A 54,883-nucleotide genomic window follows, 5' to 3' on the forward strand; every position below is an offset into this window, starting at 1 on the left:
ATCAACGGCTCCAACTCACCCCACTGTGCGTCTGACAGCATCACGTCTCCTCATTCGAAACCGAGAAAACGCCAAAATTCGCAATCCGTTCAGGCGACGACAGGCCCTAGTCCGGTTCTCGATCGGCGGCCGGCCGACTTGCGGATGTGGACGAGGCGGCGGCAGAAGCGGAGCGATCTTGCCCCAGCTATCATCGGGCAGAAGGCGGTCGAGTCATACCCTAACAACATCTGAGACCCCGTTTCATAAGGGGCAGTCGCGGATCGCTGTTTGGGGTGAGCAGCGAGCATCGTCAGCGTTGGGCGAGTGTCTGACGCTCACCCTGGAACGCCGATGTGGACACCCGCCGCCCGTGCCGAGCTTGCGCGCGAGAGCCTGCCCTACGCAAGCAGCTTGACCGACACGGAGTGGGCGCTGATCGCCCCGCTCTTGCCTGAGCCGTCGCGCGCGGGTCGTCCCTGGCGCTGGCCGTTGCGGGCAATCCTGGACGGCGTCCAGTACGTCCTGCGCTCCGGCTGCGCGTGGCGACACCTGCCGTTGGACTTCCCGCCGTGGTCCACCGTTCACCGCTGGTTCCTGAGGCTGTCGAAGGCGGGCGTGTTCGAGCGCCTCGCCCATGCCCTCACCATGGCCGACCGCGAGCGCGCCGGGCGCGAAGCCAGCCCGACCGGCGCCATCCTCGACGCGCAGGCCACGCGCTCGGGAGGCGTTGGCCTCAAGGGCGAGCGTGGCTACGATCCGGCCCGGCGCGTGGTGGGCCGCAAGCGCCACGCGCTCACCGATACGGATGGCCGTCTGCTCCTGGCCGCCGTCTCGACGGCCGACCGGCACGACAGCCACGGCGGGGTTGCGTTGCTGCGCGCCTCCCGGCGCCTCTGGCCATTCCTGGCCCACTGCTTTGCTGATCAAGCCTATCAGGGCGAGCGCGTCGGCAACGCCACCGCCATCACCGTTGAGATCGTCCGACCGGACAAGGGACAGAAGGGCTTTGCCGTGCAGCCCCGCCGCTGGGTCATCGAGCGGACTTTCGGCTGGATCGCCCGATGTCGAAGGCTCGCCCGCGACTACGAGGCGATCCCGTCCTCCGCGCTCGCCTTCTTCGTCTTGGCGGCCGCTATGATCCTCGTCAGACGCCTCACGCAGACCTTATGAAACGGGGTCTAAGGCACTGTCGCTCGTCCACAAGATCGGTAGAACACCAGCGCAAAGGCATTCTCGTGCCGATTTTCCTGCTTCGCAGAAAAACAGCGAGCCTGCAAAACGTGTCAATACCTCGAAATGGGTATTCGCACATGCCGGCACAGGCAAATTAAGTTTTTGAGATGTATTTTTCTTGTGAGTTGTTTGCATGTGGTATAATATTCGGCGGAAGCGATTCGGGGAGTTTGAGATGGCCGACGACTTTCTTGCAAGCACAGCTACAGCCGGGCGACTGGCAATAAATGAGAGCATAGTTGGAAATATAGAAGTCCCTGGCGACCATGATTGGTTAGAGGTGCTTCTTAGCGCGGGAACAAATTACACATTTAGCGCCGATGTAAATAGCGGTGGCAATTATACACTGAGAGACTCTCTCCTGATCTTGCGAAATGGCGCAGGCAATGCTGTAGCCAGCGACGACGATCACGGCGGTTATTTGAGCTCACAATTCGTATTCACTCCAGTGACATCCGGCGTATATTACTTAGACGCCTCGAGTTTCAGCAACACTGCTACAGGAACTTATAGATTAAATGCAGTTTCAACGAATGCTCAGGCGCCATTTACATCAGGTAACGATACCTTTATTGTCCCTTCCACAAGTCCGAACGGTAGTTGGTATGGCCTTGAAGGCAATGACCGTATAACTGGAACAAACCATGGCGATATTATCTATGGGGGAGCTGGAAATGATACTCTGCTTCCTGGAACGGCTCTTTCGTTGTCTGCGTTCCAAGGTATGGTTTACCGCCTCTACGATGCAGCACTCGATCGGTTTCCAGATACGGCAGGATTTCAGCCGTGGGTAAATGTACTCCAGGGAGGAGCTTCGCTGAATTCTGTTGCGTCCGGCTTCATTCAATCTACAGAATTTCAAACAAATTACGGATCACTGAATAACAATGATTTCGTCAACCTGTTGTATATCAACGTCTTGAATAGGCCTGCCGATGCTTCGGCGCAGAGCTGGGTCAATTTGCTAAACAACGGCGCGTCACGGGAAAGCGTCTTAGTAGGCTTTTCTGAAAGTCCAGAGAACCAAGCACAAACGGCGTTGGCGTCGCAAGGCTGGTCCTCTACTGTACTGCATAACGCTGAGTATAGCCAGGTATTCCGCTTATACGACGCAACCTTGTCACGTGCACCTGATCCAACAGGCTTCGAAGGCTGGGTCAACGCTCTTAGTTCAGGCAGCAGCCTTGCTGATATAGCGTCTGGATTCACAAATTCTATTGAATTCACTTCAACGTACGGATCTTTAACGAACAGTCAGTTTGTGACTCTACTCTATAATAATGTCCTAAACCGGCCGCCTGAAGCAGCGGGATTGAATGCATGGGTCAATCTACTTGAGTCAGGAGCATCTCGCGAGTCGGTCTTGCTTGGGTTTTCGGAAAGCCCTGAGTTCAAGGCAAATACTGACGCGTTATTCAAGTCATATATGCGAGACGGCCTCGACGATTGGGGGCAAACCTATAATGCGGGCTCGGGAGAAAATCATGTGCTCGGCGGGCGCGGCAGCAACACGTTTGTATTTGATCTAGATGATGGCGCGGCTCAAACTAATGTTTATGGAGCTCAGGCATGGGATACACTGCAATTTAACAATTTCGGTTACTCAGGGTTGCAGGCCATCACTCATATGACGCAAGCGCACGGCGACGTGACGTTCGCTGACCGAGGTGTCACTGTAATATTCCATGACACAACGATTGCCGCACTTTCGCAGCTGAATTATGATGTGTTGAGTTGATGTTGTTGCCATTCAACTGATAGCCTTGGCAATCAAAACCTGCTCTCGCTAACTCGAGAGCAGGCTAATTTCTTCCTTCCCTGTTCACGGTAACCTGCTCCATCTTTTAGATGAGACCGAATTTTTGGTTAGATCCACACCACAGCTTGCTCACCAATCGCCGTAGCATCAGATGATAGCTTCTAGACCGGATTCGACTGTATCAGTTAGTCGTTGAAGCTGATCAGCCCCACCGGGTGGCCCGAGTGGAATGTTAGTGGACTGTGGGCATTTCCACTACGGGTAGCTTGGCCGGTGGAGCCGGTCGGTCGAGCTCAGCCGGCCAAGAAGCGGTTAAGGCCGGCACGAACACCTCAGGGGCCGGCGGGCGATAGCCCAGCGAGGCGTACGGCTCATGGTCGCGATGGACGCCTGCAACGCCCGCTTCGGCTGCGGCAGCGTCGCGCCTGAGCTACGAAGGCAGCCGCTCGCTAACAATGCTGCGGCAGCAGCGGATCCCGATCGGCGGCGATCCGACTAACGGCACCTGTCAGGTCGGCGGCTTCGTGCAGCTTGCGCAGATCAACCGGGGCACCGCTTCGAACATCATCGCCCACCGCTGGCCTGACGCAATCGGCGCCCGGCTGGACCCGTCGAACGGGCCGGCGTGCCCGCCACCGCTCGCGTGAGGAGTGACGCATGCAGATCGCCGTGAAGCACAGTCCTCAACAGGATAATCACTGAGAAGGTAGTGCATACTCCGAGAACTTGCCCTTCCTGAATCTTGAAGCCCCGACGAAAACGGGGCCAATTTTGTCAATCATCTTCTTTATTCTGGCTCTATTCCTGCGCTCCTGCTCACCTTTAGATATTACGGGCTCTGACAGAGCTCTGAGGTCAGGCCCCATAATGTCGGCATGGTGTGGCTTATCAGGAAGTCCTGTGTCGTAAACACACAAGAACCGCTCATCGCCGTCATATCTGACAGTGGCTGCTGAAAATGTGCAGGCACCGAAGATGATCCGCCCCTGAGTTCCTTAGTCAGTGGACCTTCTGAGGCGAGGTGGATCCTCGAGCTTCTTCTTGGTAGCAATACAGGCGATTTTGTCGCCTGGGAGAATTCTGTCCGGGCAGTGCTGGAGTATGTTAACGACGATACGTTCGATGAGCTCCTTTCTGATGAGCGGCTTGATCGGGCGTCTGCAGAGAAGTTAAGCCAAGGCACGCTGGTTGTTTTGGCACAGCGTATTTTAAAGTCGGTTGCGTATTTGGTCATTGGCGGACGCATCCCGGATGCGGTCGCTCACGACTGGATATTATGGAGGCCGGTCAAGTCTACTCTCGCGTCGATGGGCCCAAGCAAGATAGTTGAATTGTGGCGGGATACACCGGCCGGGGCTGCAAGCAGTTTATATCGACGTGATACGGGTGAGCAGGTTTGGAAGTTGTTGCACGTCTTTGGCCCGGTCCTAGTAGACAAGCATAATAATATTCTTTCCTCGGTTGTTGACGCTGCTTTTCATGATTATTCGTCCCATTGGTCGAGTGTAAATACGAATTATTGGGTGGAATTAATAGACCTTTCCCGCAGGGCCAGCCATCCGGGGGACCTTACACCCTTGGATGCGCAAAGTGTCCAGGCGGCACTGACCCATCCTTATCTAAGCTTACATCCACTGCTGCGTTTGTGGCCGCGCTCAGCGGCCAGCTTCATGGCTCCCGGCACTGCCAAGCGAGCATCATCGCCGCGAGGCTCGGCACATTGTCGGTCGAATGGTTCACGGCTGATGCTGAAGGCGGGGCGAGCAACAGCAGCAAGATGGCGCTCCACGAGCGGATCCAGACGCTGTCCGAAGCCATCAGCTACACGCGCGCATCGTCTCCGGCCGGTATGATGGGGCAACTCGCTGTCGCCTTCGACGCGGTGGACACGGCGCTGAATGGCCGGGCCGATTTGCGAGAGGCCAGTGCCCGGCGCGCGGAGCGCTGCCTGCTCTCCATCGCCGCTGCGTTGAGCGCCCTCTCCGGCATCGACCGCGAGGGTTACGGCGCGTCCTACATGATGTCTGGCCGGATCGACTGGCTGGCCTGTCTCTCGCCGGAGGCGGCGTAGCCATGGCCGAGATCATCCGCTTTCCCAATGGCGGCCGCGTCCCAGCCACCACCATCCCGCGTGCCGAGTTCGAGCGGCTGGCCGAGCTGGCGCTCGATGTGGTCGACCGGATCATCTCCCTGCTCGACGAAGCCGACGGCAACCCTGATGCGGAGGACGGCGGTGATGCCGAGCCTGCGCTTGCGGCGCCGATTGGTGGGGCGTCGCAGCGGCTTTGGGCAGCTAGCGGCGATCGAGATCTGGAGCGTGAATGATAGGCACTTGACTTAAAGCGATCGCATCAGGTATCCCTACCTAAAGCGGTCGCTTTAGGTGCTTTCATGCTGGATGATCCGAGATACACGCTGTCCCAGGTTGCCGACGCAGCCGGCGTTCAGGTCGGTACTCTGCGGTCCTGGCTTCAGCGGAAGCATTGGCGCCTCGATATGGCTGTCGGCGACTCGCCTGCCGAGGTTGCTGGCAAGGCCCATCTGATCACCCTTCGGCGCGCGCTCCACATCGGTGCTGCCGTGGAGTTGGTGCGAAACGACGTTGAGCCAGCTCGCGCATTCCGGGCCGCACGAAGCTTCGTAGATGTGTTCGAAGACATACCCTCGGGCATCATTTCGGATGGTGGCGTCCGGGGGCACGATGGTCTCTATCCGAATGGTTGGACCCTGCTGGTCGCCTATCCGGATGACGATTTCGGCGTGGTGATGTGGGTCAGCGATACCCAGCCACTCGGCAAGACACCGCTTGCGAACCTGTTCTTCCCGCAGGCCCCGATCGGACGCCAAGTCTCGGGCACCTTCGTCTGGCTCAACCAAGTGGACCGGCGCATTCGCTCGCGCCTTGTGGAGGCGCATTGAACGATGCCGCGACGTTCGGTCATCACCCAGGCCGCCATCGCCCGCGTTGTGAAGGGCGCGCAGGCTGCCGGCCTCAAGGTCGGTCGCGTCGAGATCGAGGGCGACCGGATCGTGATCCACTCCGGTGAAGAGTCCGCCGGTCCCATGACGAAGCTGGAGGCTTGGAGGGCGGGCCGTGGTTCGCGCTGAGTACCCTGGCGTCTTTGCGACCTACAAGACGCTGAAGGACGGTACGCGGAAAGCCTACTGGTATCACCGCGCCACCGGGGTCCGCCTCGAGGGTGAGCCGGGCGAGCGCACCTTCATCCTGAGCTACGCTGAGGCCGAGCGGACGCTGAAGGCTCGGCACGCCGGCGATACCTTCAACGGTCTCGCTCGCGAGTTCACCGCCTCCCCTGAGTTCGAGACGAAGCTCTCAGCCAGCACCCAGCGTGAGTACAAGCGCATGCTGACCAAGGCCGAGCCGGTCTTCGGAGACATGCCGCGCGAGGCTCTGAACGAGCCGGCGGTGCGCCGCGATTTCCTCGACTGGCGCGCCAAGGTGGCTCGCACCTCCGGCGAGCGCGAGGCGGACAACCGCCTGTCCGTCATCTCGGCCATGCTGACGTGGGGGCAGGAGAACGGGCGGATCGAGGCAAACCACATTCGCGGGTTCAAGCGACTGTACCATGCCGACCGGGCCGAGATCGTCTGGCTGCCCGAGCATATCGACGCCTTCATGCGCGTGGCGCCGATCGAACTGCAGCGCGCGCTGATCATCGCCCTCCACACAGGGCAACGACAGGGAGACATCCTCCGCCTGCCCTGGTCGGCCTACGATGGAAGCGCAATCACACTCAGGCAGGGCAAAAGCGCCCGCGGCGGCCGAGTGGCGCCGCTGGTCACGATCCCCTGCACGCAGGCGCTCCGGCGCATGCTGGACGGAATGGAGCGCAAGTCGCCGCTGATCCTCACGACAAAGACTGGTCGGGCTCTTCAGAAAAGATATTTCGCTCGGCTTTGGGAGCAAGCGGCGGTTGAGGCGGGCGTCGGGAGCATCACCCTGCCCGGGATCGCAGAGCCAGTCGCCCTGCACTTCCACGACCTGCGCGGCACAGCTGTGACGATGCTGTCGGAGGCTGGATGCAGCCCGCAGCAGATCGCGACCATCACAGGCCACTCGCTCAAGACGGTGACCGTGATTTTGGACCGCTACCTCGCTCGCACGAGAACGCTGGCGGACCAAGCCATCTTCAATTGGGAGAACTCACCGCGAACGGAATTTGCAAACCGTCTGCAAACCGCAACCCCGACGCCGAAGGCATCAAAGGGAAAAACTCATGTCTAACAACAGAGTAGATGGCGCGCCCGAAAGGATTCGAACCTCTGACCCCCAGATTCGTAGTCTGGTGCTCTATCCAGCTGAGCTACGGGCGCCCTTTTTTGTCTCGACGCCTTTCTAGGCGTTTCTCTTCTTGTTTGGTCGGAGTGGCAGGATTTGAACCTGCGACCCCCACGTCCCGAACGTGGTGCGCTACCAGACTGCGCTACACTCCGATGTCGCCCCCGAAGGCCGACGAGCGGGCTTATAGCCGGCACTTTTCGCGGTCGCAAGCGGCTCGCTGCCTTTCGGGGCGGTTCTTTCGCGGAAGGGGAGCGATTTAGCCCCTGACAGCATGGCCGCAACTCGGTTAAATTCATGAAAAATATAGATATTTATAAAAATTGGCTTCTTGGACGATTGCGGTGACATGGCCCTGGGCGAGAGAGCCTGTAGGCCGTCCCTCGCTTTGGCCGCCCTCCGTTTGTCAGGGCATGGTCGGATGCATCGGTACCGGCACCCCCATGTGGGGCATCGTGCGGGTTCATCGCCGGACAACGAGCGGACATAGACGCAGGCGCTCACATACTAGGATTGGCTGGAGTGGCTGCGGATCGAAGCCGCGCCCGACCGAGGGCATGGGCGTTGACCGCCGCATCGTGCGACCCGGCTCACATTGCATCGGTGAGATCCTGGTACCGGTGCGACCGGGAGTTGAATTGGGATTGTTCCAAGATTCGAAACAATTTTTCCGTCCGAACTTTGCTATGCTCGCTCTGGTTATGGACGGATGTGATAGAGGGCAAGGAGGGTTGCGCGTGGCTTCCGTTCAGCGGCCGGGTGCGCAGTCACGTAATGACTGGGTGGACCGCGCAAAGATGCCGCATCCTCAACTGCTACGCGATATGGCTCTCTTCGTCGAAGTCGCTCGTAGGAAGAGTTTTAGTCAGGCCGCTGCCGCGCTCGGCATGCCGATTTCTTCCCTATCGCGCCGAATTACCATGTTCGAATCGACGGTCGGGCTGCGACTTCTGGATCGGACCACCCGCAAGCTGGCGTTGACGTCCTACGGCGAAGCCTACCTTGCGCAGGTGTCACGCCTCGTCGATGAGGCGCAACGGACCTTCGACGACATGATGGCCGTGGCCAAGGGGCCGAGCGGCTTCCTCAAGATCGCCGCGCCGCCGGATTTCTGGGTGCTGCGCCACCTGTCGGGGGTGATCACGGAGTTCTCCGCCCTCCACGAGCACATTCACGTCCACGTTGATCTGAAGCCGGCGCCGGTCGATCTGGTGGGCGATAATTACGACCTTGCCGTTGCCATCGAGGAGCCGCGTGAGACATCACTGATCGTGCGCAAGGTCGCCGAGGTCGAGAACGGCATCTTCGGCTCGCCCGCCTACTTGGCCGAGCGCGGCGCGCCGATGACGCCGTTCGATCTCGAGAAGCATCAGGTCATTCTGCCGATGCAGGGCACCTCCGCCACCTGGACGCTCAAGCGCGGCAGCGAGTCCGTCGCGATCACCGTGGGTGGTCCCCTGTCCTGCAACTCGCTGAGCCTCGCCCGGCGCTTCGCCGTGGCCGGACAGGGATTGACCAGGGCCAACGTCATCAACGTCGACAACGACCTCTCCACGGCCCGTCTTGAGCGCGTGCTGCCGGATTGGAACCTGCCGGCGACGCCGGTCTATTTTGTCACCACCTCACGGCTCCTGCCGGCAAAGGCGCGCAGCTTCATCGATTTCGCGACGAAGCGGCTCGCGGCCGTGCTGGCCAACGCGTCGGGCGATTCGCGCCGTGGCGGCGTGCGCATGGCTGGCCGCTCCGTCGAGCGGGCCAGCCTTCCCTGAAAGGAAGGCGTTTCGAACTTACGAGGGAACGCCGCATCCGCGTCCCCCCGTGGCGAACCCTTCGGGATTCAGGCGAAGACGCTGCTCGGCGCCTGCGGGAATTTTTCGGCGAGCGCCCGGCGGAGCTTCTCCAGGGCCCGGTTCTCGATCTGGCGAACGCGCTCCTTCGAGATGCCGAGGCGGTGGCCCAGGGCTTCGAGCGTTGCCTGATCCTCGGCGAGCCGCCGCTCCCTGAGGATGCGCAACTCGCGTTCGGAGAGGACCGTCAGCGCCTGCCGCAACCAGACGAGGCGACGCTCGCCGTCGACCAGCGCCGAGACCGTCTCGTCGGGCAGCGCCGCGTTGTCGACGAGGAAGTCCATCCGCTCGGAGGACGCCTCGCTTTCCTCGCCCACGGGCGCGTTCAGCGACATGTCGGGGCCGGACAGGCGCGCATCCATCAGCGCCACGTCCTCGCGGGAGACGCCGATCGCGCTGGCGATCCGGCCATGGATCTCGGAGCCGACCTGCTCTTCCGTGGACTGCATCAGCCGGGCGCGCAGGCGGCGCAGGTTGAAGAACAGGGCCTTTTGCGCGGAACTCGTTCCGCCGCGCACGATCGACCAATTGCGCAGGATGTAGTCCTGGATCGAGGCGCGGATCCACCACGTGGCGTAGGTGGAGAAGCGGACATCCCGTTCCGGCTCGAACCGGGCAGCGGCTTCCATCAGGCCGACATGACCCTCCTGGACGAGGTCGGCCATCGGCAGTCCGTAATGGCGAAAGCGGCCGGCGAGCGCGATCACAAGGCGCATATGTGCGGAGATCAGCCGGTGCAGGGCGCGCTCGTCGCGTGCCTCCTTCCAGGCCACCGCCAGCCCGCGTTCTTCTTCCCTCGCAAGGAACGGCGCCTCCATCGCTGTTCGAATGAACTGACGCCGCATCCCCGCGATCTCTGCCATCCCCGCCTCTCTCGTTCGAGCGTTCTTGGTTCGAGCGTTTCGGATCAGCCCGCTTGAGCCTCTTGGTCGGCGAAACGCCGGGCGAGGCCATCGGGGCAAGCCATCCGTGGCAGAGGCACAACACATCCGTGCGACGCTGGTTCCCTGCGGGCGCGTGGCGTCGGGGAGGAAATGATCAAGAGGTCTGCGGACGGCGCATGAAAAAAGGGCCCGGCGTGGCGCCGAGCCCTCTGGTTAACAAATGCCAGTCGTGCAGCGATGCGATTCGCTGGGAGGCGTCTCAGGCGGCCTCCTCCTGCACATCGTCATCACCTTCGGCGTCGGCGTCAGCCTTGGCGCGACGCGGCGACTTGGCGAGGCTCTGCTCGATCAGCTTGAGCGCCTCGGTCTCGGTGATCCGGTTCACCGAGGAGATCTCGCGCACGACGCGATCGAGGGCGGCCTCGTAGAGCTGGCGCTCGCTGTAGGACTGCTCGGGCTGAGCCTCGGAACGGTAGAGGTCGCGCACGACCTCCGTCACCGAGATCAGATCGCCGGAATTGATCTTGGCCTCGTATTCCTGGGCGCGGCGCGACCACATCGTCCGCTTGATGCGGGCGCGGCCGGTCAGCACGTCGAGGGCCTTCTTGACGAGCTCGGGCTCGGCGAGCTTGCGCATGCCGACGCTGTTGGCCTTCGCGGTCGGCACGCGCAGGACCATCTTGTCCTTCTCGAACGAGACGACGAACAATTCGAGCTTGTAGCCCGCGATCTCCTGTTCCTCGATCGCGGTGATCCGCCCGACGCCGTGCGCCGGATACACGACCGCCTCGCCGGTCTTGAAGCCTTGGCGGCCTGCTGCCGTCGTCTTCTTGGCTGTGGTCATGCGGAATGAGCCTCCACTGTCATCCACGCGGGGCGCGCATCCACGCCCGCACGCTCGTCACCTCCGGGGCGGGACACCCGGCGCATGCCCTTAGTCCAGTGCCGCGCCGTCGAGGCGCTGACCGGTTCCCGGGCTCTCGCGTTGCTCCCACCACACGAAAGAACGCGCCGGGAGCGAAATGCTTCCGGCGGTCGATCGCAGCCAACCTCTTTTCCAGGAAGATGGAACTCGCCGCTTGTGCGAGAGGAGGGGGGCGCATCGGGCGTGAGCGACGGCGAGCCCTCATGTAGCACGAACGGGCCGGCGAATCAAAGGATTGCCGGCGCGCGAACGCGTCTCCGCATGGGAGGATCGAAGGTTTTGCACGGCTCGGAAAGAGCGTTGCCGGAGCCTCCGGCGGATCTTTCGAGGTAGGTCGTGGCGCGTTCGGGGCTTCTGCGGGGATCGCGGCCGCACCGGCAGCCTGCGGCGAGAGGCCGCCATGCTCCCGAGGGCGCCCGCCCCGCGGAGGCGGTCAGTCGCCGGAGCCGGGATTGGGCGAGAAATGCGCCTCGAGCTTGCCGCTCACCCCGTCCCACTGCTTGGCGTCGGAGGGGGCATCCTTCTTCTGGGTGATGTTGGGCCAGGTCTTGGCGTAGTCGGCGTTCAGCTTCAGCCAGCTCTCGAGATTGCCCTCGGTGTCGGGCTTGATCGCCTCGGCGGGGCATTCCGGCTCGCAGACGCCGCAATCGATGCATTCGTCGGGATGGATGACGAGCATGTTCTCGCCCTCGTAGAAGCAATCCACGGGGCACACCTCGACGCAGTCCATGTACTTGCACTTGATGCAGTTGTCGGTGACGACGTAGGTCATGGGCCGTTCGGTCCTTAGATCCGCTTGTCCTCGCGGGGTCGGGAGGGCTTTTGGCCGGCCCGCCACCCGCCGACTTCGCGCGGATGCGATCCCCTCGTGCGGCGGTGTCATGCGATCCGGGCGCCGCCGCCGCCCGATTTGGAAGCGCTCTAGCCCCTGGCCGATGGGCTGACAAGCGCGCCCTTCCGCCCGCCCTCCCCTGCGCGGCGCGGAGGGCTTTTCGGCAACGCTTCCAAAGCGTCCCTTGAAGGCCGATAGGTAGACCCGCGTTTCCCTCCAGTCCCGGTCTGTCGGTCAACCTGCGAAGTCGAGCTGGCATATTTAGATCTGCGTAGTCTTAGTCGTTGGTTAAGTTTACTGTCTTCGGCAATTGAGCTTGTCCGGTGCGCAACCTTGGCCGCTATCTGGGCGTCGAATGGTACACTCCGAAGAGTCCCGGACGGGGCTGCCGGGGGTGTCGAGATCGTCCTGACGTCGCGTCGTGTTCCGAGGTTGTTCCATGACTGCCCCCCTGCCCCGCCTGAACCTGATCTCGTCCCTTGCCCTTGCCGCTGTCTCGGTCGCCGCTCTGGCCGTGCCCGCGCAGGCCGGGGGAGCGTGCGTCAGCGCCGAGTGCTATCGCCGGGTCGTGACGCCCCCAGTCTACGATACCGTCGCGGAGCGGGTGCTGGTCCAGCCGCCGCGCACCGTCTACCGCACGACGCCGCCGGTCTATGACACGGTGTCCGAGCGGGTGCTGGTGGCCCCCGGCGGGCGCCGGTGGGAGACGCGCATCGACGCCTATGGCCAGCTCGTCGGCTGCTGGGTGACCACGCCGCCGCGCTACGCCGTGCAGACCCGCCGCGTGCTCGTGCGCCCGCCGGAGGCGATCCCGCACACCCTGCCGCCGGTCTACGCCACCACGCAGCGCCGTGTGCTGGTGCAGCCCGCCCGCGCCGCCTGGGTGCCGGCCGCAGCCCCCGTCGCCGGGCCTGATCTCGGACCCGCTCCCGGCTATGGTCCGGGCTACGGTCCCCTTGGGGTCGGTTCGATCCCGGACGCGCTGGGCCTCGCCGGCGCCTCCTCCGCGGACATCGCCGTCGGCCTCGGCTTCTCGCGGGGCAGCATCTACGACGGGTATTGAGGGCGCGCTCGTTCGGGCACTCTCTCGGCCGCCTTCGCCGGCGGCCTTGAATCGAGGCGGGATCGCCGTAGCTCAGGACCCGACGCGAGCGGGGAGGAGCGGATCATGGCGGCGTTCAGGGCCTGGGTCATCGACAAGGGTGAGGCCGGCCAGAGTCTCGCCCTGCGCGATTTCGACGAGGCCGACCTGATGGACGGCGACGTCACCGTGCGGGTCTCTCATTCGGGCCTGAACTACAAGGACGGGCTCGCCATGACCGGCCGGATGCCGGTGGTGCGCCGCTTCCCCATGATCCCCGGCATCGACTTCGCCGGCACCGTCGAGGCCTCGGACCATCCCGACTACAAGCCCGGCGATGCGGTGGTGCTCACCGGCTGGGGCGTCGGCGAGACCCATCTCGGCGGGTTGGCCGAGCGCGCCCGGCTGCGTGGCGACTGGCTGGTCCCGCTGCCTGAGGGCCTGAGCCCGGCTGAGGCCATGGCGATCGGCACGGCCGGCTACACGGCGATGCTCTCGGTTCTCGCTCTGGAGCGGCACGGGCTCACCCCCGAGGCCGGACCGGCCCTGGTGACGGGCGCCTCCGGCGGCGTCGGCTCGGTCGCGGTGGCACTCCTGAAGCGCGCCGGCTGGCACGTCATCGCCGCGACCGGCCGGGCCGGCGAGGCCGATTACCTGAAGAGCCTCGGCGCCGCCGAGATCCTGGAGCGCGAGGCGCTCGCGGGCGAGCCGCGCCCGCTCGGAAAGGAGCGATGGGCTGCCGGCATCGATGCGGTCGGCGGACGGGTCCTCGCCAACGCCCTTTCGATGACGCGGGGCGGCGGCGCCATTGCCGCCTGCGGCAATGCCGGGGGCATGGATCTGCCGAGTTCGGTCGCGCCCTTCATCCTGCGCGGCGTCTCGCTTCTCGGCATCAACAGCGTGACGACCCCGCACAAGCCCCGCCGTGACGCCTGGGCCCGCCTCGCGCGCGACCTCGACCGTGATCTCCTGCGGCGGATGACGCGGACGGTTCCCCTGGAGGAGGCCGGCGGCCTCGCCGAGCCCCTGCTCGAAGGTCAGGTGCGGGGCCGCACGGTCGTCGCGATCGGCTGAGCCTCGGCGCCGGAGCGGGGGAACTGCGGTGCAGGCTTGGGCATTGCCTGTCTTATGAGCAAAGCATTTGTCCGTGAGCCCGAAGACGGTGACGCTGTCGAGGAACTTCCCGATCGTCTGATCTCCACCCATCCCAACTACGTGACGCCGGAGGGGCTCGCGAGGATGGAGGAAGAGGTGGCGCGGCTGGAGGCCGAGCTGGCCGCCCTCTCGCCGGAGCAGAACAAGGCGGACCACGCCCGGATCTCGCGCGACCTGCGCTACTGGAGCGCGCGCAAGAACTCGGCGGAACTCGTCGAGGCGTTCGAGGGCGACGTGGTGCGCTTCGGCGCGACGGTGACCCTGCTGCGCGAGGACGACACCCGCCAGACGTTTCGCATCGTCGGCGAGGACGAGGCCGATCCCTCGGCCGGCTCGATCTCCTACGTCGCGCCGCTCGCCCGCGCCCTCACCGGCAAGAGCGTCGGCGACACCGTGACGGTCAACGAGCACGAGTTCGAGATCGCCGAGATCCGCTCATCGCAATGAAAAAAGAAACGGCGCCTCCCGTGAAGGGAGCGCGCCGTGTCCCCGTCCGCCCGGCCGAGGGGCCGGAGGATGTCGCCGCCGGGCGGGGCGGGAACCAGTTCTTCGTCGCAAACATGCCCCTCGCGTCGGACGGGAGGCGCGGATCGAAAACCCGCGCCTCGCATCGGGTTCAGTTGGGCAGGGCGAAGACCGTGAGCTGGCCGCCGAGGTTGGTGTAGCTCGACAGGGCCGCGTAGCCGCCCACCGCGCCGAGGCCGGCATTCGGGTCGGTCAGGCCGGCCGCGAGGCCGATGCCGGCCCAGCCGCCGACGCCCGAGAGCACGGCGATGTGCTGCTTGCCCTTGTGCTCGTAGGTCATCACGTTGCCGATGATGCCGGAGGCGGTCTTGAACTTGTAGAGTTCCTTACCCGTCTTCGAGTCGACCGCTTTCAGGTAGCCTTCCAGCGTGCCGTAGAAGACCACGTCGCCGGCCGTGGCGAGCGCACCCGACCAGACCGAGAACTGCTCGGGGTTGGACCACTTGATCTTACCCTGGATGTTATCCCAGGCGATGAAGTTGCCCATGCCGCCGTGCGAGCCCGGCGCCGGGTACATCGACAGCGTCGCACCGACGTAGGGCTGGCCGGGCGTGTAGGTGACGCGGAACGGCTCGTAATCCATGCAGACGTGGTTGGTCGGCACGTAGAAGAGCTGCGTCTTCGGCGAGAAGGCCGCAGGCTGCTGGTCCTTGGTGCCGAGCGCCGCCGGGCAGATGCCCTTGGTGTTGACGTCCTCGCCGTTCTGGTCGGTCGAGTACTTGGCCACCACCTGCGGCCGTCCGGTCTTGAGATCGACCTTGGTGGCCCAATTCACGACCGGATCGAACTTTTCCGCGACCAGGAGTTCGCCGGTGGCACGGTCGAGGGTGTAGGCGAAGCCGTTGCGGTCGAAATGCGTCAGGAGCGGGCGCTCCTTGCCGTCAAATTTCTGATCCGTGAGGATCATCTCGTTGATGCCGTCGTAGTCCCACTCGTCGTGGGGCGTCATCTGGTAGATCCACCGGGTCATACCGGTGTCGGGATCGCGGGCGAAGATCGCCATCGTCCACTTGTTGTCGCCCGGCCGCTGCTTCGGGTTCCAGGTCGAGGGATTGGCGGTGCCGTAATAGACGAGGTTCAGCTTCGGATCATAGGAGTACCAGCCCCAGGTCGCCCCGCCGCCGGTCTTCCACTGGTCGCCTTCCCAGGTCTTCAGGGAGGAATCCTTGCCGATCGGCTTGCCGAGCGACGTGGTCTTCTCCGGATCGACCAGCATCTCGTCGTCGGGCCCGACCGAGTAGCCGCGCCAGACCCGTTTACCGGTCTTGGCATCGTAGGCGGTGATGTGGCCGCGGATGCCGTACTCGGCGCCCGAAATGCCGACGATGATCTTGTCCTTCACCGGCAGGACGGTGGCGGTGTTGGTCTCGCCGATCTTCGAGTCGCCGTTCTTGACCGACCAGTTGACCTTGCCGGTCTTGGCGTCGAGCGAGACCAGCGTGGTGTCGGCTTGGTGCAGGATGATCGCGCCGTCGGCGTAGGCGAGCCCGCGATAGACCGTGTCGCAGCACATCACCGGGATCACCGATGGGTCCTGCTTGGGCTCGTATTTCCAGACGATCTTGCCGCCCTGATCGAGATCGAGGGCGTAGACGAGATTCGGGAACGGGGTGTGCAGGTACATCATGTTGCCGACGACGAGCGGGGAGCCCTCGTGGCCGCGCAGCACGCCGGTCGAGAAGCTCCAGGCGACCTGGAGGTTCTTGACGTTGCTGGCGTTGATCTGGTCGAGCTTGGAATAGCGGGTGTTGGCGTAATCGACGGTCTGAAGAACCTGCTCCGCCGGGTTGGCGATCCGCTTCGCTACGTCCTCGTTGGCGAGGAGGGGCGAGAGGGAGGCTGGCGACAGGCCGGCAGCGAGGGTGAGCGCCAGCAGCGAGACGCGTTTCATCGGGGTTCCTCCACGGATATCTGTTGTCGTTGAGCCCGAGCGAGGAGCGGCGGGCGCCGCGTCCCGCCCCCGCCGGGCGTTCTCAAGAAGATCTCAAGAATCGTGTCCGGTGGAGGGACGGCGTCCCGATCGGCGTTGGGAGATCTTCCCGATCTTGCGTGGAGCGCCTTGCCAAGGGCCTGCGCCTGCGGCTCCTCTCTCATCGAGGGTGAAGGAGGCGGCCATGCGCCTGTTGACGGGACTGATCCTGCGCGTGGTCGCCGTGGTGGCGCTCTGCCTCGCCGCGGCCTCCGCCTGGGTGATGTGGGACGTGAACCGGACGATCCGAGCGGAAGCCGTGGCGTCCGCCGACCGCGTGGTGCGCGAGGCGCGCGAACTGGCGTGGCGCGAGCTGACGTGGCGGGGCAGTTCGGGTCGGGACGCCAAATATGCCTTCCCCGACTGGCGCAGCTCCGAGACCCTCAGGGTCATCGCGCCCGGCTACTGCGTGAGTCTCGCCTGGACCGACGAGGCGCCGCGCCGGCTCTGCGGCGGGTGGTCGGGAATGGGCGCAGCGCCGCCCGCTTGGTTCGATGCCGCCTATTCCGCCCTGTTCGGTCCGAGCCGCCCGGTGACCCGCACGGTGACGCTCCACCGCCGCGATGCGGGGCAGGTGATCGCGGTGGCCGATCACGGAGCCGCCGCGCGGCAGGCGTGGCGCGTCGTCAGCGTGGTCGTCGGCGTCGCCGCCGCGATGGCGGCGGGCATCGGGCTGCTCGCGACTCTGGTGATCGGCCACGCCCTGATGCCCGCCGAGCGGATCGTGCGCTGCCTGCGCAACATGGAAGGGGGCGCGTACGATCTGCGCCTGCCCGCCTTTCGGGCGCGGGAATTCGCGCTGATCGCTCGGGCCGTCAACGATCTGACGCAGCGCCTGGCCGAGACCACGGCCCAGCGCGCGGCGCTGACCCGGCGATTGTTCCAAGTGCAGGAGGAGGAGCGCCGCACGCTGGCGCGCGACCTGCACGACGAGTTCGGCCAATGTCTCACAGCGGCGTCCGCGCTCGCCGCCGCCATCGCCGCCGGCACGGAGGTCGAGCGCCCCGACATCGCCGAGGACGCTCGCGCGATCTCCGGCATCACCGAGCGGATGATGGGCACCCTGCGCAGCACGCTCGCCCGCCTGCGGCCGCCGGATCTCGACGCGGTCGGGCTGGAGCGCTCCCTCGGCCATCTGATCGCGACCTGGAACGCCCACGGGGCGGCACTCGCCGCCGCCCGCCCCGCCGGGGCAGTGCCCGAGACGATCCCCGCCTTCCGCCTCGACATCGTCGGCAGCCTGAGCCACGTGCCGGCACAGGCGGGGTTGAACCTCTACCGTATCGCCCAGGAATGCCTGACCAACGCCGCGCGCCACGGCCGCCCGAGCGAGGTGCGCTTGCGGGTCGAGGGCGATGATCCGGTCCGCGGCCTCGCCCTGTCCGTCGAGGACGATGGCGGCGGCGCGCCCGAGCGGCTGGAGGCGAGGGCCGGCTACGGCCTCATCGGCATCCGCGAGCGGGTCGCGGCGCTCGGTGGCTCGCTGTCGATCGAGCGTCCGGCGGGCGGGATCGGCGTGCGGATCGCCGCCATCATCCCCTTCGGCCCTGAGCCGGCCGGGGCCCGCTTCGCGTGAGCGGCACCACCATCCTGCTCGTCGACGACCACCCCGTGGTGCGGGCGGGCTACCGCAAGCTTCTGGAGCGCCAGCCGGGTTACCGGGTCATCGCCGAGGCCGAGAGCGCGGCCGCCGCCTACCGCGACTATCGCCGGCTGAAGCCCGACATCGTCATCCTCGATCTCAGCCTGCCCGGTGCCAGCGGCCTGGAGGCGATCCGGCGCATCCGCGCCTACGACCGGGCGGCGCGCATCCTCGTCTTCTCGATGCATCAGGGCACGCCGTTCGCCCTCAAGGCGTTCGAGGCCGGGGCCTGCGGCTACGTCACAAAGAGCAGCCCGCCCCACGAACTCGTTGCCGCCATGGGGACCGTGATGCGCGGCGGGCAGGCCGTCAGCGAGGACATCGCCCGCGAGATCGCCGCCGAGCGCCTCTCCGGCCGCCGCTCACCGATCGAGGATCTCGGACCGCGCGAGGTAGAGATCCTAGGCCTGATCGCATCGGGGAAGACGACCGAGGCCATCGCCGACGCCCTCTCGCTGAGCCCGAAGACGGTTCAGAACTACCATTCGAGCATCAAGGCGAAGCTGCGCATCCAGACCGATGCCGACCTGGTCTGGCTGTCGATCTCAGCCGGGCTGATGATGCGCAGAACCTGTCCGGACGCTTGAACCGACGCGGCTCAGGTGAACAGGCTCGACACGCTCGATTCGGTGGCCGTGCGCCCGATCGCCTCGCCGAGCAGCGGCGCGATCGAGATCACCCGGATGTTGCGGGCGAGCTTCACGGCTTGCGTCGGCAGGATCGAGTCGGTGATGACGAGTTCCTTCATCCGCGAGGCGGCGATGCGCGAGACCGCGCCGCCCGACAGCACACCGTGCGTGATGTAGGCCGAAACCTCCTTGGCGCCGGCGTTCAGCAGGGCCTCGGCGGCGTTCACCAGGGTGCCGCCGGAATCGACGATGTCGTCGACGAGGATGCAGGACTGGCCCTCGACGTCGCCGATGATGTTCATCACCTCGGACTCGCCCGCCCGCTCGCGGCGCTTGTCGACGATGGCGAGCGAGGCGTCGATGCGCTTGGCCAGCGCGCGGGCGCGCACCACGCCGCCCACATCCGGCGAAACCACCATGCGCTCGCCGGGAGCCAGCCGCTCCTTGATGTCGCGCACCATCACGGGTGCGGCGAACAGGTTGTCGGTGGGAATGTCGAAGAAGCCCTGGATCTGACCGGCATGGAGGTCGAGCGTCAGGACGCGGTCGGCGCCGGCCTCGGTGATGAGGTTGGCCACGAGCTTGGCCGAGATCGGCGTGCGGCCCGAGGTGCGCCGGTCCTGCCGGGCATAGCCGAAATAGGGGATCACCGCCGTGATGCGCCGCGCCGAGGACCGACGCGCGGCGTCGATCATGATCAGCAGTTCCATCAGGTGGTCGTTGGCGGGGAACGAGGTCGATTGGACGATGAACACGTCCTCGCCGCGGACGTTCTCCTGCAGCTCGACGAAGATCTCCATGTCGGCGAAGCGCCGGACCATGCAGTTGGCGAGCGGCAATTCGAGGTAGCTGGCGATCGCTTCCGCGAGCGGGCGGCTCGCGTTGCCGGCGATGATCTTGATGGACGACGTCATGCCGGGCGTCTCTCGGCTCACTCTTCAAGTCACTCGCGGGACGCGCGCGAACCCAATCACGTCCGGGACCGCATCTGCATCCGGCCGCGCGGCTCATATCAGCGGGGCCGGCGCGTCACAATGGCTTCATGGGCTTCATGCCGCAGCCCCGCTCTGCCCTGATCACGGTTCGAGCAGTCGGTGCAGGTGAACGATGAAGTAGCGGGTCTGGGCGCTGTCGACGGTGGCCTGCGCCTTGGCGCGCCACGCGGTCTGGGCCGAGGCGTAGTCGGGGAAGATGCCGACGATGTCGAGATCCTTGATGTCCCGGAAGCGTACGCCCGAGACGTCCTCCAGCTCGCCGCCGAACACGAGGTGGAGCTTCTGGTCCGAGTCGATCGTCGTGGTCACGCGCCTCTCCTGCCGGATGCCGAGGCCCGCCGCCGGTGAGGCAGGAGCCGTGCCGCTCGGTCGCAGAGGCGGCGGGGTCGGTCAAGGTGCTCGCCGCGCAAGGTGGGGGCGACGCGGGGGCGGGGCGAGAAAGCCGGTCTCATCCTTCCCCCCCTTTATCGTTCGAGGCCGCTGCGCGGCATTTCGAAAAGAAGGGACACCATCGAGCCGCCGCTCAGAACAGCGAGCCTTGCCGCGCGGCGGGCTCGGGCGCCGTCTCCTTGGGCTTGGGAGCCGGCTCGGCCGCGATCCGGCGCGGCGCACGCTTCGCGCGCGGCGGCGAGGGCGGGGCATCGGCCAGGGGAGCGGCCGGAGCATCCTCGGGCCGCGCGAAAACCGCCCCGTCGGCGAACTGGAGCTGAAGCCGGACGGCCGTGGCGGCGGCCTCGCGCGAGCGCACCGGCAGGCCGTCGGCGTCGCGCACCAGCGCGTAGCCGCGGGCGAGCACCGCCTTGTAGCTGAGCGCCCCGAGCAGGCCGGCCTGCGCCCCGAGCCGGTCGCGGCGGCGCTCGATGATGCGGGATATGGCGGTGCGCGGGCGGTGGTCGATGCCGGCGAGCCGCGCCCGCGCCTCGGCCAAGGCGATCGCCGGCGAGCGCCGGGTCAGCCGGTCGGCGAGGCGGTTCAGGCGCTCGCGGGAATCGCGGGCATTGGCGGCGAGCGCGGGCCGCAGCCGCGCGTCGGCGAGGTCGAGGCGCTGGCGCTTGGCGGCGAGAAAGGCGTCGGCACCGGGGATCGCCCGCACCAGGGCGCGGAAATCCGCCCGCTCGCGCTCGACCCGCCGTAGCATCGTGCCGGCCTGCCGGGCGCCGAGGTCGTGGATCTGGGCCAGAAGTTCGGCGCGCACCGGCACGGCCATCTCGGCCGCGCCCGTGGGCGTTGGGGCGCGGCGGTCGGAGGCGAAGTCGATCAGCGTCGTGTCGGTCTCGTGGCCGACCGCCGAGATCAGGGGAATACCGGACTCGGCGGCGGCGCGCACCACCGCCTCCTCGTTGAAGGCCCAGAGATCCTCGATCGAGCCGCCGCCGCGGGCGACGATCAGCACGTCCGGCCGCGGGATCGGGCCGTCGGGCGTCAGCGCGTTGAAGCCCCGGATCGCCGCGGCGATTTCCTCGGCCGCCCCCTCCCCCTGCACCCGCACCGGCCAGACCAGTACGGGGCGCGGAAAGCGGTCCTCCAACCGGTGCAGGATGTCGCGGATCACCGCGCCGGTCGGCGAGGTGACGACGCCGATCACCCGCGGCAGGAACGGGATCGGCCGCTTCCGGTCCGCCTCGAACAGGCCCTCCGCCGCGAGCTGGCGCTTGCGTTCCTCCAGCAGCGCCATCCAGGCGCCGATGCCGGCGGGCTCCATCGAATCGATGACGATCTGGTACGAGGATTTCCCGGCAAACGTCGTGATCTTGCCGGTGGCGACGACCTCGAGCCCCTCCTTGGGCTTCTGGCGCAGGCGCCCGAGCACGCCCTTCCACACCACCGCATCGATCTTCGCCGAGCCGTCCTTGAGCGAGAAATAGGCGTGGCCCGAGCCGTGCGGCCCGCGATAGCCCGAGATCTCGCCGCGCAGGCGCACATGCCCAAATGCATCTTCAAGGGTGCGCTTGAGGGCGGCGGCGAGGTCGCCGACCGACCATTCGGGGGTGTTGGCCTGGAGCAAAGCCGAGGGCGCCGGCTCCCCCGGCGGCGGCACGGCGGCGGCAGAGGTCGCAGGACGTGGCGGGGGCACGAGCGGCATGGGGCCGGACGCTACGGGAACCGGCCGGTCGAGGTAAAGGCCGCTGGGCGGATCGGCTGGGGAGGGCGCGCGAGTGTGGCGCCAGGGACGCTGCCGCTCGTCTCCGGCAGAAACGCTCGGGGAAGAAGACCCGAGGCTCAGATCAGTCGCGAAAGGATCAGCGCCGCCGTGACGGCGGGCGCGGCCGCGGCCGCCATGGCCCAGGGCCAGACCGGCGCCAGCCGCGAGCGGCGGTTGTCGTTGGCGGCTCGCGGCGCCGAGCGGCGCTGGACCACGTAGTCCGAGAGTCGAACGACCGCGTGCGCGCGGGGCGGGCGGGCGGGGGAGGCGATCGAGTGGCGACAGATCGGCATGGCCCTCATCAACAGGTGAGCCCGGCGAACCGTTCCGTCCGGCGCGCGGGATAAGAGTGCCGCGCAAGACTCCCGGTCACCGGCCGTTCCCCCTCCGGAGAGGACAGCGCGGCGGGCGTCTCGTAACGGACCCTCGGACGATCTCGGATGGGGTCGGACGGAAGGCCGCAAAGGTCCGCTCACCACAGCGAGAACTCGGTGGCGAAATCCGTCGTCCGCAGCGGGCATTTCGGTGCGGGACAGGGCTCGGCCGGGACGGTGGCGAGCACCCCGTCCGTTCCGGTCTCGAAGCGCAGGCGCACCGGCGGGTCGTCCTCCTTGGCGTAGGCGAGCCGCACCTCGAAGCGCACGGCGTCGAACGCTTTGCGGTCGGCGTAGACGATGACGTCGCGGGAGACGGATTCGCCCGGGTTGAGCTCGGAGGGTTCGCTCGGCAGCGCGGTCGCCCCGGAGAACAGCACGCCCTGGCGCAGGATCGGCGCGCCGCTCTCGCGCACGTAGTCGCGGGCGGACTCGACGCTCGCCGAGCCGGAGAGCGCGGCGCGGAAGGCGGCCTCCCGCGCGGTCGTCTCCGCCGCCTCGCGATCCGGCTCGGAGAAGCGGGTGCGCAGGCCGATCACGGTGTAGGTGAGCCCGAGCACGCGCACGCCCGCTTGGCCGACATTGGTGCGGGTCACGGTCGAGCGGATCGCCACCCGGTCGCCGCGCTCGCCGACCCGGACGAGATCGGTCTTCACCGAGACCGAGGGCGGGGCGAGCCCCGGCTTGATCCGCGCCTCGTAGACGAAGGTGTATACGCCCCAGGCCCCTGCCCCGAGGATCGCCAGCGTCTGCACGAGGGTGCTGACGCCTTCCAGGCCGAGCCGGCGCCGTCTCCGGCCCGGTCGTTGAGGATGGTCTCGATGCGGGTCTGGCGGCGCCATGCGGCGGGTTCTCCCTCGCGTTGCCGGATGTGTGGCCGGGGCAAACGCGAAACGCCCTTTCCCCGGCCCGAAATTTTTTGGATAGGGTCTCGTCATGACCGAGCCCTTCTCCATCCTGCTCATCGGCTCCGGCGGGCGCGAGCACGCGCTGGCCTGGGCCATCGCGAAATCGCCGCTCTGCGCGAAGCTGTTCGTCGCGCCGGGCAATCCGGGCACCGCCCGGCACGGCGAGAACCGGCCGGATCTCGCGGTCTCCGATCACGCGGCGGTGGTCGCCTTCTGCCGGGCGGAAAAGGTCGGGCTGGTGGTGGTGGGGCCGGAAGCGCCGCTGGTCGCCGGGCTCGTCGATGACCTCCAGGCCGCCGGCATCCCCGCCTTCGGGCCGACCAAGGCCGCGGCGCAGCTCGAAGGCTCGAAGGGCTTCACCAAGGATCTGTGCGCCGAGCACGACATCCCGACCGCCGCCTTCGCCCGCTTCACCGATCTCGATCCGGCTTTGGCCTACCTGCGCGCGCGCGGCGCGCCGATCGTGGTCAAGGCCGACGGTCTCGCCGCCGGCAAGGGCGTGACCGTGGCCGAGACCCTGCCCGAGGCCGAGGCGGCCGTGCGGGCGATCCTCGACGGCAGCGAGGGGGGCGCGCTCGTGATCGAGGAGTGCCTGTTCGGCGAGGAGGCGAGCTTCTTCGCACTCTGCGACGGGACCCGCGCCGTTCCGATCGGGACGGCGCAGGATCACAAGCGGGTTCATGACGGCGACCGCGGCCCCAATACCGGCGGCATGGGCGCCTATTCCCCCGCCTCCATCGTCACGCCGGAGATCGCGCAGACGGTGATGACCCGGATCATCGCGCCGACGCTGGCTGGCATGGCCGCCCGCGGCACGCCGTTCTCCGGCATCCTCTATGCCGGGCTGATGCTGACGGCGGAGGGCCCCAAGCTCATCGAGTACAACACCCGCTTCGGCGACCCGGAGGCGCAGGTGCTGATGCCGCGCCTGTCGGGTGATCTCGTGCCGGCGCTGCTGGCGGCGGCCAAGGGCGATCTCTCCGGCGTCTCGATCGGCTTCGATGCCTCCCGCGCGGCGCTCACAGTGGTGATGGCGGCGCAGGGCTATCCCGGCGCGGTGACCCGCGGCACCGAGATCCGCGGCGCCGAGGCGGCCCTCGATGAGGGGGTACTGGTGTTCCAGGCCGGCACCCGCCGCGACGGCGACCGGCTGCTGGCCGATGGCGGCCGGGTGCTCGCGGTCACGGCGCTCGGCGCCAGCGTGGGGGAAGCGCAGGAGCGCGCCTACGCGGCGGTGCGGCGGATCGACTGGCCGGACGGTTTTTATCGGACTGACATCGGCGGCCGGGAGGTCGCCAGGGAGGCGGCTCACGACGCGGCCGCCTCCGGCGACTGATGCCCGATTTCCTCGACCTCGCCTTCACTGCGGCCCGCGAGGCCGCGGCGCTCGGCGAGGTGCCGGTCGGCGCGGTGGTGGTGCGTGACGGCGCGGTCTTGGCGGTTGCGGGCAACCGGCCGCGGGCGCTGTCCGACCCTACGGCCCATGCCGAGATCCTGGCGATCCGCGCGGCCTGCGCCGCGTTGCGCGATGAGCGCCTCACCGGCTGCGACCTCTACGTCACCCTGGAGCCCTGCCCGATGTGCGCGGGCGCGATCGCCTTCGCCCGCATCCGCCGCCTCTACTACGCCGCCTCCGATCCTAAGGGCGGCGGCGTCGAGCACGGGCCCCGCGTGTTCAACCAGCCGACCTGCCACCACGCCCCGGAAGTCTATTCCGGCTTTCGCGAGGGCGAGGCGGCGGGCCTGCTCAGGGATTTCTTTTCGCAAAGACGGGGGTGAGTGGGAGGCGAACCGCGGCGGCGCGCCGTGCGTTCGCCCCCCATCCCGCGACCCCGCACGGAGCCCCCTCCCATGGTCCCGACCTACCAGCGCGCCCTGATCGTCGGGGCCGGTTCCGGCTTGAGCGCATCCCTGGCGCGCCTGTTCGCGGCGGAAGGGCTGAAGGTCGGGCTCGCCGCGCGCAACGTTGAGAAGCTGAGCCGCCTCGCCGCGGAGACGGGGGCGGTGGTGCACGCCTGCGACGCCACCGATCCCGGCGGGGTCGAGGCCCTGTTTCCCCGGCTCGAACCGGCGCTCGGCGGCGCGCCGGACGTGGTGGTCTACAACGCCAGCGGCCGGCTGCGTGGGGCCAGCGTCGATCTCGATCCGGAGGCGGTCGCCCGCGCGCTCGCGGTCTCGGCCTATGGCGGCTTCCTCGTGGCCCAGGCCGCCGCCCGGCGGATGCTGCCCCACCGCCACGGCGCGATCCTGTTCACCGGTGCCTCGGCGAGCGTGAAGGGTTTTGCCGGCTCCGCCCCCTTCGCCATGGGCAAGTTCGCCCTGCGCGGCCTCGCGCAAAGCCTCGCCCGCGAGCTTCAGCCCCTGGGCATCCACGTCGCCCATGTCGTGATCGACGGCGCGATCCGCTCCGACGCCCGCCCCGATCCGGAGGGGCGCCCCGACGCGACCCTCGATCCCGACGCCATCGCCAAGAGCTACCTCGCCCTCCTGCGCCAGGACCGCAGCGCCTGGACCGACGAGATCGCCCTGCGGCCCTGGGTCGAGAATTTCTGACACGGTCTCCGCTTGATCAGAGCGGAGACCGTGTCAGCAGCCCGCGCGGCGCTTGAGCGAAGTCCAAATCCGCCATCCCGAAGGGATCAACCGGATTTGGGATGAGATTTACTCTGCCAGAAAGCCCTGCAACGCCCGCAGGGTCGGCTCCGGCGCCTCCTCGGCCATGAAGTGGCCGGAGGCGATGGTCACGCCCTGCGCTGCGGGGGCAAAAGTCCGCTGCCAGGCTGCCAGGGCGGTCTCCGGCTTATCCCGGTTGAGATAGGCGTCGCTGGCGAGCACCAGCACCGGCATCGATAAGGTGCGGCCCGCGGCGAGGTCGTCGCGGTCGGCGGCGCGGTCCGGCCCGTCGGCGCCGCCCGCCCGGTAATCCTCGCACATCGCGTGGATGCGCTCGGGCACGTTCCAGGCCTGCCGGTAGAGCGTGAGCGCGCGGGCGTCGAAGGCGGCGAGGTCGCGGCTCGCGCTCCAGTCGCGCAGCAGCCCCTCGAAATAGGCGTCCGGGTCGCAGCGGATCGCCTCCTCCGGCTCCGGGGCCGGGCGCGACAGAAACGACCAGTGCGGGTTCGCGCCGGGCTTCGCCTCGATGCGGGTCCACTGCACCTCGGTCGGCACGATGTCGAGGATCGCCAGCCGCTCGATCCGGCCGGGTTCGTCCAGCGCCAGCCGGTAGGCGACGCGGGCGCCGCGATCGTGGCCGGCCAGAGCGAAGCGGACATGACCGAGCCGCTCCATCACAGCGACGATCTCCGCCCCGAGCCGCCGCTTGGCGTAGGCGTTCTCCCCGCCGCCAGAGGCGGGGGCGGCCGACCAGCCGTAGCCCTTCAGGTCGAGGGCGATCACCCGGTGCGTCTCGGCGAGTGCCGGCGCCAGCCGGTGCCACATCGCGTGGCTCTGCGGGAAGCCGTGCAGCAGGAGGAGCGGCGGCGCGTCCTGCGGGCCCTTGGCCCGGCCGAACCAGCGGCCGGCCGGCCCCTCGATCCAGAGCGGCTCGAAGCCGGGAAAAAGGTCGTCGCCCTCGGCCATCCATCAACCTCAGCCGCATCCAGGATGCGGATAACGGTCCGGCGCGGCGAAAGCTCCGGTGCCTCTCGATCGCTGGATCGCTCAGGATTCCATGTTCGGAATTTTGCAACCTAGAAGAAACAGATCGGATCTGTGCAATTCAGGCGGTGGCCTTCAGCCTTCCCTGCACTTGGGTTTGCACTTCGATTGACAGGATTGGATCGTTAATTGGGCATGATGGCCAAGTCATAGGCATGAGGAAATATTTACATTCTGGCCTCAAAATCCCGTCTGCCTAGGGTGATGCTATGCCTCTGAACGATCTTGAAGAACTGGCGCGGATCGCGTTCGACTGGCTCTGGGCTACCGATGCCGAGGACAGATTCAGTTACATCTCTCCGGGCGCCGAGCGTCTGCTGGGCCGCCCGCCGGAGAGTCTGATCGGGCGGGCGCGCGAGACCCTGGCCGGTGAGGAGGCGAACCTTGCGCCTTATCGCGAGACGATCGCCGCGCGCCGCCCCTTCCGTGAACTGACCTACGTCTATCGCCATCCCGACGGCACGCCGCGTTGGTTCGAGATCAGCGGTCGCCCGCTTTTCTCGCCCGAGGGCGACTTCCTCGGTTATCGGGGCGTCGGCAGCGACGTCACCGAACAGCACCGGACCCGGCGCGCCCTGGTCGAGGCCCATGCCCAGCTCAGCGAGCAGAACCGGCGCTTCGACGCGGCCCTGGAGAACATGACGCACGGGCTGTGCCTGTTCGATGCGGGGCAGCGGCTCCTCGTGTGGAACCGGCGCTACCTGGAAATCTTCGGCCTGTCGGAGGATGCGGTCCATGTCGGCATGGGCCAGCGCGCCATCATCGAGATGTTGGTGGCGCTCGGGCGCTACAAGCGCGGCGCCACGATCGATGCGATCAGCGAGAGCACCCGCACGTCGCTCTCCGGAGACGGATCGAAATCGGTGCTGCGCGAACTCGCCGACGGGCGGGTCATCGCCGTGACCCACCGCCCCATGGCCGAGGGCGGCGGCTGGGTCGCGACCTTCGAGGACATCACCGAGCGGCGGCGCAACGAGGCGCGCATCATCCACATGGCCCGCCACGACGGCCTCACCGATCTGCCCAACCGCACCCGCCTGCGCGAGATCGGCACCGAGTGGATCGAGGCTCTGCGCGCCGAGGCGGCGGCGCCGCTCGCCGTCCTCTGCCTCGACCTCGACCGGTTCAAGCCGGTCAACGACAGCTTCGGCCACGCGGTGGGCGATGCCCTGCTGCGGGCGGTGGCCGAGCGGCTGCGGGGGCAGGTGCGCAGCCACGACGTGGTGGCCCGGCTCGGGGGCGACGAGTTCGCGGTACTCTCCCGCGTCGAGGATGCGGCCGGGGCCGCGGCCCTGGCCGAGCGCCTGATCGAGACCGTCGCCGCGCCCTACACCCTCGACGGGATCACCGTCGAGATCGGGATGAGCGCCGGCATCGCCCTGGCGGAGGAGGGCGTCCCGCATGACATCGAGCGCCTCCTCAAGGAGGCCGACCTCGCCCTCTACGAGGCGAAGACCGAGGGGCGCGGCACCGTCCGCCGGTTCGAGCCGCAGATGGACGAGACCCTGCGCGAGCGGCTCGGCCTCGAGCGCGAACTGCGCGAGGCACTCCAGCAGAACCGCTTCGAACTGCACTATCAGCCGCTCGTGGACCTGTCCGACAATCGCATCACCGGCATGGAGGCGCTGGTCCGCTGGCGCCATCCCGAGCGCGGGCTCGTGAGCCCGGCGGTGTTCATCCCACTCGCCGAGGAGAGCGGTCTGATCGTGCCGATCGGCGAGTGGGTGCTGCACCAGGCCTGCCGGGATGCCGCCGCCTGGCCCGATGCGGTCAGCGTGGCGGTCAACGTCTCGCCGCTGCAACTGCGCCACCGCGGCTTCGTCCAGAGCGTGCTCGGCGCGCTCGCGGGCAGCGGCCTCCGGGCGAATCGTCTGGAACTGGAAATCACCGAGAGCGTGCTGCTCGACGACACCGAGGCAAACCTCGAAACGCTCCACACCCTGCGCAAGCTCGGGGTGCGCATCTCCATGGACGATTTCGGCACCGGTTATTCCTCGATTAGCTACCTGCGCCGCTTCCCCTTCGACAAGATCAAGATCGACCGCTCCTTCGTGCGCGACTGCGCCGGACAGTCGGATGCCGGCGCGATCATCCGCGCCATCGTCAGCCTGGGGGCGAGCCTCGGCATCACGACGCTGGTCGAAGGGGTCGAGACCGAGCCGCAACTCGCCACCATCCGCGCGGAGGGGGCGCAGGAGGTGCAGGGCTATCTGTTCAGCCCGCCCCGGCCGGTCCACGAGATCGCCAGCCTGCTCGAGGCCGGTTCCGCGGCCCAGGGGCAACCCCAACGGACGCTGGCGGCCTGAGGCGCTCCCGGCAAAATCTCCTCGAGCCTCCCTTCGATCGCCCCGTCCTCCCGCCCGGAAGATCCTCCGGGCGCGCGGGCGCGTCCGGTCCCAGCTCAGCGGCCGGAACAGAGGCTCCGCAGCCGCCGTTGCTCCCCAAGGGGTGGATGAAAGCGGGATCCCGCCGCTGCCCGGAACGCTTCGGCCCGGCAACCGTTTTCAGCGCCATCGACGGAACGAATCCGGTAGCTTGGCAATTCTCCAAGCCAGGACAGACTTACAAGACACCGTCCAAGACGGACGTCAGGAGGATACCATGATCGGTTGGGCTGTAACCTTTCTCGTCGTCGCTCTGATCGCCGCTCTGCTCGGCTTCGGCGGCATCGCCGGCACCGCCATGGAGGCGGCCAAGATCGTGTTCTTCGTCGCGATCGCGCTGTTCCTGATCTCGGCGGTGATGGGCGCCGTGCGCGGTCGCTCGCCGCGGTTGTGACCGACCTGAACCGCGCGGTTCGATGAAAGGGCGGCCCTCGCGGGCCGCCTTTTCCTTTTGCGCGGACCCACGCTCTGATAAGGGGCGCGGATGACCGACAATCCAGACCCCTCCCCGGCCGTACCCGCGGACCAAGCCGCCGCGCCCGAGGGCGAGCGCATCGCCAAGACCATCGCCCGCGCCGGCATCGCCTCCCGCCGCGACGCCGAGGCGATGATCGAGGCCGGCCGCGTCACCCTCAACGGCAAGGTCCTGACCTCGCCGGCGATCAACGTCACCGACGCCGACCGCATCACGATCGACGGCGAGCCCCTGCCCGTCCGCGAGCGCACCCGGTTGTGGCTGCTGCACAAGCCGCGCGGCGTCGTCACCACCGCCCGCGATCCGGAAGGGCGCCAGACGGTGTTCGACGGGTTGCCCGACGACCTGCCGCGGGTCGTCGCCATCGGCCGGCTCGACATCAACACCGAGGGTCTGCTGCTGCTCACCAACGACGGTGGGCTGGCCAAGGTGATCGCCCATCCCGATACCGGCTGGCTGCGCCGCTACCGGGTGCGCGCCTTCGGCGACATCACCCAGGCCGATCTCGACCGGCTCAAGAAGGGCGTCACCGTCGACGGCATGGAATACGGCCCCGTCGAGGCCACCCTCGACCGGGTCCAGGGCGACAACCTCTGGCTCACCCTCGGCCTGCGCGAGGGCAAGAACCGCGAGGTCAAGCGCATCCTCGAACATCTCGGCCTCTCCGTGAACCGGCTGATCCGGCTCTCGTTCGGGCCGTTCCAGCTCGGCGACCTCGAAGTCGGTCTGGTCGAGGAGATCCGCACCAAGGTGCTGAAGGAGCAGCTCGGAAAGAGCCTCGCCGAGCAGGCCGGCGTCGATTTCGAGAGCCCGGTGCGCGAGGCCATCGCCCCGTTCGGAAGCCCCAAGGCGACGAAGGCCGCTTCACCCGCCGGGCGGGGCCGTCCGGGTGCCCGCGACGAGGGCCGCGACCAGGAGCGGTCGGAGCCGCGCTCGGGTGCCCGCGGCGGAGCGGCCGTCCGTCCGCCGCGCGATCCCGCGCGCCCTGCCGCCCCGCGCGCCGCCGCGCGCCCGGCCCCGCGGGCACCCTCGCCGACCGTGTGGCGGGCCGACGACGAGACCCGTCCGCGCGCGAGCAAGGTGCCGCGCCGGGGCATGGACCCGAAGACCGCCCGCGCGGCGGCGGCCGAGCGCGGCCGCGAGCGGGTCGGCGCGATCCAGGCGGCCGGCGAGCGCCGGGTGCTGGTCGAGCGGCTCCAGCCGACGCCGGAGACTCCCGCCCCCGAGCCGCATCGCCGGGTCCGCTTCCGTAGGGAGGAGGAGCGGCCCGAGCCGCAGGAGCGTCCCCGCCAAGAGCGCCCCCGCCCAGAGCGTTCTTACCAAGAGCGTTCTTACCAGGAGCGCCCCCAGCAGGAGCGCGGCTACCAAGAACGCAGCCGCGACGATCGGCGCGAGGATCGGCCGCGCCGAGACGCGCCGACAGGCGATGCCCGTCCCCGCCGCCACGAGGCCGGGGCGGCCGGCTCGCCCGAGCGGCGTGGCCCGCCGCGCGAGCGCCAGACCGAGCGCCAAGCCGAGGGCCGTCCGTTCCGGGAGCGGAGCGAGGGCCGCCCCTCGCGCGACCGCGGCGAGGGTGCGCCCCGCCGGGAGCGTCCCGCCGAGGGGGGCGCGCCGGAGCGCCGCGGCCCCCCGCGCGACCGACCCCGCGCCGCCGAGAGCGAGCGGCCCGCCCGCCCGCCGCGCGGCGAGGGCGGCGGTTTCCGCAAGGGGCCGGGTGCCGGTCCGGGCGGCAAGCCCGGCTTCAAGGGCGGCGCCCGCGACGGGGCCAGAGGCGACTTCAAAGGCGGTCCCAAGGGAGCGCCCAGGGGCGGCCCGCGGGGAGACTTCAAGCCCGGCGGACGACCGGGGGGCGGGCGTCCCGGCGGAAAGCCCGGCGGTGCCGGTGGCCGTCCCGGCGGTGGCAAGCCGGGGCCGCGCGGAGGCGGTCGTCCCGGCCGTCCGCCGCGCGGCGACGCCTAGGGTCTAACCCGTGCGGATCGTCGGCGGCGAATGGCGCGGGCGCCGGCTCGCCGGGCCGAAGGCGGAGGGCATCCGCCCGACCTCCGACCGCCTGCGCGAGGCCCTGTTCAACGTCCTGGCCCACGCCTACGACGACGCGGTCGAGGGCGCGGTGGTGCTCGATCTGTTCGCGGGCACCGGCGCGCTCGGCTTCGAGGCGCTCTCCCGCGGCGCGGCGCGCGCCGTCTTCGTGGATGAGGGGCGCCAGGCCGGCGCGCTGATCCGGGAGGGCATCGCCGCGCTCGATTGCGGGGACCGCGCCCGGTTGATCCAGCGCGACGCGACCCGGCTCGGACCCGCCCCGGAGGCCGCCTCCCTCGTCTTCTGCGATCCGCCCTACCGGAAGAACCTCGCCCCCGCGGCGCTCGCCGCGGCGGCAGCCGGCGGCTGGCTCAGCCCCGGCGCGCTGGTTCTGGTCGAGGAGGCCGCCGAGGCCGGCCCTGTCCTACCGCCCGGTTTCGCCGAGCTGGAGCGGCGCAGCTACGGCGAGACGGCGGTGACGTTCGGCCGCTTCGGGGAATGATCCCTTCGCCGATGCGTTGAGGTTGCCCTATCTCGCTCGGGCCACGCCCGTCCGCGAAGGAGGCCCGCGCCCATGCCGCCCGTCCTGCCGCCCATCCCTCCACTTTCCCGCCGAACCCTCCTGCAGGGCGCCGCCGCCCTCGCCGGAGCCGGGCTCGCCCCGGCCCTGCTGCGCCCGGCCCATGCCGCCGACGCCCTGATCACCCGGCCGATCCCCTCCTCCGGCGAGCGTTTGCCGGCGATGGGCATCGGCACCTCGCGCCGCTACGAGGTGGCGGTGACGCCCGAGGCCACCGCCCCCTTGCGCGAGGCGGTGGAGCGCTTCGTGGCGCTCGGCGGCCGGGTGATCGACACCGCCCCGAGCTACGGCTCGGCCGAGGACGTCCTCGGCCTCATCCTCCAGGGCCTGCGCGAAAAGGTCTTTCTCGCCACCAAGGTCGCGTCCCGCGGCCGGGCGGCGGCGGAGGCCGAGACCGAGCGCTCGTTCCAGCGCCTGCGCACGGACAAGATCGACCTCATCGCCGTGCACAACCTGATCGACACGGAGACCAACCTCGCCGTCCTGCGCGCGCTCAAGGAGAAGGGCCGCATCCGCTACGTCGGCGTCACGGTCTGGCGCGACGAGCAGTTCCCCGAGCTCGAGACGGTGATGAAGCGGGAGAAACTCGACTTCTTGCAGGTGAACTACGCCCTCGACAGCCGGGCGGCGGCCGAGCGCATCCTGCCGCTGGCGGTCGAGCGCGGCGTGGCGGTGATGGTCAACGTGCCCTTCGGCCGCGACCGTCTGTTCAAGGCGGTGAAGGACAAGCCCCTGCCCGATTTCGCCGCCGAATTCGGCTGCAAGAGCTGGGCGCAGTTCTTCCTCAAATACGTGCTCGCCAACGAGGCCGTCACCTGCCCGATCCCCGGCATGGCGAAGGTGGTCTATGTCGAGGACAATTTGGCCGCTGCGACCGGGCGGCTGCCGGATGCCGCCGAGCGGCGCAAGATGGAGGCCTTCATCGATGCGGTCTGACTTTTTCGGGATGTCGTCCGTTCGGCGCGGGGTGCTGGCGCTGCTGGCCGGCACGCTTCTGCTTCCGGCCCTGCCCGCTCTCGCGCAATCCGAAAATCCCAAAAGGATCGGGATCATCGGAGCGGGCAATATCGGCAGCACGCTCGGCCGGCTCTGGATCAAGGCGGGTTACGAGGTGTTCTTCGCCTCCCGCCATCCGGAGCAGTTGAAGGCGCTCGTGGAAGAACTCGGGCCCCAATCGCGGACCGGCACCCCGGCGGAAGCGATCGCCTTCGGCAACGCCGTGCTGATCGCAGTGCCCTACAAGGCCTATCCGGAGCTGGGGCGTGAGCACGCCGCTGGCCTCAAGGGCAAGGTGGTGATCGATGCCGGCAATGCGGTGAAGGCCCGCGACGGGGCCGTCGCCGATGAGGTCGAGCGCGACGGCATCGGCGCCACATCCGCCAAGTACCTGGCCGGTGCGCAGGTGGTGCGCGCCTTCAACGCGGCGAACTACCGGGTCTTCCAGAAGAACGCCGGCCGGCCCGAGCCGCGCATGGCGGTGCCGATCGCCGGCAACGACCCGAAGGCGCTGGAGACCGCCCGCACCCTGGTCTCGGATGCCGGCTTCGACCCCGTGGTCGTCGGCGAACTGAAGGCAGCCGACACCTTCGCCATGGGCTCGCCCGGCTTCGGGCACGATCTCTCGGCGCCAGAACTGAAGCAGAAGCTCGGGGTGAAGCCTTGAGCGAGGCCCCGGCCTCGTCTTCGGGCTCTTCGCTCTCGGACCGCCTCGCGCGCCTCGTCGATGTGCGGCCGGGCGAGGGGCCGGCGCTGGCGTGGTCCTGGGCCTACATCTTCGCTCTTCTGGCGAGCTACTACGTGCTGCGCCCGATCCGCGACCAGATGGGCGTGGCGGGCGGGCTCGAAAACCTGCCCTGGCTGTTCCTGGCCACGCTCATCGGCATGCTGGCGCTGAACCTGCCCTTCGCGTGGCTGGTCAAACGCCTGCCGCGGGCGCGGTTCGTGCCCCTCACCTACCGCTTCTTCATCCTCAACATCCTGATCTTCGCCGCTCTGATCGCGAGCACGGAGGGCGAGACCGCTCTCTGGGTCGGGCGGGCCTTCTTCGTCTGGCTCTCGATCTTCAACCTGTTCGTGGTCTCGATCTTCTGGGCCACGGTGGTGGACGTGTTCTCCACCGAGCAGGGCAAGCGCCTGTTCGGCTTCATCGCCGCGGGCGCCACGCTCGGCGCCATCTGCGGCTCGGCGGTGACGGCGACGCTCGCGCGTGATGTGCCGACCTGGGCGCTGCTCATCGCCGCCGCCGTGCTCCTGGAGGCGGCGGTGTTCGCCATGCGGGGGCTCGCGCGCCTGATCGGGCGGCTCCACGCGGTGCCGGAGGAGTCGCGCGCGGGCGACGTGATCGGCGGCGATGTCTGGGCGGGCATCCGGCGCACCGCCACCTCGCCCTACCTCCTCAACATCGCGCTGTTCCTGGCGCTGTTCTCGGTCACTGCGACCTTCCTGTATTTCGAGCAGGCGGCGGTGGCCAAAAACAACTTCCCCAATCGCGGCGCGCAGACCGCCTTCTTCGCCAGTGTCGACCTCGCCGTGAACGTGCTGACGCTCGGCGTGCAGCTTTTCCTCACGGGGCGCATCACGCGCCGGCTCGGCGTCGGCGTGACGCTCGCGCTGCTGCCGGCGGCGAGCATCGTCGGTTTCGCGGCGCTGGCGCTTTCGCCGACGGTCGCCTCGGTGGTTTTGATCTATGTGCTGCGCCGCGCGGGCAACTTCGCCATCGCCCGCCCGGTGCGCGAGGTGTTGTTCACGGTGGTGCCGCGCGAGGACCGCTACAAGGCGAAAAGCTTCATCGACACGGTGGTCTACCGCCTTGGCGACCAGGTCGGCGCGTGGTCCTATACCGGGCTCTCCGCACTCGGCTTCGGCGGCCACGCCGCGGCGGTGGTGGCGGTGCCGCTCTCGGCCGCGTGGCTCCTCAACGCGCTCTGGCTCGGACGGGCGCAGGTGCGGCGGCAGGCGCAGCGGGAGATGGAACGGATGGAGGACGAGCCGGACCCGGCGCCGGCCGCGCGTCCAGCGGGCTGATGGCCATCATTGCAAAGGTTATTTTTCGAATTCGACAGTCTTCGCCGGCCCGATGAGTCCGCCTGATCGCCTGGGGACGGGCCGCGATGCGGCATCGCGGCACGCCTGTGTTTTGAGACGCAATCGGACATAGAACAGAAACAGTGGCCGTGCGGTATCCGCCGGCCTGACCCCGCCCGCGGCCCCGGCAGGCTTACCGGACATCGACCGGAGACCCATGGGACTCGTCCAGTACGCCCTCAAGTTCCGCATCACGACCTACGTGCTTGCCGTGCTGATGATGCTCGGCGGCGTCAGCGCCATCGTCGTGACGCCGAAGGACGTGCTGCCGGCGGTCGACATCCCCGTCGTCGTGGTGGTCTGGACCTATACGGGCCTGTCCGCGCCGGAGATGGAGAAGCGGATCACGACCTATTCCGAGTTCGGAATCTCCAACAACGTCAACAATATCGCCCGGATGGAATCGACGAGCCTGCAAGGCACGTCGGTGATGAAGATCTATTTCGACCAGAGTGTCAGCATCGATCTCGCCATCGCCCAGGTCGTCTCCTCCACGAACTCAATCCGCGCGCTGATGCCGCCCGGCGTGCAGCCGCCGGTCATCGTGCGCTTCTCCGCCTCCTCGGTGCCGGTGATCCAACTCGCGCTCACCTCGACCAAGGACAGCCTCAACAAGGTCTACGACTACGCCCAGTACCGCATCCGCCAGCGCCTGACCCAGGTGCCGGGTTCGACCCTGCCCTCCCCGTTCGGCGGCGCGCCGCGGCAGGTGATGGTCGATCTCGACCTCCACGCGCTCCAGGCGCTCGGGATGACGCCGCTGGAGGTCACCAACGCGATCACCTCGCAGAACCTCACGATCCCCTCGGGTCTGACCAAGATCGGCGAGCAGCAATACCCGGTGCAGATGAACGCGACGCCGGACGCGATCGCGGCGCTCAACGAGATCCCGATCAAGGTGGTCTCTGGGCAGCCGGTGCTGGTGCGCGACGTGGCCTATGTCCGCGACGGCGGCCCGCCGCAGGTCAACGTGGTGCGGGCCGACGGGGCCGCCTCCGTGCTGATGCGTGTGCTCAAGAACGGCACCGCCTCGACGCTGGACGTCGTCAACAACGTCAAGGCGGCGCTCCCCGACATCCGCGCGGCGGCCCCCGAGGGCATGGAGATCAAGCCGCTCTTCGACCAGTCGGTCTTCGTCTCGAACGCGATCGAGGGCGTGTGGCACGAGGCCGTCATCGCCGCCTGCCTCACCGGCCTGACCATCCTGCTCTTCCTCGGCTCGTGGCGCTCGACCCTGATCGTGCTCGTCTCGATCCCGCTCTGCCTGATGACCTCGCTGGCGCTGCTCGCCGCCCTCGGCCACACCATCAACGTGATGACGCTCGGCGGGCTGGCGCTCGCCGTCGGCATCCTCGTCGACGACGTGACGGTGGCGATCGAGAACACCTACCGCCTGTTCGAGGAGGGCAAGCCGTTCCGCAACGCCGTGGTCGAGGGCGCGGCGGGCATCGCCAAGCCGGCGTTGATCTCGACGCTCTCGATCTGCGCCGCCTTCGTCTCGGTCTTCGCGCTCACCGACACCCCGAAATACCTGTTCACGCCGCAGGCGCTCGCGGTCGTGTTCGCGATGCTGACCTCCTACCTGCTCACCCGCACCCTGGTGCCGGTGCTGATCGACGTGCTGGTGGCACGCGAATACGTCCAGCACCACGGCGGCGAGGGCGACGCCCCGCGCCGCGGCCGGATCGAGCGGGCGCTCGTCTGGCTGCTCTCCCCTGTCTTCCGGCTGGCCGGCGCCTTCCGCCGCGGTTTCGAGGCGCGGTTCGAGCGGTTCCACCGCGGCTATGTCGGGCTGCTCCACGCGGTGCTGCGCCATCCCGTCCTGACGGTGGCGACCGTCGCCCTGCTGTTCGCCGGCACCGGCGGACTCTTCGTCTTCACGGGCCAGGACTACTTCCCGCAGGTCGAATCGAGCCAGATGACGATGCACCTGCGCACCCGCCCCGGCATGCGCATCGAGACCGCCGAGCAGACCTTCGCGGCGGTCGAGAAGGTGGTGCGCGAGGTGATCCCGGAGGACGAGATCGACCAGATCCTCGACAACATCGGCTTGCCCTCGAACAACTACAACTTCGCCTTCTCCGACGGTTCGTTCGTCTCCTACAACGACGGGCAGATGCTGATCGATTTGAAGGACGAGCACGGACCCGTCGCCGAGTACCAGCGCCGCCTGCGCGAGATCCTGCGCGAGCGCTTCCCCGACATGATCGTCTATTTCCAGCCCTCGGACATCATCACCCAGATCCTCAATTTCGGTGTCATCGCCCAGATCGACGTGCAGGTCTCGGGCCGCAACACGGTGAAGGATCTGGAGGCCGCCCGGCGGATTGAGGCGCGGCTGAAGGAGACGCCCGGCCTCGTCGACGTGCACCTGCACCAGATCGTCGACACGCCGCAATTCTTCGTCGATGTCGACCGGCGGCTCGCGGCCGAACTCGGCCTGACCCAGCAGCAGGTTGCGCAAAGCCTCAACGTGTCCCTGTCGGGCTCCTTCCAGGTGAACCCGAACTTCTGGACCGACCCGAAGACCGGCATCCCCTACCAGCTCTGGGTCCAGACGCCGGAATACCGCAACGCCTCGCTGACCGCCCTGCAGAACACCCCGCTGTTTGCCCGCGCCAGCGCCACCGGCAACGGCCCCGGCGCGCTGACGCTGCTGTCGAGCATCGCCACGATCACCCGCCAGCCGACGCAGACGGTGATCAACCACGTCAACACGCAGCCGACCTTCAACGTCTACGCCGCGGTGCAGGACCGCGACCTCGGCTCGGTCGCCCGCGACATCGATAAGATCGTGGCCGAGGAGCAGAAGACGCTGCCGGCACCGGACAAGATCAGCGTGCGCGGGCAGATCGAGAACATGCGCGCCGCCTTCTTCCGGCTCGGGATCGGCCTCGGCATCGCGATCGTCGCGGTCTACCTCCTGATGGCGGTGAACTACCAGAGCTGGGGCGACCCCTTCGTGGTGCTGGCCGCCTTGCCCGTCGCGTTCTGCGGCATCGTCGCGAGCCTGTTCATCACCGGCACCGCCTTCTCGATTCCCTCGCTGTTCGGGGCGATCATGTCGGTGGGCATCGCCTCGGCCAACTCGATCCTGCTCGTCACCTTCGCCAAGGAACATCGAGAGGCGACGGGCTGTTCGGCCCGCGAGGCGGCGATCGTCGCGGGCGAGACGCGCCTGCGGCCCGTCTTGATGACCGCGAGCGCGATGTTCCTCGGGCTGGTGCCGATGGCGCTCGGCACGGGCGAAGGGGGTGAGCAGAACGCGGCGCTGGCGCGTGCCGTGATGGGCGGCCTCGCGCTCGGCACGCCTTCGACGCTGCTGTTCGTGCCGTTCCTCTACAGCCTGCTGCGGCGGGGCGAGGCCAAGCCGCTTGAGGATTACGTCTGATGCCCGTCCGTAATCTGCGAAGGATCGTCCCGTGAGCGAGCCCGGCCGGACAGGCGAAGACACAAGAATCCCGCCGCCGCCGGGCAAGGGCGGCTTCGTGCTGGCCGGGCTGATCGCGCTGGGCCTGCTGACTTACGGCGGCTACGGCCATTGGCAGCGCGCGGCCCGGGCCGAGGCGACGCGGACCAAGCAGATGGACTTCGTGCCGAAAGTGCGCACCGAGGAGGCCAAGCGCCTCGACGGGCCGATCGAGCTGACCCTGCCGGGCCAGACCGAACCCTTCGCTACGGCGCGCATCTACGCCCGCGCCACCGGCTACATCGCCGAGCGCCACGTCGATCTCGGCTCGCGGGTGAAGAAGGGCGACGTGCTCCTGCGCATCGCCGCCCCCGACCTCGACCAGCAACTCGCTCAGGCCGAGGCGCAGCTCGGCCAGCTCGAAGCGCAGCTCCTGCGGGCTAGGGCCATGGTCGATCAGGCCAAGGCCAACGTGAACCTCGCTCAGGCCACCAACTCGCGCACCTCGACGCTCGCCGGCCAGGGCTGGGCCTCGAAGCAGAACGCTGACAACACCCAGGCCGGCGTGCTCTCGCAGGCCGCCAACCTCGCCTCGGCGGAGGCCGACGTGAAGGTGGCGCAAGCCAACATCAAGGCGCAGCAGGCCACCGTGGGGCGGCTGAAGGCGCTGACCGGTTTCGAGATCGTCACCGCGCCCTTCGACGGGGTGGTGACGACCCGCAACGTCGATGTCGGCGACCTCGTCCAGGCCGATGCGGGCTCCGGCACGCCGCTCCTGTCGATGGACCGGGACGACGTGCTGCGCATCTCGGTCAACGTGCCGCAGAACGCGGCGGTCGGCGTTCAGCCCGGCATCTCCGCCCGGATCAAGGTGCCGCAGATGCCCGACCGCAGCTTCTCCGGCGAGGTCGAGCGCAGTTCGGTGGCGCTGCTCGCCGCCTCGCGCACGCTCACGACGCAGGTCGACGTGCCGAACCCCGACCGCACCCTGCGGCCGGGCCTCTACGTCTACGTGACGCTGGCGATCCCCCGCACCGGCGGCACCACGGTGGCGGTGCCGGCCGAGGCCCTGGTGTTCAACCAGTCCGGCACCCGCGTTGCGGTCGCCGGCGCCGACGATCGCGTGACCTGGACCGAGGTCCACATCGCCCGCGACAAGGGCACGTTGGTCGAGGTCGACAAGGGCCTCTCGGGCGGCGAGCGCCTCGTGCTGAGTCCCCCCGCCGACCTCAAGGACGGTGGGCGCATCGCCCCCCAGCCGAAATCGGACAAGCCGATGCAAGCCGCGCAGCGCTGAAGGCCATCGCGCAGCGCTGAAGGCCATCGCGCAATCTCAACCCGCGCCCTCATCCTGAGGTGCCGACGCGAAGCGGAGGCCTCGAAGGATCCTCCCGTCGTCGCGCGACCCCTGGAGGATCCGTCAAAGCCCGCTGGCGCGGGCACCGCAGGATGAGGTGGTGGGTGGGATCGACCCTGCCCGACCCGTTGGACCTTTCAGCAGGTTGCGCTGGCGGCCTCGCTCGGCTCACATCCCGCTCGGAAACGCATCCCACCACAAGGGCCACCCATGACCGACCTCAAGACGCTTCGCAGCCTGTCCGGTCTGCCGCCGGAGCCCGCCGCCCTCTCGGGCTCAGGTCTGGTGATGATCGACCTGCAGAACACCTACCGCGAGGGCGTGATGCGCTTGGAAGGCGTCGAGCCGGCGATCCGCGAGGCCAAGATCCTGCTGGAGCGGGCGCGGAATGCGGGCATCCCGGTCTTCCACGTGCGCCACGATGCCGGACCGGGCTCGCCCTACGACGTCACCGCGCCCATCGGCCAGATCAGCGACGAGGTCGCGCCGCGGGACGGGGAGCCGGTCATCACCAAGGCCTACCCGAGTTCCTTCGTCGGCACCGACCTTCAGGCGCAGTTGGAGCAGGCCGGAGTCAAGGACGTGATCCTGGCCGGCTTCATGACGCATATGTGCGTGAACTCGACCGCGCGGGGCGCCTTCAACCTCGGCTTCCGCCCGACGGTCGTGGCCGCGGCCACCGCGACCCGCGCCCTGCCGGGGCCGGACGGCACGACCGTCCCGGCGGCCGCGCTCCAGGCCGCGAGCCTCGCGGCACTGAGCGACCTGTTCGCAGTGGTGGCGCCGGACGCGGCGGCGATCCGCGAGTGAGTGATCAGGCCGCGCGGGGCTGCGCGGCCTCTTCCACCGCCGGCCCGCCGAAGACGCGCTGGTAGAGCGCGGCGGGGCTGTGGCTGCGGCCCTCCGAATCGACGATGCGGACATCATCCAGGCCGGAGGTGGTCAGCGACAGGCCCTGCTCCAGGGCGCTCAGCAGCGAGCCGTGCTGCCAGGAATAGGTCCGCGACGCGGTGCCGGCGCTGACGGTGAAACTCACGGGGCAACATTCCCAATGCTGTGACCGGTCGGCGAGGGTGCCGCCGGATGTGATGAAAGAAGAGGCAGTCGGGATTTGGGTTCCTAAAACTTGAGCTTTAATAGTGGCTCTTGGTTGACGAAGTCTTTGCGGAAGCTGTCCCTTTCGGTGGCGGAACCGCGGGCGCCCGATGGCGGTATGATGGCAGCGGCGCCATTCGCGCCCCGCAGGGTGGCCACCCGGTCCGGTGCGTTGCCGGACCACGCCCGGCCCCTCAACACGGCGGCGGGCGGTCTCTCGGCAGGCCGCTTCCCGACAGCCACAGCGGAGTGATTCCATGGAATACCGGCAGTTCGGACGCTCGGGCCTCAAGGTGCCGGTGCTCAGCCTCGGCGCCGCCACCTTCGGCGGCACGGACGCGTTCTTCCAGAACTGGGGCAGCACCGACGTGGCGGAGGCGAGCCGCCTGATCGACGTCTGCCTCGATGCGGGCGTCAACTTCATCGACACCGCCGACCTCTATTCGAGCGGCGACTCCGAAAAGATCCTCGGCGAGGCGATCAAGGGCCGCCGCGACCGGCTGCTGATCTCCACCAAGGCGACCTTCCGGGTGGGCGAGGACGTCAACGCGGTCGGCTCGTCGCGCCATCACCTGATCCGCGCCTGCGAGGCCAGCCTGAAGCGGCTCGGTACCGACCATATCGACGTCTACTTCATGCACGGCTTCGACGCGCTGACCCCCGTCGAGGAGACCCTGCGGGCCCTCGACGACCTCACCCGTGCGGGCAAGATCGGCTATATCGGCGCCTCGAACTTCTCCGGCTGGCAATTGATGAAGGCGCTGGCGACCTCGGAGAAGGAGGGGCTGGCCCGCTACGTCGTCTATCAGGGCTACTACTCGCTGATCGGCCGTCATTACGAGTGGGAACTGATGCCGCTCGGCCTCGACCAGGGCGTCGGCCTGATGGTGTGGAGCCCGCTCGGCTGGGGCCGGCTCACGGGCAAGATCCGGCGCGGGCAGGCGGCCTCGGGCGGGCGGCTTGCCACCGCGGGTGGCGCGGAGGGCGGTCCCACCGTCTCCGACGACTACCTCTACGACGTGGTGGACGCCCTCGACGCGGTCGCCGCCGAGACCGGCAAGACCGTGCCGCAGGTGGCGCTGAACTGGCTGCTCAGCCGCCCGACCGTGTGCAATATCGTCGTCGGCGCCCGCAACGAGGAGCAGTTGAAGCAGAATCTCGGCGCGGTCGGCTGGTCGCTCAGCCAGGACCAGATCGCCCGCCTCGACGCGGCGAGCCGCGAGCACCCGATCTATCCCTACTGGCACCAGATCGGATTCGACGAGAGGAACCCCAAGCCGACGGCGTGGTGAGGCGATCCGGACTCCGTCATCGCGAGCGGCAGCGAAGCGATCCAGAGCGCGACCTTTTCGGAAAGGGCGGCGCCCTGGATTGCTTCGGCTCCGCCTCGCAATGACAACGGTGCTCGACCGCTCGGGCCGAGTCGCCTTCACATGCTGATCTCGGGGCCGTGCTTGTCGCCGTCGTCCGGAACCGGGCCGGCCTCGCCCTCCCAGGGCAGGCTCTGCCAAGGCGGCTGGCCGGCGCGGGCCTCGTACTCCTCCAGGGGCAGGGTCGTCTCGCCGCCCTCCCCGTCCTGAACCCGGACATGGCTCGGGCGCGGCTGCTTCGGTGGGCACAGGAACAGGCCCTTGAACGAGGTCGCCATCGTCTAATGACCCTCCGGCTGCTCGCCCTGGGGCGCGTGGTGCGCGCGCACCGGACGCGCCCGCAGATAGCCCTTGAAGCGCAGATACTCGGCGACGATCTCGCAGATCGCCCGGTCCCGCGGCAGGCGCTCGACCGCGCAATGCTCGTCCAGCGCCGCCACGACCTCCGGCGGGAAGGTCAGGATGCCGGCGAGCTTCGGCTCGCCGGAGGAATCGTCGTGTTCGGTGTCGCTCACGCTGTCGCCCTCCCTCCCCTACACGCCCGACCCGACCGGCGGCACGCCCTGCTCCGGCGTCGGCACGACGCCAAGCCCATCCGCGTCGCCGGGGCGGGTGGCACCGAGGCGCCGCAGCAGTGCCTCGTAGGTCTGTACCGCCGGGGAATCGCCCTGAAGCGCGCGGGTCTCGGCGAGGAGCCGCCGCACGTCCTCGACGAACAGGTCGCGCGCCTGCCCGCCCCCCGGGCTCGCCTCGAACAGGCGGCCGAGCGCCAGCTCGAACACGCTCACGAGAAGGCCGAGCCGCTCGGTGTCTTCCGCCATCGTCCTCTCCGGATGCTGCTTCGAGCCGCGTCCCTCGTCCGGCTGAAGGCTTGAACGCCGGGAATGCGCCCCGCGGTTCCGCCGCCCGCGCTTGGTGACGGATCCAATCTGCCGCAACCGCACCGCATGGGAAGACGGCGTCGGCGCTCTAATCTATGTTGCCGCATCTCTCTCAGGAGACGTGCGGCCTCCGCCCGCGGACCGACGCTGCCCGCCTGAGCGCCGCTGCCGTCGGACGCATCGTTCCCGTTTCGTCTCGAACCCTGAGCCGCTCTTGCCACCCCACGCGCTTCTTCCCCTCGCTCGGCCTCCGGCACCCGACGACGGACTGTGCGGTGGGCTGGGCGATGGGGCGGAGGACACGCATGGCGGCTTTCCCACCCGGGCCATCGCCCGGCTGCGCCGGTCCGGGCTTCTGGCCGCTCCCCTGCCCGCGGCGCTCGGCGGGCGCGGCCTGTGCGAGCCGGGCCGGGTCGATGCGCTTCGGGGGCTGCTGACGGAGATCGGCCGCGACGACCTTGCGGTCGGGCGCCTCTACGAAGGGCATGTCAACGCGCTCGCCCTGGTGCTGCGCTACGCCGACGACGCCGTCGCCCGGCGGCTCGCCCGCGACGCGGCGCAGGGGCATCTCTTCGGCGTGTGGAACACCGAGCCGGCTGAGGGCGGCCTCGTCCTCGACGGCGCGGGCGGCCTCCACGGCTCGAAGAGCTACGCCTCGGGGGCGGGCTTCGTCACCCGCCCGCTCGTGACGGCGCGGATCGGCGATGGGCGCCGGCTGATGCTGGTGATGCGCCTCGAACCGGGCGCACGGGCCGATCTGTCGGCGTGGCGTGCCCACGGCATGCGGGCGTCGGCCACCGGCACGGTCGACTTCTCGGGGCTCGCCCTTGGCGACGACCACCTTGGCGACGGCGAGGTGATCGGCGCGCCCGACGATTACGGGCACCAGCCGTTCTTCTTCGCCGGGGCGTGGCGCTTCTTGGCGGTCCAGCTCGGCGGGATCGAGGCGGTGCTCGAGACGCACCGGGCGCATCTCGCCGCCACCGGCCGGGCCGACGACCCGCACCAGCAGGCGCGGTTCGGGCAGGCCATGGTCGCGGCGGAGACGAGCCGGCTGCTCGTCGCCCGCGCGGCCCGGATCGCCGCCGCGGAAGCCGGTTCCCCTGAGCGGGTCGTCGCCTACGTCAACCTCGCCCGCGCCGCGGTCGAGCAGGCGGGGCTCGACGTGATCGCCTTGGCGCAGCGTTCCATAGGGCTTGGAGGCTTCCTCGAGAGCCACCCCCTGGAGCGCCAGATGCGCGACCTCGCGACCTATCTGCGCCAGCCGGCCCCGGATTTTGCCCTGACCGGCATGGCCGCCCATGCGCTCGCCGCCAGCGAGCCGCTCCACGCGCTTTGGCCCGATCCGGGGTCCGACGAGGGCGTCGCCCTCCCGCGCGACGCGGAGGCTGTGGGATGAGCGGCCGGCGCACGGAGACGCTGCCGGAGCGCTATTTCGCGGAGATCTACGCCTCCGATCCGGATCCCTGGCGCTTCACCTCCAGCGCCTACGAGGCCGAGAAGTACGACGCCACGCTTCGCGCTCTGCCGCGGACGCGCTACGAAAATGCCCTGGAGGTCGGCTGCTCCATCGGCGTCTTCACCCGGGCGCTCGCCCCCCGCTGCGGGGCGCTGACCGCCCTCGACGTCGCGCAGGCGGCCCTCGACGCCGCACAGACGCGTTGTGCGGAGTACCCGCAGGTGCGCTTCGTCCGCGGCGCGGTGCCGGAAGTTTGGCCGGAGGGCCGGTTCGACCTCATCGTGTTCGGCGAGATGCTCTACTTCCTGAGCCCGGCGGATCTGGCCCGCCTCGTCGCGCGGGTGGAGGCGAGCCTGGAGCCGGGGGGCGACTGTGTCCTCGTGCACTGGCTCGGCGAGACGGATTACCCCCTCTCCGGCGACGCGGCGGCGGAAGGCTTCATCGCGGGCACAGCCCCGTTCTGCCGGGTGCTGCCCGGCTTGCGCACGGAGGCCTACCGCCTCGACGTGCTGCGTCGGGCGGACAGGCCATGACGACGGCGATGACAGCGCGTGCGCAAGGAAAAGCCGTCCGGCGCCACCCTCTCTGGGTGCGCCTGACCCACTGGATCAATGCCGGCGCCTTCGGGGCGCTTCTCGTCAGCGGGGTTGCCATCCTGCTCGCCCTGCCCCGGCTGTTCTGGGGCGAGACCGGCGCCAACGACGCCCCGGCCTGGATCGTCCTGCCGCTGCCGGTGAACCTCGAACAGACCGGCTGGGGCCGCAACCTCCACTTTCTCGCCGCCTGGATCTTCGTGCTCAACGGCGCGCTCTATCTCCTTCTCGCACTCGCGAGCGGGCACCTCCTGCGCCGCCTGGCGCCCGACCGCGACCAGCTCCACCCCCGGCACGTCGCGGCCGACATCCGCGCTCACCTGCATCTCAAGGGGCCGGGCGTGGCGCGCCGCTACAACGTGCTCCAAAAACTCGCCTATCTCGCCGTCCTCCTCGTGCTGGCACCGGTGATGCTGCTCTCGGGGCTGACCATGTCGCCCGGCGTCACGGCGGCCTATCCGGAGCTGTTCACCCTGTTCGGCGGCCGGCAATCGGCGCGCACGATCCACTTCCTGTCGGCGGCCCTGTTCGTCGGCTTTCTTCTCATCCATGTCTGGCAGGTGCTCGCCAACGGACCGCTCGACCTGATGCGGGGTATGATCACCGGGCGCTCCGCCCGGACCGAGACCGGTCAAACGAAATCAGGGGAGGACGTGCGATGAGCGATCTGACGCGCCGCAGGCTGGTCCTCGGCTCCTCGGCACTCGGCCTCGGCGGCCTGCTCGGCGGCTGCGAGCTGATCGAGAACGGCCCGCGCCGCTCGGGCCTTTACGGCCTGAGCGACACCCTGACGCTCGCCACCCAGCGCTTCCTGCTGCGTGACCAGCCGCTGGTGCGGGAATTCGGGCCGGAGGCGATCTCGGCGGTGTTTCCCACCATCAACACCACCGATCCGGACAACCCCGATTACCGGCGCTCGAAGGCGGTCGGATTCTCCGACTGGCGCCTGCCGGTGAGCGGCCTCGTGGAGCGGCCCGCCGCCTTCACGCTGGCTGAGCTGAAGGCGATGCCGGCCCGCACGCAGGTGACGCTGCACGCGTGCGAGCAGGGCTGGTCGGCGATCGGCGGCTGGACCGGCGTGCCGCTCTCGCATGTTCTGGCGAGCGTCGGGTTGAAGCGCGAGGCGCGCTTCATCGTGATCCGCAGCGTGGACGGCTGGTGGGACACCTACGACCTGTTCGACGCCCTGCACCCGCAGACGATCCTGGCCTACGGCATGAACGGCGGCGACCTTCCCGTGGCCCACGGCGCGCCGGTCCGCCTGCGGGTGGAGCGCCAGCTCGGCTACAAGTCGCTGAAATACCTCGCCAGCATCGAGGCCACCGACCGCGTCGACGGCCTCGGCCAGGGCCGGGGCAGCATGGTCTCGGAGATGGGCTTCTCCTGGTACGCGGGGATCTGACACGGCTCCGGCTTCATTGATCGAGTGCCGCCGGATTCCCCCTCTCCCCGCAAGCGGGGCGAGGGGATGCGCGCGACCGAAACCCCTCACCCGATCAGCGGCGTGCAGACCGTCCGCCCCTGCCCCGGCAGCGGCACCACCGCGACGTCGACCCCGTAGAGCAGGCGGAGATGCTCCGGCGTCACCGTCTCGGCCGGCGGCCCCAGCGCGACGAGGCGCCCGCCATGCAGCAGCGCGACCCGGTCGGCGCAGAGGAAGGCGTGGCCGGGATCGTGGGTCGAGAGCACCACGGCGATCCCGGCTTCCGACAGGCGCCGCACCTGGGTCAGCACCCGCGCCTGGTTGCCGAAATCGAGGCTCGCGGTCGGCTCGTCCATCACTAGGAGCCGCGGTTCGCCCGCGAGCGCGCGGGCGATCAGCGCGAGCTGGCGCTCGCCGCCGCTGACCTCAGTGTAGATCCGCTCCGCCAGATGGCCGATGCCCAACGTCGCCAGCGCCCGCTCGGCCGCCGCGCGGTCGGCCGGGCCGGGGCTGGCGAAGGCGGGAAGCCGGCTCGCGCGGCCCATCAGCACCACCTCGCGCACGGTGAACGGGAAGAAGGCGGCGTGCGCCTGCGGCACGTAGGCGATTTTTTTTGCCACTTCGCGACGTGGCAACTCCGATAGGTCGGTGCCGTCCAAGTGGACGCTCCCGGCGAGCGGGCGCAGCAGGCCGAGCATCGTCTTGAACAGCGTGGTCTTGCCGCCACCGTTCGGCCCGAGCAGGCAGAGCGCCTCCCCCTCCCCCACGGTCAGGCTGACCCCGGAGCCGACCGCGCGGGCGCCGTAGCCGAAGGCGAGATCCCGGACCTCCAGGATCATGCCCAGCCCCGCTTGCCCGTGGCCAGCAACCAGAGGAAGAACGGCGCCCCGACCAGCGCCGTGAGGATGCCGAGCGGCACCTCGATCGGGGCCAGGGTGCGGGCCATCAGATCGACCGCGATGAGGTAGCCCGCGCCGAGCAGCATCGAGGCCGGCAGCAGGCGGCGGAAATCCGGCCCGACCAGCAGGCGGGCGACGTGCGGCACGAGCAGTCCGATCCAGCCGATCACCCCCGTCACCGAGACCGCGGCGGCGGTCACCAGGGTCGCGCCCGCCACCAGGACCGGGCGGAGCCGGCGCGTCTCGAGCCCGAGCGCGCGGGCCTCTTCGTCGCCGAGGCTCATCAGGTTCACGCGCCAGCGCAGCAGCACCAGGGGGGCGAGGCCGAGCGCCATCGCCGGCAGGATCGCGGCGATGTCGCCCGCCGTGACGGAAGCAAGGCTGCCGAGCAGCCAGAAGGTGATGGCGGGGAGCTGGTTGTAGGGGTCGGCGAGCACCTTGAGCAGCGAGATCCCGGCGCCGAGCAAGGCCCCCACGGCGACGCCAGCGAGCACCAGTGTCAGCACCGGATCGTGCCGCCGCACCGCCAGCCCGACGCCGTAGACGGCGCCGACCGCGGCGAGGCCTCCGGCGAAGGCGAGCCCCTGGACCGCTGCCACCGGCAGGGCCAGCACGATGCCGAGCACCGCGCCGAGGCTGGCGCCGGCCGAGACCCTGAGGATGTCGGGCGAGACGAGGGGATTGCGAAACAGCCCCTGATAGGTCGCCCCCGCCGCCGCGAGCCCGGCCCCGACCACGAGCGCCCCGAACACCCGCGGCAGGCGCACGTTCAGCACCACGGTCTGCGCGGCGGGGTCGAGCGCGGTGGCGTGGCCGAACATTTTCGCGAGGAGCACCGCAAGGACGTCGGCGAGCGGCACGGGGTAGCGGCCGATCCCGAGCGAGACCAGCACGAGCAGGATCAGCGCGGCCGGCGCCAGCACCGCCAGGGAGAGGCTGCGCCGCCGCGCGGTTCGGCCTTGGGCGGCGCGCGCGGCCTCGCTCACCGGGTCGGCCCCGGCCCGGCGGCGTCGCGCAGGAGGCGGTCGAGCTGCTCCGGCGTGAGATCGACCCGGTAGAAGCGCCGGTAGAAGTCGCGCACGGCGTCGCCCAGTGTCTGCGGGAACTGCTCGGGGAAGAACAGGCCGGCGAGCCAGCGCAGGCCGATCAGGCGGTTGACCCCCGGCGGCGCGTCGACCCAGCCGAAGGGCAGCGTCGGGATAGCGTGAACGCGGCCCTCGCGCACCGCCTTCAGCCCGTTCCAGAGCGGGTCGGCGGCGGCGAGCTTCGGGAAATCGGGATCGAGAGCGATGATCACGTCCGGATTCCAGACCAGCACCTGCTCGGGCGAGACCGCGGCGAGCCCGCCCGCGCCGGGCCCCGCCACGTTGCGCCCGCCCGCCGCCTCGATGATCTCGGTGTTGATCGAGCCGGACAGGCCCGTCTCCAGCCCGCGGGGGCCACGGCCGTAATAGACCCGCGGGCGCTTCTCCTCGGGCACCGCGGCCACCGCCACGGCCACGGTCTTCAGGATCTTTTCCGCCTCTGCGGCCAGCGCCTCGCCGGCCTCCGGCGCGCCGATGAGCGCGCCCAGCGTCCGGTAGGTCTCGGGCGTCGCGGTGAAGCTCCCGTCGAGCAGCAGGTAGGGAATGCCGGTCTGCGCCTGAACCCGGTCGGCCAGTGAGGCGTAGGTCGCCGCCGTGCTGCCGACATCGACGATGAGGTCGGGCTTGAGCGCCAGCACCGCCTCGACATTGGCGCTGCCGCCCCGCCCCGTCAGCCGACCGGTGGCGGGCAGATCGCGCAGCGCCGGGGCGAGGAACGCCTGCTCCTCCGGGCTCGGCGCGCGCGGCCAGCCGATCATCTTATCGGGCGCTAGGGTAGAGAGCAGCACTGCCGCGGGAGGCCCGGCGGCGAGCACCCGTGTCACCCGCTCCGGCACCTCGACCCGCCGCCCGGCGGCGTCGGTGAAGGGCCGGGCCGCCGCGAGGCAGGACCACAGCAGGGCCGGCCACAGGCAGGCGAGCGCGAGAAGGCAGCGGAGCAGCGGCATCGGGGCAAGGCGTCTCCCGTGATCGGACGCTAGCTATAGAGCATCGCCCCGGCAGGTGGTGCCGGCTTGTCTGAAAAGACGATGCGGGACCATGCTCGATCGCGTTCGCCCCCGAACCGCGCCGGCCCTCTCGGGTTGGCCGAGCACCCCTATCCCCAACGATCCTCCGCGAGCTTGCCCCGAACGATGCCCGATCCGGCCGTCAGCCACCGCCACGTCGACCTCCGGGGTCTGCGCCTGCATGTCGCCGAGGCGGGGCCAGCGGACGGGCCGCCGACGATCCTGCTGCACGGCTTTCCCGAATTCTGGTTCGGCTGGCGGCGCCAGATCGCGCCGCTCGCAGACAACGGCCTGCGCCTTCTCATCCCCGACCAGCGCGGCTATGGCCTGAGCGACCGGCCCAAGGGAATCGCCGCCTACCATCTCGACCGGCTTGCTCAGGACGTGATCGCGCTCGCCGATGCCTGCGGGCTCGCGCGCTTCAACCTCGTCGGGCACGATTGGGGCGGGCTCGTCGCGTTCTGGGTCGCGAGCTTCCACCCTGAGCGGGTCGAGCGGCTCGCCGTGCTGAACGCCTGCCATCCGGGCGTGTTCGGCCCCTATCTCCGGCGCCATCCGGGGCAGGCCCTGCGCAGCGCCTATGCCGGCTTCTTCCAGCTCCCCCTGCTGCCCGAGCGGCTGCTGAGCGCGCGCCGGGGGCATCTCCTGCGGGCGCTGATGCGCAGCTCGAGCCAGGCCGGCACCTTCAGCGAGGCCGACCTCGACCTCTACGCCCGGGAATGGCTGCGCCCGGGCGCGGTCACCGCGATGCTGAACTGGTACCGGGCGCTCGCTCGGCTCCCCCGCGACCGGCACCCGCCGAAGATTACCGCGCCGACACTGATCCTGTGGGGCGAGCGCGATCAGGCGCTCCAGACCGGCCTCGCCGAGGCGAGCCTGGCCCTGTGCGAGCACGGCCGCCTGCAGCGTTTTCCGCAGGCGACCCACTGGGTGCAGCACGACGCGCCGGAGGCGGTCAACGCGGCGCTGATCGCGTTCCTGCGGCCCTCTTGAACGGACGCGTGCCGGGGCACTGCCCCGGCACTCCGCCAAAGGGATGATCCCTTTGGATTCCCGCGATGGCGAGAGGCGATCAGCGGCCGCTCATGCCGGCGCCGCCCTCGGTGCCGCCACGCGCGCCGGACTCTGTCCCGCCGCGCTGCGCACCGCCGCGGTTGCCGCCCGTGTTGCCCATGCCGCCGCCCTGCTCGGACGCGTTGCGAACGCCGCCGCGCTCGTTGCCCTCGCCGCGCATGCCGACATTGCGCATGCCCTCGCCGCCCCGGCCCTGCTCCATCGACCGGCCGCCGCGCTCGGTGCCGCGGGTCTGGTCGGAGGCGCGCATCTCATTGCGCATCTCGTTGCGCTCGCTGCCGCGGGTCTCGCTGCTGCGGCTGCGCAGGTCGGTGCGGGTCTCCGAGCCACGGATCTCGCTGCGCTCGCGGAAACCGGCATTGACCGTGCCGCCGCGCCGCTCGGTGGTCGAGACGGTGGTGGAGAGGCGGCGGTACTCGGGCGAGCCGTAGAGGACGCGCTGGCCGCGGATCGTCACGTAGCGGCGGGTCTCGCCGACGCTGACGAGGCGGCGATATTCCGGCGAGCCGTAGATCACCCGCTGGCCGCGGATGGTGACGTAGCGGCGCGGACCGGTGCTGCGGCGCTCGGTGACGATCAGGCGGCGGTATTCGGGCGAGCCGTACACGACGCGCTGGCCGCCGATGAACACGTAACGGCCCTCGCGGCGATAGCCGCCATCGACGGTGGTGGAGCGCACATCGGTGCGGCTGCTGACATGGGTGCGGTCGTGCGTGCGATCCTGGATCCGGTCGGTCCGCTCGGCGCGGGTGCGGCTGTCGCGGATGGTGTCGCTGCGCTCGGCGCTGTCGCGGCCGGCCCGGCCGTCCATATTACGCTCCGATCCGCGCTCGCCCCGCGCCATGTCACCGCGCGCCGCCTCGCCCCGGCCGGCTGCGCCGCGGTCCTGATCGCCCCGCGCGGCGCTGCGTTCGGCGCCCATGGCGCTTCCGCCCCCGCGGGCCTCGCTGCCCCTCGCCTCGCCACCCCTGGCTTCCATGCCGCCGCGCGCGCCGCCCGACAGGCCGGATTGTCCGCCGGACTGCTCGGTGCCGCCCCGCATGCCGCCGCGCTCAGATCCACCGGTGGCCGCGCTTTGAGCGTAGACCGACGTGCTCATCAGCAGCGCGGCAAGACCCATGGTAATCGTCTTCATGACGTTCCCTCCGAAACTTGAGACGCCTCAAAACGTCGCGAGTGTCGAAAGGGTTCTGCAAAAAACGACGTGAATGAAAAAAGTCTCGGCTCGCGTCTATGCGTTCGCTTATGGCAGCAAGCTTGGCTGTAAAGTGCAGAGCATTATGTGGATACGCTTTGCATCGAAGGTGCCGATCTGAGCAGGGTTCACGCCGGCGTGGCGGTCGAAGGGCCACGGTCGCCTGCCGCTTCGCTCAGGCCGTCGGCGCGGGTGTCGCATTTGACGAGAGACGGCGGGTTTTGCCGGCGGCCTGACCCTGGCACAGGTCTGCGAAGGCTCAAGCCTTGACCGCTACGGACCAGCCCGGCGGCAGCACAAAGGGTGCGACCGTAGGACCGTTTCCTGACAGGTCAAACTGTGTGAAATGCGAGGCGAAAAACTCGCCAACTCTCGGCCACCATTAGGTTTTCCGCACCGGGAAAACCTGGTGGAGCTGAGGGGAGACTTACCCAAGAATCCATTAACCCATTCTGCAACAACGAAGTCCCTGAGCTTGTTCTGCTTTGGGGTCTAGGGCATGGGTCTAACCCGGGTCCTGAGATGGGGCCGGTAGGGGTGATCGATGCCGCGGGTCGTGCCGTCCGAGAGGGCCTATCTGGAACAACACGGTAAGGGCTGGCGCGTGTCCGTCAACGTGCCCGCGGCTGTCCGTGACATCATCGGCAAGCCCAAGCTCCGACACGATCTCGGCACGGATTCCCTGCGCACGGCCAACCTCCTGAAGGGACCCTACGTCGCGAAGTTCAAGCAGCAGATCGACGTCGCGCTCGCTTCGATCGGCAAGGCCAAGCAATCCCAGACCCGCGAGGCCATGGAGCTGGCGAAGTGGGCCCGGGAGGCGCGTGAGCGCAACGCCCCGCAGGCGGAGTGGGACGAGTACCACGCCATCATCGCGGCGCGCACCGCGGAGATCCGCTCCCGCGACGCCGAGCCTGTCGTGCTCCCTGCCGACGACGAGGATGGCCCGAGCCTGGGCTGGAAGCTCCGCCCCCAGGCTGAGGCAGAGGCGCGCCGGTTCGGGCAGGTTGCCTACGGCAAGGGGACGCCAATCGCCGACTGGCACGAGGGCTACGTTGAGGCCTCGCAGGTTGCGCACCGCACCAAGGCCGACGACGAGCGCGCGCTCCGGCTCCTCCTGCAGTGGCTCGACGAGAACGGTGTCGACCCGCTCATCGAGCGCGTCGACACGATGCGCGCTCATGCCTTCGCCGAGGACCTGCCGCGGCGCGCCGGGGTCGCCCCGGCGACGTGCAACAAGTACCTGTCGCGTCTGTCGAGCTACTGGCAGTATCTCGCCAGGCGGGTCCCGGCGGCTGGCGTGAATCCCTGGGCTGGCGTCGGCCTAAAGGGGGCGCGGCCGAAGCCGGGCGAGGAGGAGCGGCCGTTCACGGACGCCGAAATCGCCCGGCTCCTCACCGGTCCGGCGCCGGCGAAGCTGCTCGACCTGATGATGATCGGGGCTCTCACGGGCGCCCGGCTCGACGCGATCGTCGACCTGCGGGTCTGCGACACCGACTCGGACTGCCTCCTGTTCCAGCCCCGGAAGAAGGAGACTCACGCGAGGTTCGTCCCCGTGCACCCGGACCTGGCACCTGTGATCGCTCGCCGGATCGAGGGCAAGGGCCCCTATGACGACCTGTTCACGGAGTATCCACCGGTTCGGAAGGAGGGCTCCATGCGCGAGCGCTCGTTCAAGGCCTCGAACAACTTCACGGACTACCGGCGCGAAGTTGGGGTCGACGATGTGGTCGAGGGAAAGCGGCGCTCGCTGGTGAACTTCCACTCCTTCCGGCGCTGGTTCATCAGCCGCATGGAGCAGGCCGGGGTCGAGGACGAGCTCATCGCCGCGATCGTCGGGCATAAGCGCGGCAGCATCACTCTCGACGTTTACAGCGAGGGGCCGGACATGCGCCGGGCCCAGGAGGCGATCACCAAGCTGAGGCTCCCCCCGCTCGACGGCTCGCCGATCCGCGAGGTCCAGAGCTTGCGCGCCCGCGCCCGCCGGAGGCCATCATGAAACTGATAGGCCACCCCCTCCCCCGACCCGTCCATTCGAGGCCCTGAGAGCGCACCACGCCGGGGCCTACCCAAAAAATCGAGGCCTCCATGTCGATCATGCTGACCGCCGACGGCCATTTCGGCCATGCCGCCATCGCCCGCCTCTCTGGGCGTCCCTTCAGCGATCGGGACGCCACCGCGATGAACGAGCACCTCATCGCGGCCTGGAATGCGCGCGTCCGCCCCGGCGATGACGTCTGGCACCTTGGGGACTTCGCCCTGAACCTGAAGCCGGCCCAGCTGCGGGAGATCTTCGACCGCCTCAACGGGACCAAGAGACTGTGTCGAGGGAATCACGACCACGAGGCGACCCTTGCCCTCCCCTGGGCCGAACCGCCGCGCGACCTCGTCGAGGTGGCGATGGACGGCCGCCGATGGGTCCTGTCGCATTACCCCATGCGCGCGTGGCGGGGCAGCATGGGGAGTGCGATCCACTGCTACGGGCACGTCCATAACCTGATGGCGCCGACGCGGCAGAGCCTTGACGTCGGTGTCGATGCCTGGGACCTGCAGCCGGTCAGCCTCGGCGAGATCATCGCCCGTCTGGAGCGGTCCGAGATCGAGCCGGAGGAGCAGCGCCTCGTGCGCGAGAAGCGAGGCGGCCCAGTCGACGA

The 54,883-nt window shown here is 68.7% G+C and carries 53 protein-coding genes, 2 tRNA genes and 2 pseudogenes (1 of these 57 cut by a window edge); 35 read left to right on the forward strand and 22 right to left on the reverse strand.

The window, feature by feature from the left end; translation table 11 throughout:
* Nucleotides 1–111 precede the first annotated feature (111 nt).
* Nucleotides 112–201 (reverse strand): annotated as a pseudogene (locus MFF24_RS20010) (IS5/IS1182 family transposase); the annotation flags it as partial.
* 132 nt (nt 202–333) lie between these two features.
* Here MFF24_RS20010 and MFF24_RS20015 point away from each other — a divergent pair.
* Both MFF24_RS20015 and MFF24_RS20020 read left to right on the forward strand, forming a co-directional pair.
* A complete protein-coding gene (locus tag MFF24_RS20015; protein ID WP_238226715.1) occupies nt 334–1,152 on the forward strand; it encodes an IS5 family transposase in 819 nt (272 codons plus the stop codon).
* Between the two features lie 238 nt (nt 1,153–1,390).
* The gene (locus MFF24_RS20020) at nt 1,391–2,953 is read left to right on the forward strand and encodes a DUF4214 domain-containing protein (RefSeq protein WP_238226717.1); all 1,563 of its coding nucleotides are present in this window, start codon (nt 1,391–1,393) and stop codon (nt 2,951–2,953) included.
* 253 nt (nt 2,954–3,206) lie between these two features.
* Here the strand turns inward: MFF24_RS20020 and MFF24_RS20025 are convergent.
* Nucleotides 3,207–3,344, reverse strand: a pseudogene (locus MFF24_RS20025) (IS3 family transposase); the annotation flags it as partial.
* Nucleotides 3,345–3,429: 85 nt separating this feature from the next.
* Here MFF24_RS20025 and MFF24_RS20030 point away from each other — a divergent pair.
* The 6 genes from MFF24_RS20030 to MFF24_RS20055 all read left to right on the forward strand — a co-directional run bounded on the left by MFF24_RS20030 (nt 3,430) and on the right by MFF24_RS20055 (nt 7,220).
* Nucleotides 3,430–3,621, forward strand: a complete 192-nt coding sequence (locus MFF24_RS20030) for a hypothetical protein (protein ID WP_238226720.1) — start codon at nt 3,430–3,432, stop codon at nt 3,619–3,621.
* A 998-nt stretch (nt 3,622–4,619) separates the two neighbouring features.
* Entirely contained in the window at nt 4,620–5,045 is a 426-nt protein-coding gene (locus tag MFF24_RS20035; RefSeq protein WP_238226722.1) for a hypothetical protein, read from the forward strand.
* 2 nt (nt 5,046–5,047) lie between these two features.
* Nucleotides 5,048–5,299 (forward strand): hypothetical protein, encoded by a 252-nt coding sequence (locus tag MFF24_RS20040; RefSeq protein ID WP_238226723.1) that lies wholly within the window; start codon nt 5,048–5,050, stop codon nt 5,297–5,299.
* A 66-nt stretch (nt 5,300–5,365) separates the two neighbouring features.
* Nucleotides 5,366–5,893 (forward strand): hypothetical protein, encoded by a 528-nt coding sequence (locus MFF24_RS20045; protein ID WP_238226725.1) that lies wholly within the window; start codon nt 5,366–5,368, stop codon nt 5,891–5,893.
* 3 nt (nt 5,894–5,896) lie between these two features.
* Entirely contained in the window at nt 5,897–6,082 is a 186-nt protein-coding gene (locus tag MFF24_RS20050) for a hypothetical protein (protein WP_238226727.1), read from the forward strand.
* The gene (locus MFF24_RS20055) at nt 6,069–7,220 is read left to right on the forward strand and encodes a tyrosine-type recombinase/integrase (protein ID WP_238226729.1); all 1,152 of its coding nucleotides are present in this window, start codon (nt 6,069–6,071) and stop codon (nt 7,218–7,220) included. Before MFF24_RS20050 ends, MFF24_RS20055 begins: the two co-directional genes overlap by 14 nt.
* Before the next feature lie 12 nt (nt 7,221–7,232).
* Here MFF24_RS20055 and MFF24_RS20060 read toward each other — a convergent pair.
* Both MFF24_RS20060 and MFF24_RS20065 read right to left on the reverse strand, forming a co-directional pair.
* Nucleotides 7,233–7,309 (reverse strand) — tRNA-Arg (locus tag MFF24_RS20060).
* Between the two features lie 43 nt (nt 7,310–7,352).
* Nucleotides 7,353–7,429: transfer RNA gene (locus MFF24_RS20065), tRNA-Pro, on the reverse strand.
* A 582-nt stretch (nt 7,430–8,011) separates the two neighbouring features.
* Here MFF24_RS20065 and MFF24_RS20070 point away from each other — a divergent pair.
* Nucleotides 8,012–9,043, forward strand: a complete 1,032-nt coding sequence (locus tag MFF24_RS20070) for a LysR family transcriptional regulator (protein ID WP_238226731.1) — start codon at nt 8,012–8,014, stop codon at nt 9,041–9,043.
* Between the two features lie 68 nt (nt 9,044–9,111).
* Here MFF24_RS20070 and MFF24_RS20075 read toward each other — a convergent pair whose 3' ends face one another.
* From MFF24_RS20075 to fdxA, 3 genes are all read right to left on the reverse strand, one after another.
* On the reverse strand, nt 9,112–9,984 hold the full coding sequence (locus MFF24_RS20075; RefSeq protein ID WP_108941609.1) for an RNA polymerase factor sigma-32: 873 nt from the start codon (nt 9,982–9,984) through the stop codon (nt 9,112–9,114).
* A 280-nt stretch (nt 9,985–10,264) separates the two neighbouring features.
* Nucleotides 10,265–10,849 (reverse strand): CarD family transcriptional regulator, encoded by a 585-nt coding sequence (locus MFF24_RS20080; RefSeq protein WP_238226733.1) that lies wholly within the window; start codon nt 10,847–10,849, stop codon nt 10,265–10,267.
* Between the two features lie 514 nt (nt 10,850–11,363).
* On the reverse strand, nt 11,364–11,702 hold the full coding sequence (fdxA, locus tag MFF24_RS20085) for a ferredoxin FdxA (protein WP_108941608.1): 339 nt from the start codon (nt 11,700–11,702) through the stop codon (nt 11,364–11,366).
* Between the two features lie 499 nt (nt 11,703–12,201).
* Between fdxA and MFF24_RS20090 the strand changes: the two genes are divergently transcribed.
* The 3 genes from MFF24_RS20090 (at nt 12,202) to greA (ending at nt 14,445) form a co-directional block, all read left to right on the forward strand.
* Nucleotides 12,202–12,825: a hypothetical protein gene (locus tag MFF24_RS20090; RefSeq protein ID WP_238226735.1), complete on the forward strand. Its 624-nt coding sequence runs from the start codon at nt 12,202–12,204 to the stop codon at nt 12,823–12,825.
* Nucleotides 12,826–12,930: 105 nt separating this feature from the next.
* Nucleotides 12,931–13,917: an acrylyl-CoA reductase (NADPH) gene (gene acuI, locus MFF24_RS20095; RefSeq protein WP_238226737.1), complete on the forward strand. Its 987-nt coding sequence runs from the start codon at nt 12,931–12,933 to the stop codon at nt 13,915–13,917.
* Between the two features lie 54 nt (nt 13,918–13,971).
* Nucleotides 13,972–14,445, forward strand: a complete 474-nt coding sequence (greA, locus tag MFF24_RS20100) for a transcription elongation factor GreA (protein ID WP_133091168.1) — start codon at nt 13,972–13,974, stop codon at nt 14,443–14,445.
* Between the two features lie 169 nt (nt 14,446–14,614).
* On the opposite strand, the gene MFF24_RS20105 is transcribed toward greA, so the two are convergent.
* A complete protein-coding gene (locus MFF24_RS20105) occupies nt 14,615–16,414 on the reverse strand; it encodes a methanol/ethanol family PQQ-dependent dehydrogenase (protein ID WP_238226740.1) in 1,800 nt (599 codons plus the stop codon).
* Nucleotides 16,415–16,637: 223 nt separating this feature from the next.
* Here MFF24_RS20105 and MFF24_RS20110 point away from each other — a divergent pair, with 223 nt between their 5' ends.
* Nucleotides 16,638–18,068: a sensor histidine kinase gene (locus MFF24_RS20110; protein ID WP_238226743.1), complete on the forward strand. Its 1,431-nt coding sequence runs from the start codon at nt 16,638–16,640 to the stop codon at nt 18,066–18,068.
* Complete coding sequence (locus tag MFF24_RS20115; protein ID WP_108941603.1) at nt 18,065–18,721, forward strand: response regulator; 657 nt, start codon at nt 18,065–18,067, stop codon at nt 18,719–18,721. The genes MFF24_RS20110 and MFF24_RS20115 overlap by 4 nt, the downstream gene beginning before the upstream one ends.
* Nucleotides 18,722–18,732: 11 nt before the next feature.
* Here the strand turns inward: MFF24_RS20115 and MFF24_RS20120 are convergent, their stop codons facing one another.
* The 5 genes from MFF24_RS20120 to MFF24_RS20140 form a co-directional block, all read right to left on the reverse strand.
* Complete coding sequence (locus MFF24_RS20120) at nt 18,733–19,677, reverse strand: ribose-phosphate pyrophosphokinase (protein ID WP_108941602.1); 945 nt, start codon at nt 19,675–19,677, stop codon at nt 18,733–18,735.
* A gap of 162 nt (nt 19,678–19,839) precedes the next feature.
* Complete coding sequence (locus MFF24_RS20125; RefSeq protein ID WP_063987092.1) at nt 19,840–20,067, reverse strand: DUF4170 domain-containing protein; 228 nt, start codon at nt 20,065–20,067, stop codon at nt 19,840–19,842.
* Nucleotides 20,068–20,281: 214 nt separating this feature from the next.
* A complete protein-coding gene (gene xseA, locus MFF24_RS20130) occupies nt 20,282–21,841 on the reverse strand; it encodes an exodeoxyribonuclease VII large subunit (RefSeq protein ID WP_238226745.1) in 1,560 nt (519 codons plus the stop codon).
* A gap of 137 nt (nt 21,842–21,978) precedes the next feature.
* Complete coding sequence (locus tag MFF24_RS20135) at nt 21,979–22,194, reverse strand: hypothetical protein (protein WP_108941599.1); 216 nt, start codon at nt 22,192–22,194, stop codon at nt 21,979–21,981.
* A 179-nt stretch (nt 22,195–22,373) separates the two neighbouring features.
* Complete coding sequence (locus tag MFF24_RS20140) at nt 22,374–23,117, reverse strand: hypothetical protein (RefSeq protein WP_133091164.1); 744 nt, start codon at nt 23,115–23,117, stop codon at nt 22,374–22,376.
* A 94-nt stretch (nt 23,118–23,211) separates the two neighbouring features.
* Between MFF24_RS20140 and purD the strand changes: the two genes are divergently transcribed.
* The 3 genes from purD (at nt 23,212) to MFF24_RS20155 (ending at nt 25,736) form a co-directional block, all read left to right on the forward strand.
* Nucleotides 23,212–24,519 (forward strand): phosphoribosylamine--glycine ligase, encoded by a 1,308-nt coding sequence (gene purD, locus MFF24_RS20145; RefSeq protein WP_238226747.1) that lies wholly within the window; start codon nt 23,212–23,214, stop codon nt 24,517–24,519.
* Nucleotides 24,519–24,962, forward strand: a complete 444-nt coding sequence (locus MFF24_RS20150) for a nucleoside deaminase (RefSeq protein ID WP_108941596.1) — start codon at nt 24,519–24,521, stop codon at nt 24,960–24,962. Before purD ends, MFF24_RS20150 begins: the two co-directional genes overlap by 1 nt.
* 72 nt (nt 24,963–25,034) lie before the next feature.
* Nucleotides 25,035–25,736: an SDR family NAD(P)-dependent oxidoreductase gene (locus MFF24_RS20155; RefSeq protein ID WP_238226749.1), complete on the forward strand. Its 702-nt coding sequence runs from the start codon at nt 25,035–25,037 to the stop codon at nt 25,734–25,736.
* A 108-nt stretch (nt 25,737–25,844) separates the two neighbouring features.
* Here MFF24_RS20155 and MFF24_RS20160 read toward each other — a convergent pair whose 3' ends face one another.
* Entirely contained in the window at nt 25,845–26,762 is a 918-nt protein-coding gene (locus tag MFF24_RS20160; RefSeq protein ID WP_238226751.1) for an alpha/beta fold hydrolase, read from the reverse strand.
* Between the two features lie 287 nt (nt 26,763–27,049).
* Between MFF24_RS20160 and MFF24_RS20165 the strand changes: the two genes are divergently transcribed.
* The 10 genes from MFF24_RS20165 (at nt 27,050) to MFF24_RS20210 (ending at nt 40,958) form a co-directional block, all read left to right on the forward strand.
* On the forward strand, nt 27,050–29,146 hold the full coding sequence (locus tag MFF24_RS20165) for a sensor domain-containing protein (protein ID WP_238226753.1): 2,097 nt from the start codon (nt 27,050–27,052) through the stop codon (nt 29,144–29,146).
* A gap of 295 nt (nt 29,147–29,441) precedes the next feature.
* Entirely contained in the window at nt 29,442–29,618 is a 177-nt protein-coding gene (locus tag MFF24_RS20170) for a DUF1328 domain-containing protein (RefSeq protein WP_012456035.1), read from the forward strand.
* A gap of 90 nt (nt 29,619–29,708) precedes the next feature.
* Nucleotides 29,709–31,658, forward strand: coding sequence for a pseudouridine synthase (locus tag MFF24_RS20175; RefSeq protein WP_238226755.1), 1,950 nt, complete (start codon nt 29,709–29,711; stop codon nt 31,656–31,658).
* A gap of 10 nt (nt 31,659–31,668) precedes the next feature.
* Complete coding sequence (gene rsmD / locus MFF24_RS20180) at nt 31,669–32,220, forward strand: 16S rRNA (guanine(966)-N(2))-methyltransferase RsmD (RefSeq protein WP_238226757.1); 552 nt, start codon at nt 31,669–31,671, stop codon at nt 32,218–32,220.
* A 72-nt stretch (nt 32,221–32,292) separates the two neighbouring features.
* A complete protein-coding gene (locus MFF24_RS20185) occupies nt 32,293–33,234 on the forward strand; it encodes an aldo/keto reductase (RefSeq protein WP_238226759.1) in 942 nt (313 codons plus the stop codon).
* A complete protein-coding gene (locus MFF24_RS20190; protein WP_238226761.1) occupies nt 33,224–33,961 on the forward strand; it encodes an NADPH-dependent F420 reductase in 738 nt (245 codons plus the stop codon). Before MFF24_RS20185 ends, MFF24_RS20190 begins: the two co-directional genes overlap by 11 nt.
* Complete coding sequence (locus MFF24_RS20195) at nt 33,958–35,322, forward strand: NTP/NDP exchange transporter (RefSeq protein ID WP_238226763.1); 1,365 nt, start codon at nt 33,958–33,960, stop codon at nt 35,320–35,322. Before MFF24_RS20190 ends, MFF24_RS20195 begins: the two co-directional genes overlap by 4 nt.
* A gap of 217 nt (nt 35,323–35,539) precedes the next feature.
* On the forward strand, nt 35,540–38,773 hold the full coding sequence (locus MFF24_RS20200) for an efflux RND transporter permease subunit (protein ID WP_238226765.1): 3,234 nt from the start codon (nt 35,540–35,542) through the stop codon (nt 38,771–38,773).
* Nucleotides 38,774–38,804: 31 nt separating this feature from the next.
* Nucleotides 38,805–40,088: an efflux RND transporter periplasmic adaptor subunit gene (locus tag MFF24_RS20205; protein WP_238226767.1), complete on the forward strand. Its 1,284-nt coding sequence runs from the start codon at nt 38,805–38,807 to the stop codon at nt 40,086–40,088.
* 270 nt (nt 40,089–40,358) lie between these two features.
* Nucleotides 40,359–40,958: a cysteine hydrolase family protein gene (locus MFF24_RS20210; RefSeq protein WP_166060478.1), complete on the forward strand. Its 600-nt coding sequence runs from the start codon at nt 40,359–40,361 to the stop codon at nt 40,956–40,958.
* Between the two features lie 4 nt (nt 40,959–40,962).
* Here the strand turns inward: MFF24_RS20210 and MFF24_RS20215 are convergent, their stop codons facing one another.
* Complete coding sequence (locus tag MFF24_RS20215; RefSeq protein ID WP_166060477.1) at nt 40,963–41,184, reverse strand: hypothetical protein; 222 nt, start codon at nt 41,182–41,184, stop codon at nt 40,963–40,965.
* A 316-nt stretch (nt 41,185–41,500) separates the two neighbouring features.
* Here MFF24_RS20215 and MFF24_RS20220 point away from each other — a divergent pair, with 316 nt between their 5' ends.
* Nucleotides 41,501–42,535, forward strand: coding sequence for an aldo/keto reductase (locus MFF24_RS20220; RefSeq protein ID WP_133091153.1), 1,035 nt, complete (start codon nt 41,501–41,503; stop codon nt 42,533–42,535).
* A gap of 137 nt (nt 42,536–42,672) precedes the next feature.
* On the opposite strand, the gene MFF24_RS20225 is transcribed toward MFF24_RS20220, so the two are convergent.
* From MFF24_RS20225 to MFF24_RS20235, 3 genes are read right to left on the reverse strand one after another with little or no spacing between them, the layout of a single operon-like run.
* Nucleotides 42,673–42,891, reverse strand: a complete 219-nt coding sequence (locus MFF24_RS20225) for a hypothetical protein (RefSeq protein ID WP_015824038.1) — start codon at nt 42,889–42,891, stop codon at nt 42,673–42,675.
* Between the two features lie 3 nt (nt 42,892–42,894).
* The gene (locus MFF24_RS20230; RefSeq protein ID WP_207625260.1) at nt 42,895–43,128 is read right to left on the reverse strand and encodes a hypothetical protein; all 234 of its coding nucleotides are present in this window, start codon (nt 43,126–43,128) and stop codon (nt 42,895–42,897) included.
* 18 nt (nt 43,129–43,146) lie between these two features.
* Entirely contained in the window at nt 43,147–43,434 is a 288-nt protein-coding gene (locus MFF24_RS20235) for a hypothetical protein (protein ID WP_238226769.1), read from the reverse strand.
* Between the two features lie 274 nt (nt 43,435–43,708).
* Between MFF24_RS20235 and MFF24_RS20240 the strand changes: the two genes are divergently transcribed.
* The 4 genes from MFF24_RS20240 to MFF24_RS20255 are packed head-to-tail and all read left to right on the forward strand — an operon-like array spanning nt 43,709 to nt 46,948.
* Nucleotides 43,709–44,893, forward strand: a complete 1,185-nt coding sequence (locus MFF24_RS20240; RefSeq protein ID WP_238226771.1) for an acyl-CoA dehydrogenase family protein — start codon at nt 43,709–43,711, stop codon at nt 44,891–44,893.
* The gene (locus MFF24_RS20245; RefSeq protein ID WP_238226773.1) at nt 44,890–45,486 is read left to right on the forward strand and encodes a class I SAM-dependent methyltransferase; all 597 of its coding nucleotides are present in this window, start codon (nt 44,890–44,892) and stop codon (nt 45,484–45,486) included. The genes MFF24_RS20240 and MFF24_RS20245 overlap by 4 nt, the downstream gene beginning before the upstream one ends.
* Nucleotides 45,483–46,208, forward strand: a complete 726-nt coding sequence (locus MFF24_RS20250; protein WP_238226775.1) for a cytochrome b/b6 domain-containing protein — start codon at nt 45,483–45,485, stop codon at nt 46,206–46,208. The genes MFF24_RS20245 and MFF24_RS20250 overlap by 4 nt, the downstream gene beginning before the upstream one ends.
* Nucleotides 46,205–46,948: a molybdopterin-dependent oxidoreductase gene (locus tag MFF24_RS20255; protein ID WP_133091148.1), complete on the forward strand. Its 744-nt coding sequence runs from the start codon at nt 46,205–46,207 to the stop codon at nt 46,946–46,948. The genes MFF24_RS20250 and MFF24_RS20255 overlap by 4 nt, the downstream gene beginning before the upstream one ends.
* An 86-nt stretch (nt 46,949–47,034) precedes the next feature.
* On the opposite strand, the gene MFF24_RS20260 is transcribed toward MFF24_RS20255, so the two are convergent.
* Genes MFF24_RS20260 through MFF24_RS20270 form a run of 3 tightly spaced genes read right to left on the reverse strand, consistent with a single transcriptional unit; the run spans nt 47,035 to nt 49,900 of the window.
* Entirely contained in the window at nt 47,035–47,808 is a 774-nt protein-coding gene (locus tag MFF24_RS20260; RefSeq protein ID WP_238226777.1) for an ABC transporter ATP-binding protein, read from the reverse strand.
* The gene (locus MFF24_RS20265; protein WP_238226779.1) at nt 47,805–48,854 is read right to left on the reverse strand and encodes a FecCD family ABC transporter permease; all 1,050 of its coding nucleotides are present in this window, start codon (nt 48,852–48,854) and stop codon (nt 47,805–47,807) included. The genes MFF24_RS20260 and MFF24_RS20265 overlap by 4 nt, the downstream gene beginning before the upstream one ends.
* Nucleotides 48,851–49,900: an iron ABC transporter substrate-binding protein gene (locus MFF24_RS20270; RefSeq protein ID WP_238226781.1), complete on the reverse strand. Its 1,050-nt coding sequence runs from the start codon at nt 49,898–49,900 to the stop codon at nt 48,851–48,853. Before MFF24_RS20270 ends, MFF24_RS20265 begins: the two co-directional genes overlap by 4 nt.
* Before the next feature lie 186 nt (nt 49,901–50,086).
* On the opposite strand from MFF24_RS20270, the gene MFF24_RS20275 reads away from it, so the two are divergent.
* Nucleotides 50,087–50,953, forward strand: coding sequence for an alpha/beta fold hydrolase (locus MFF24_RS20275; RefSeq protein WP_238226783.1), 867 nt, complete (start codon nt 50,087–50,089; stop codon nt 50,951–50,953).
* A 79-nt stretch (nt 50,954–51,032) separates the two neighbouring features.
* On the opposite strand, the gene MFF24_RS20280 is transcribed toward MFF24_RS20275, so the two are convergent.
* Nucleotides 51,033–52,169: a hypothetical protein gene (locus MFF24_RS20280; RefSeq protein WP_238226785.1), complete on the reverse strand. Its 1,137-nt coding sequence runs from the start codon at nt 52,167–52,169 to the stop codon at nt 51,033–51,035.
* Nucleotides 52,170–52,773: 604 nt separating this feature from the next.
* Here MFF24_RS20280 and MFF24_RS20285 point away from each other — a divergent pair.
* Nucleotides 52,774–54,228: a site-specific integrase gene (locus MFF24_RS20285; RefSeq protein WP_238226787.1), complete on the forward strand. Its 1,455-nt coding sequence runs from the start codon at nt 52,774–52,776 to the stop codon at nt 54,226–54,228.
* A gap of 89 nt (nt 54,229–54,317) precedes the next feature.
* Nucleotides 54,318–54,883, forward strand: the 5' portion of a protein-coding gene (locus tag MFF24_RS20290; RefSeq protein WP_238226790.1) for a metallophosphoesterase family protein. Its footprint extends 7 nt past the window's final position; only the first 566 of its 573 coding nucleotides appear in the window; it begins with the start codon at nt 54,318–54,320; its stop codon lies off the right edge, out of view.

Origin of the sequence: Methylorubrum aminovorans (assembly GCF_022179725.1) — a bacterium.
GTDB classification, from domain to species: Bacteria; Pseudomonadota; Alphaproteobacteria; order Rhizobiales; family Beijerinckiaceae; genus Methylobacterium; species Methylobacterium aminovorans.

What these genes read in the sequence shown, in the direction of transcription:
- MFF24_RS20075 (WP_108941609.1), bottom strand. Translation starts at nt 9,984, where the DNA reads ATGGCAGAGATCGCGGGGATGCGGCGTCAGTTCATTCGAACAGCGATG.
- MFF24_RS20090 (WP_238226735.1), top strand. Translation starts at nt 12,202, where the DNA reads ATGACTGCCCCCCTGCCCCGCCTGAACCTGATCTCGTCCCTTGCCCTT.
- MFF24_RS20270 (WP_238226781.1), bottom strand. Translation starts at nt 49,900, where the DNA reads ATGCCGCTGCTCCGCTGCCTTCTCGCGCTCGCCTGCCTGTGGCCGGCC.
- MFF24_RS20225 (WP_015824038.1), bottom strand. Translation starts at nt 42,891, where the DNA reads ATGGCGACCTCGTTCAAGGGCCTGTTCCTGTGCCCACCGAAGCAGCCG.
- MFF24_RS20170 (WP_012456035.1), top strand. Translation starts at nt 29,442, where the DNA reads ATGATCGGTTGGGCTGTAACCTTTCTCGTCGTCGCTCTGATCGCCGCT.
- MFF24_RS20050 (WP_238226727.1), top strand. Translation starts at nt 5,897, where the DNA reads ATGCCGCGACGTTCGGTCATCACCCAGGCCGCCATCGCCCGCGTTGTG.
- MFF24_RS20160 (WP_238226751.1), bottom strand. Translation starts at nt 26,762, where the DNA reads ATGGCCGAGGGCGACGACCTTTTTCCCGGCTTCGAGCCGCTCTGGATC.
- fdxA (WP_108941608.1), bottom strand. Translation starts at nt 11,702, where the DNA reads ATGACCTACGTCGTCACCGACAACTGCATCAAGTGCAAGTACATGGAC.
- MFF24_RS20190 (WP_238226761.1), top strand. Translation starts at nt 33,224, where the DNA reads ATGCGGTCTGACTTTTTCGGGATGTCGTCCGTTCGGCGCGGGGTGCTG.
- MFF24_RS20110 (WP_238226743.1), top strand. Translation starts at nt 16,638, where the DNA reads ATGCGCCTGTTGACGGGACTGATCCTGCGCGTGGTCGCCGTGGTGGCG.
- MFF24_RS20080 (WP_238226733.1), bottom strand. Translation starts at nt 10,849, where the DNA reads ATGACCACAGCCAAGAAGACGACGGCAGCAGGCCGCCAAGGCTTCAAG.
- MFF24_RS20030 (WP_238226720.1), top strand. Translation starts at nt 3,430, where the DNA reads ATGCTGCGGCAGCAGCGGATCCCGATCGGCGGCGATCCGACTAACGGC.
- MFF24_RS20280 (WP_238226785.1), bottom strand. Translation starts at nt 52,169, where the DNA reads ATGAAGACGATTACCATGGGTCTTGCCGCGCTGCTGATGAGCACGTCG.
- MFF24_RS20165 (WP_238226753.1), top strand. Translation starts at nt 27,050, where the DNA reads ATGCCTCTGAACGATCTTGAAGAACTGGCGCGGATCGCGTTCGACTGG.
- MFF24_RS20105 (WP_238226740.1), bottom strand. Translation starts at nt 16,414, where the DNA reads ATGAAACGCGTCTCGCTGCTGGCGCTCACCCTCGCTGCCGGCCTGTCG.
- purD (WP_238226747.1), top strand. Translation starts at nt 23,212, where the DNA reads ATGACCGAGCCCTTCTCCATCCTGCTCATCGGCTCCGGCGGGCGCGAG.
- MFF24_RS20045 (WP_238226725.1), top strand. Translation starts at nt 5,366, where the DNA reads ATGCTGGATGATCCGAGATACACGCTGTCCCAGGTTGCCGACGCAGCC.
- MFF24_RS20155 (WP_238226749.1), top strand. Translation starts at nt 25,035, where the DNA reads ATGGTCCCGACCTACCAGCGCGCCCTGATCGTCGGGGCCGGTTCCGGC.
- MFF24_RS20175 (WP_238226755.1), top strand. Translation starts at nt 29,709, where the DNA reads ATGACCGACAATCCAGACCCCTCCCCGGCCGTACCCGCGGACCAAGCC.
- greA (WP_133091168.1), top strand. Translation starts at nt 13,972, where the DNA reads ATGAGCAAAGCATTTGTCCGTGAGCCCGAAGACGGTGACGCTGTCGAG.
- MFF24_RS20015 (WP_238226715.1), top strand. Translation starts at nt 334, where the DNA reads ATGTGGACACCCGCCGCCCGTGCCGAGCTTGCGCGCGAGAGCCTGCCC.
- MFF24_RS20255 (WP_133091148.1), top strand. Translation starts at nt 46,205, where the DNA reads ATGAGCGATCTGACGCGCCGCAGGCTGGTCCTCGGCTCCTCGGCACTC.
- MFF24_RS20020 (WP_238226717.1), top strand. Translation starts at nt 1,391, where the DNA reads ATGGCCGACGACTTTCTTGCAAGCACAGCTACAGCCGGGCGACTGGCA.
- MFF24_RS20285 (WP_238226787.1), top strand. Translation starts at nt 52,774, where the DNA reads ATGCCGCGGGTCGTGCCGTCCGAGAGGGCCTATCTGGAACAACACGGT.
- MFF24_RS20140 (WP_133091164.1), bottom strand. Translation starts at nt 23,117, where the DNA reads ATGGCGCCGCCAGACCCGCATCGAGACCATCCTCAACGACCGGGCCGG.
- MFF24_RS20220 (WP_133091153.1), top strand. Translation starts at nt 41,501, where the DNA reads ATGGAATACCGGCAGTTCGGACGCTCGGGCCTCAAGGTGCCGGTGCTC.
- MFF24_RS20135 (WP_108941599.1), bottom strand. Translation starts at nt 22,194, where the DNA reads ATGCCGATCTGTCGCCACTCGATCGCCTCCCCCGCCCGCCCGCCCCGC.
- xseA (WP_238226745.1), bottom strand. Translation starts at nt 21,841, where the DNA reads ATGCCGCTCGTGCCCCCGCCACGTCCTGCGACCTCTGCCGCCGCCGTG.
- MFF24_RS20185 (WP_238226759.1), top strand. Translation starts at nt 32,293, where the DNA reads ATGCCGCCCGTCCTGCCGCCCATCCCTCCACTTTCCCGCCGAACCCTC.
- MFF24_RS20250 (WP_238226775.1), top strand. Translation starts at nt 45,483, where the DNA reads ATGACGACGGCGATGACAGCGCGTGCGCAAGGAAAAGCCGTCCGGCGC.
- MFF24_RS20210 (WP_166060478.1), top strand. Translation starts at nt 40,359, where the DNA reads ATGACCGACCTCAAGACGCTTCGCAGCCTGTCCGGTCTGCCGCCGGAG.
- MFF24_RS20235 (WP_238226769.1), bottom strand. Translation starts at nt 43,434, where the DNA reads ATGGCGGAAGACACCGAGCGGCTCGGCCTTCTCGTGAGCGTGTTCGAG.
- MFF24_RS20040 (WP_238226723.1), top strand. Translation starts at nt 5,048, where the DNA reads ATGGCCGAGATCATCCGCTTTCCCAATGGCGGCCGCGTCCCAGCCACC.
- MFF24_RS20260 (WP_238226777.1), bottom strand. Translation starts at nt 47,808, where the DNA reads ATGATCCTGGAGGTCCGGGATCTCGCCTTCGGCTACGGCGCCCGCGCG.
- acuI (WP_238226737.1), top strand. Translation starts at nt 12,931, where the DNA reads ATGGCGGCGTTCAGGGCCTGGGTCATCGACAAGGGTGAGGCCGGCCAG.
- MFF24_RS20275 (WP_238226783.1), top strand. Translation starts at nt 50,087, where the DNA reads ATGCCCGATCCGGCCGTCAGCCACCGCCACGTCGACCTCCGGGGTCTG.
- MFF24_RS20150 (WP_108941596.1), top strand. Translation starts at nt 24,519, where the DNA reads ATGCCCGATTTCCTCGACCTCGCCTTCACTGCGGCCCGCGAGGCCGCG.
- MFF24_RS20120 (WP_108941602.1), bottom strand. Translation starts at nt 19,677, where the DNA reads ATGACGTCGTCCATCAAGATCATCGCCGGCAACGCGAGCCGCCCGCTC.
- MFF24_RS20245 (WP_238226773.1), top strand. Translation starts at nt 44,890, where the DNA reads ATGAGCGGCCGGCGCACGGAGACGCTGCCGGAGCGCTATTTCGCGGAG.
- MFF24_RS20200 (WP_238226765.1), top strand. Translation starts at nt 35,540, where the DNA reads ATGGGACTCGTCCAGTACGCCCTCAAGTTCCGCATCACGACCTACGTG.